This window comes from Bacillus cereus group sp. BfR-BA-01380 (assembly GCF_022663535.1).
GTDB lineage: Bacteria > Bacillota > Bacilli > Bacillales > Bacillaceae_G > Bacillus_A > Bacillus_A cereus_BB.
This window is the reverse complement of the sequence record NZ_JAKUFS010000008.1, coordinates 1-57,671: the sequence shown is the minus strand read 5'-3', so window position 1 is coordinate 57,671 and position 57,671 is coordinate 1. Positions and strand designations below refer to the sequence as shown.

Below are 57,671 nucleotides of genomic sequence, written 5' to 3'. Positions count from 1 at the left end.
TGAGCGTCTTCCGAAAACGGCAGCCGGAGAAGTGACGGTTTATTTTACAGATGGAAAAACAGGCGGTGAGGAAGTTTTAAAGCAGCTGTTAAACGGAATGAATGAGCAGTTGTTTGATTCTGTGTTTTCCTTTGACATGCATGGGTTGCAAAACATTCACCATATCGGCGAAGGGGATATTGGCAATTATTTATTTTCCGCAAGTGCAGTTGGCAGTGATGGGTTATTACGCCTGGAAAAAATGCTTGAGAAAGAAATGGAGCAGCGCTTTAAGCCAAATGGCCGCAAGCCGGAAATTAATGTGGCCTTGCAGGAGTTAAAAAATCTGCAAGATCAGCTCGCAGATTGGCAAGGGAAAATTACCGCGTATGAAGAGCTTGTCGGAAAGAAAAAGAATATGGAAGAGCGCCTTTCTATCATTCGCACCGAGCAGCAAGAAGCGGGAAAACGAAAGCAAGATTATGAAGTGTTAGAAGCGTTGCAGCCACTTTTTTTAGAAAAGCGTGCGTGTGAGCGTTTTTTAGAACAACATGAAGGACTTGTGTTTCCAGTTGATGGTTTGCAGCGTTATGAAGGGATAAAGGCACGGCTTGAACCGCTTCAGTTACAAGGAGAGGCGCTGCAAAAGAAATTAGATGGTGCTCAGTCTGAAATAGAAGCATTACCAGTAAATGAAGAATTGCTTCAGCAAGATATGTATGTAGAAGAACTTCGTTTGCAGCATATGTCTTATGAAGCAGCGCAGCAGGAAGTGCGGGATTTGACGGGGCGCATTTTACATATCGAAGAAGAAATACAAGATTTGCAGCAACAAATCGGCGCTGCATTTGCGCGTGAGGACGTTCTGTCTTTCAATGTGAGCTTAGCTATGAAGGAAACGATTACGCAAATGGTGCAGCAGGCAACAGAGCTAGAAAAGCGTAAAGGGCAGCTAGATGAACGGTTTAAAACAGTGCAGGAGCAGTTAGAGGAACAGGAAGAAGCAGTGAAAAAGTTGCAGTCGCAAACATTGTCGACCCAGGAGCGGGAGCGCTATTTGCCAAAAGTGCAAAGTGCAGCGTCCCGGCAGAAACAAAATCGCAGTGCGCCGCAGATGAATAAAACGGCAATGGCATTGTTCGTTATGGATGTTTTGCTACTGCTTGCCGGTGTTTTCATGGATAATCGTAAGTTATTGTTTGCCGGTGTCTTTTTGTTAATTGGCCTTGTTGTTTTTTATGTGATGTATATGAAAGGGTCAGATGAGCAGGAAGGCGATGAAGCGCTTGAACTTAGGTATCGTCTTGAGAAAGACGATGAAGTGCGGAAGCTATTAGAGCGCGAGGAATTTAAGTTAAAGCAAATTGAGCGCGGATATGAACGTATTCTTTCTGGATATGATGAGTGGGAACGTGACTTGTTTGGAGTGAATGAACAGGTAAAATTGTATAAAGAGACGTATGAATTGCCACATCATTTTACGCACGCTCACATATTACCGGCGTTTGAACGGATCGAAAAGATGCAGCAATTGTACCGCGAATTAGCGAAGCTGCAAAAACGAAAAGAATTACAGGAAGACATGATTTCCCAATTTGAACATAAACTAATGAAGCTAACGGTTGTTACAGAAAGAAGCGTAGATACACCGTCGTTATTTTTGTATGGTTTAAGTAAAGATGTGCAGAAAGAAAAGGAAAAGCAATTGCAGAAAAAGCAGCTGGTAGAAAAGGTTGCGGCGTGGGAAGAAGAGTATGCCGCAGCGCAGCAGCAGATTCATCATCTATTAGAAGAACGTCAGCAGCTTTGGGACATTGCTGCAGCAATTGATGAAGAGGCTTTTTTAACGGCGGCAAAGCAGGCGGAGCAAATGGAAGAGAAAAAGCAGCAGCTTAATCGGTTAATTCCACAAATGGATGTATTAGAAGGACGATTAATGACGTCAGCGTTAGAGAGCGGTTATCGCCTAGATGGATATGAAGAGGAGCGGCAAAAAGAGCAGGAGCAAATAGACAGGCTAATGCGCGAGGAAAAAGAATTGACGCATACACTTGCCGCTCTACGTCTTGATATCACGCAGTTAGAAGAAGGCCGGACGTACGGTGATGTTCTTCATGAATGGGAACTGAAAAAATCACAAGTGCGTGAACAGGTGAAAAAGTGGGCAGCTTATGCGGCGGCAAAGGCGGTATTAAGTAAAACGAAGAAGTATTATCATGAAGTGCAGCTGCCGCGCATTTTACAAAAAGCAGAAGAGTATTTTGTATATTTAACAGGCGGAAATTATGTAAAAGTCTTTTCGCCAGATGCAGAAGAACCGTTTATTGTAGAACGAAAAGATGGACTGCGTTTTTATAGCTATGAATTAAGCCAGGCGACAGCGGAGCAGCTTTATTTATCGCTGCGGTTTGCGCTCGCACATACGTTTGAAGGGCAGTATCCATTTATTATTGATGATAGTTTTGTCCATTTTGACGTGCTGCGAACAGAGCGAACCGTGCATCTTATGAAGGAATTAGCGAAAGAGCGGCAAGTGCTTTTCTTTACTTGTCACAAGCATCTTTTATCTTTCTTTGCGGAAGATGAAATTCAGCGGTTACAGCAGTAAGGGAATTCTCCCTCTCTTTCTAGGTGGGCGAGAGCATCTGTCCATGCATAGAAGCGGTCATGGCTAACTAAAACAAAGATAGAAAACGAGTGCAAGTCACTTTTTGCTTTATATAGCAGGGATTTATACGTTGAAAAATCAAAATGGCTTTATATATGCTATACTAACTATATCGATGACGGTGGAGGAAAATATATGAAAAAGAAAGTTGCACAGTATGAAGTTGGTGAGCAAGTCGAGTTATTTTTAATGATAAAATCGGCAACGAAAGGAATCGCAAGTAACGGGAAACCATTCTTAACAGTTATTTTACAAGATCAAAGCGGAGATATTGAAGCGAAGCTATGGGATGTGTCACCTGAAGTAGAGCAGCAATATGTAGCAGAAACAATTGTGAAAGTAGCGGGAGATATTCAAAATTATAAAGGCCGCATTCAACTTCGCGTCAAACAAATTCGCGTGGCAAATCCAGGTGAAGTAAATGATATCTCTGATTTTGTGGAAAAAGCACCGCTTAAAAAAGAAGATATGGTCGAGAAAATTACACAATACATATTTGAAATGCGTAACCCTAATATTCAGCGTATTACAAGACATTTGCTGAATAAATATCAAGGGGAATTTTTAGATTACCCAGCCGCAACAAAAAATCACCATGAGTTTGTTTCGGGACTGGCATATCACGTTGTGTCGATGCTTGACTTAGCAAAAGCAATTGCAGCGTTATATCCGTCTCTTGATAAAGACTTATTGTATGCAGGCGTGATATTACACGACCTCGGTAAAGTCATTGAATTATCAGGTCCAATTTCCACAACATATACGTTAGAAGGAAATTTACTTGGCCACATCTCTATTATGGTAAATGAGATTGGCAAAGCAGCAGACGAATTAAAAATTGAAGCAGAAGAAATATTGATTCTTCAGCACCTCGTCTTATCACATCATGGAAAAGCAGAATGGGGCAGTCCGAAGCCGCCGCTTGTAAAAGAAGCAGAAATTCTCCATTATATTGATAATTTAGATGCGAAGATGAATATGATGGACCGTGCACTGAGCCGCACAAAACCAGGCGAATATACAGAGCGTGTCTTTGCGCTTGATAATCGTTCGTTTTATAAACCGACGTTTCATAACTAAAAGAGAGGAGATGACCAAAAGTGGACTTTTGGTCATCTCCTTTTATTCTAGTGTCAGCGGATGAATGATTTTTATGTCGAATACAGCCGAAGAGTCGATATGTTGTGTCGAAACGTCGATATATTGCGAAAAGCGCCGATATATTGGTGGGGAGGTCGGATTCTACTATCGTGGTAGAATCTTTTTTTATGATTATTGAATCTACTCCAGAAAAAATTATTCTAATAAAATAAATCACACTTAATTTTCAATATATTACAAAAATATTGAAAATTGCATCGATCGATAATAATATATAAATATCGACAAAAAGCGTCGATAACTTATACATAATGGGGAGGGACTACGTTGAAAAAGAACAGAAAATTAAAAACTTTTTCAGTGTTGGCAACAGGGGCTATGCTAAGTTCTATGTTTGCTTTCGGTGGTCATGCTGCTTATGCGGAATCATCACCAGCGCCATCTAGTTTCATAGATGAGCATTTAATACCGGAGGATCGCTTGGCAAATGCGTTGAAACAACGCGGAGTTATTGATCCATCTGCATCACAAGCAGAAACGGCAAAGGCTGTAGAAAAATATATAGAGAAGAAGAATGGCGAAAATCCTGGAAAGGAAACAACGCCAGAAGACAGCCTTACTCAAGAAGCAACTGACTTTATGAAAAAAGTAAAAGATGAAAAGATGAAAGAGAAAGAGCAGCAGCAAGCTGAGAATGGTGCAGCAAATGGACAGGCATCCGGATTTAATGCTGGAAGGCTAAATGGGAAAGTGCCAACGTCTTCAGCGAAGCAGGCCGCGTATAATGGGTCAGTTCGCAAAGATAAAGTTCTTGTGCTGCTTGTAGATTTTAGTGATTTTAAACATAACAATATTGATCAAGAACCAGGATATATGTATGCGAATGATTTTAATCGTGAGCATTATCAAAACATGTTATTTGGTAATGAACCATTTACGTTATTCAATGACACGAAAATTAAAACATTCAAGCAATATTATGAAGAGCAATCTGGCGGCAGCTATACAGTTGACGGTACTGTAACAGAATGGTTGACTGTTCCAGGTAAAGCAGCTGATTACGGCGCTGATGCTGGTACAGGTCATGATAATAAAGGGCCTTTAGGACCACGTGATTTAGTAAAAGACGCGTTAAAAGCAGCAGTGGAAAAAGGAATTAATTTAGCTGATTTTGATCAGTTTGATCAATACGATTACAACGGTAACGGCAATAAAAATGAACCAGATGGAATTATTGATCATTTAATGGTTGTTCACGCTGGAGTTGGACAAGAAGCTGGCGGCGGGAAATTGAAAGATGATGCAATTTGGTCTCACCGTTCAAAACTTGGAGCAAAACCTTATGCAATTGATGGAACGAAATCATCTGTTTCAAACTGGGGCGGAAAGATGGCTGCGTACGATTACACAATTGAGCCTGAAGATGGTGCAGTTGGTGTATTTGCTCATGAATTTGGTCATGACTTAGGTTTACCAGATGAGTACGATACAAAGTATTCAGGACAAGGTGAGCCAATTGAAGCTTGGTCTATTATGAGTGGCGGAAGCTGGGCTGGAAGAATTGCTGGAACAGAACCGACGAGTTTCTCTCCGCAAAATAAAGAGTTCTTCCAAAAAAATATGAAGGGTAACTGGGCAAATATTGTTGATGTAGACTATGATAAACTTCGTGGTGTTGGAGCTGCGACGTATTTAGATCAAAGTGTTACGAAATCACAACGTCCAGGAATTATTCGTGTAAATTTACCTGATAAAGAAGTGAAAAACATTGAACCTGGTTTTGGAAAGAAATTTTATTATAGTACAAAAGGAAATGACATCCACACAACATTAGAAACACCATTATTTGATTTAACAAATGCAACAAATGCGAAATTTGATTACAAAGCATTCTATGAGCTTGAAGCAAAGTATGACTTCCTTGATGTATATGCGATTACAGAAGATGGAACGAAAACAAAGATTGATAGAATGGGCGACAAAGACATCAAGAATGGCGTCGATACAACAAATGATAAGTGGATTGATAAATCTTATGATTTAAGTCAATTCAAAGGCAAGAAAGTAAAACTACAATTTGACTATTTAACAGATGTTGCTGTAGCTTACAGAGGATTTGCGCTTGATAATGCGACTTTAACAGTAGATGGTAAAGTTGCGTTCTCTGATGATGCAGAGGGACAACCAAGCTTTACTGCAAAAGGTTTTACTGTTTCTAATGGAATTGAATATAAGAAAAATAACTACTATTTAGAGTGGAGAAACTACGCTGGTTCTGATGAAGCACTGCAATACGGACGCGGTCCAGTTTACAATACAGGGCTTGTTGTATGGTATGCAGACCAAAGCTTCTCAGATAACTGGGTTGGTGTACATCCAGGCGAAGGATTCCTTGGAGTAGTAGATTCCCATCCAGAAGCGATTGTAGGAACATTAAATGGTAAGCCAACTGTGAAAAGTAGTACACGTTATCAAATTGCAGATGCTGCGTTCTCGTTTGATCAAACACCAGCGTGGAAAGTAAATTCACCATCACGCGGAGTATTTGATTATAAAGGATTACCAGGCGTGTCTAAATTCGATGACTCTAAAGTATATATGAACAATTTAATCCCAGATGCAGGACGAAAAGTTCCAAATCTTGGACTTAAATTTGAAGTAGTAGGTCAAGCTGATGATAAGTCAGCAGGAGCAGTTTGGATTCATCGCTAAGGTGAAAGTTTCTTCAAAATAAAAGAGTCATAAAATCTTCCTTCCTTTCATACAGTGAAACTAACAAGGCTTGTCTGATGAAAGGAAGGAACTAGAATGGAAACTTTACCATGGTGGATTTATCTCATTATTATTGGAATTGTTGTGAGCGGTTATATGGTCTTATACACGTCCAAAAAAGAGCAAGAAATGGATAATGAGTTTATTGAAAAAGAAGGCGAAGTGTATATGAAACGCCTCGAAGAAGAACGGGAGCGACGTCATCAAGATAAGGATGAGGATTCCGTTTTACTTTAATAATTGTATGTTAGAGGATGAGTGGCCGAATGAACCGGTTGCCATCCTTTTTTTATGATATATCCACGATAAAATCCTGAAGGAGGAACGAAGGTTATGAAAAACTCTAAATCAATATCATTGGAATCCACATTTGATGAATCTTCTCCAGCGCTACAGCTTCTTAATCTGTATAAACGATTCGGCGAGTCTATTGTAGTCAATCATATTGATTTAATGGTACCAAGTGGTTCATTTTACGGAGTGGTTGGACCAAATGGAGCGGGTAAGACTACTTCACTGTCAATGGCTGTAGGATTACTAAGACCGGATGGCGGAGATGCTAAAATTTTTGGCGTCGATGTCTGGGGAAATCCGACACATGCTAAAATGCTGGTTGGAGTATTGCCAGACGGGCTATCTATGCCAGAAAGGCTGACGGGACGCGAACTATTAACATATATAGGGCTATTGCGAGGGATGGATGCCAAGGAAGTGGCACATCGTACAGAGGAACTACTTACAGTACTGGAATTGAACGATGCTGAAAAAACGCTAGTTATCAATTACTCTACTGGAATGCGTAAAAAAATCGGGCTAGCTCTTGCGCTTCTTCATGCTCCAAAGTTGCTTGTTCTCGACGAACCGTTTGAGGCTGTAGACCCTATTTCTGCTGCTACTATTAAAAAGATTTTACAGAGATTTGTTGCTTCAGGTGGTTCGGTAGTATTCTCTAGTCACGTTATGGCGTTGGTTGAACAACTGTGTGACCACGTCTGTGTGATCACCAAAGGGCGTGTGGTTGCGTCAGGAACAATGGATTCTGTCTGTGGTGAACAAAGTCTTGAAGAAGCGTTCGTTCGGTTAGTAGGCAGTCGTACCGCTCTAGGAGGGGAATTGTCTTGGTTAGTGTATTAGTCCGGATGAAGTTAGCGATACTCAGGCATTCGATGAATGGAGGTAGGGCCGTCCTCTTGATTATGGGCGGATTATTTGGGCTATTGCTAGCGATTGGAACTGTCCTGCTTTTTGCCTTCTATCCTACTAATCCTACTGCACCGAAGGATATTCTTTACATTGTTTTTGCAGTATGGACCATCGGCTGGATAATGGGACCGATACTCACCGGTGGAGATGGGCTATTGCGTCCGGAATATTTCATGTTGCTCCCACATGGCTCATATAAACTGGCCAGGGCATTACTTGTTGTAGCTTTTATAGGATTAGGACCACTAATTAGTCTAGTAGCCTTCATGGGTCTCTTGTTTTACGCAGCACGGCTTAACCTAGAGGCAATTATAGTTGCTGTTCCTGCAATTATTTTACAACTAGTCTTTGTAGTGCTGCTATCAAAAGTAGTGATTCGTATCATGGGCGAGACAATGAAATCTAGGATCGGTATGGAGATTGGAGCGATGCTCATTGGTTTTGTTATCGCGTTTTTAAACGTGGGCTGGTATGCACTTCCTGCCATCAACTGGATAACAACAAAGAATTCTACTGTACTGTACATCTTCCCGCCCGGCTGGACGATATTTGCTGTAGATCAGGCTAGTCAATCAAATTGGTTATTAGCTTCTGTTTCTTTAATTGCTCTCACAATACTTTGCGGACTTCTGTTATACATATGGGTGAAATTGTTGACAAGAAGTACAACGACAAATTTTACAAAAATAAAAGGTTGGACTGCTGCAAGAAATCATAGAAATGCTCTTCGAATTCTTCCAGAAACTAAAATAGGAGCAATAATGACTAAGGAACTACAATGTTGGGTAAGAGATCCGCAGCGTGGTCGTTTCCTCCGGATGGGTTTATGGATAGGGTTGTTCTATGGCTTCCTAGTTACGATTGCTGGTATATCTGGCTTAATGCCATGGGCAGGAGTAATTATGATTGTTTTCACAAGTATGTTTGCTTGTAATTTATATGGTTTTGATGGAAGTGCATTATGGCTGACATTGGTGACTCCTGGTGCAGAACGGATCGATGTACGTGGTCGACAAGGAGCTTGGTTACTAGTTGTCGGTCCAGTTGCTATTGTAGCAACAGTTATTTTCACCACGTCTAGCAGACTTACTTGGGTTTACCCATGGGTGTTCGCATTAATTCCCGCATTACTGGGCGGGGCTGCAGGTCTTATTGTATTGTTTTCGGTATTTAACTTAATCCCTATAACAGATCCTCATCGCCGAGGGCGTGGTACGATTGTATCCGGTGACGATATGAATGCTGGTAAAGTGTTTATAACAACTTGGCTTATGATGGTGATGGTGTTAGCAACTGCTATACCTGTTTTGGTAGTTGTATGGACTGGGACATTTCTTCATTTACATTTCTTACAATGGATGGGGGTACCCACTGGTATTTGTACGGGAGCGTTTTTTGCCTGGTGGCTTGGCCGCATTGCTTATGTAAGGCTTGAATCAAGTGGCCCCGAATTACTAGCGAAAATGAAAAATGGTATGAGAACTCAGCGAGAGGATCGTGAAAAGAAAGTACAAAATAAAGCGACTGAATTACCTAAGAAAAAACTTGCTATTGTTGTACTTCTTGTGTTTATCGGTATCTTTTCTTTCGTTCATCAAAGTATAGTACCACTCATTTTTGAAATACTTAATATAGATGAAAAAGTTCGCCTTTTCTTTCTTCCGCGTTATCTTCCACATATAGTTCGAATCCCTGTAATCATTGTATTTGCTGTATTAGGCCTAGCTTCTTTGTATAAGGCTATATTAATTAAGAAAAAACATGTAAAAGAACATCAGAAAGTAAACGATGGCATGTAAATGAAAAGAAAACGAATTTGTTAAGAACAAAAGACGACTTATTTGAAAGTCGTCTTTTGTTCTTTTTTATTATGATATGTAAAAGTTTACATTCAGCCAATCAAGCTAACGAATAAACATACTCCCAAACATAGCTCATTAACGTTTAGCATCTTTCGTAACATTAAGTTTTGAAATTCTTTTCCCGTCTTTATAGTCAAGACAAGAAACCTCAATCATCAATCCATTAAATACTGTAAAGTAGAAGCCATAACTATTACCTCTCAACTTATAAGGTTTTTTATCTATTTCAATACCTCCCTCTATTAAGCGATTATATACTTGATCCACTTCATTTGGTTCTTCTACTAAGAAACCAATATGAAAAGCTTCTGGGTATACCGCATCTTTTCCATCTTTAAACGCTTTTGGATCACTTAATACAAGAATAAATCCATCAGTATCACTCATCACTACAAGAGCTTTTCCTTTCTCTTCTAAACATTGAAAATCAAAAAATGTTTCAAAAAAAGCTCTTGCTGCCGATAAATCATTCACACATAAATTCAAATGATTCAGCTTCATCTAATCATCTCCTTTTCATTCTATTTATATTTCAGGCATTTCCTTCTTTAGAACAATTTCGTGTGTAAGCTACAGGCTGCCATATTTCAAGAAGGAAGGATGCTTTGAAAGAGAAGTTCTTGGTAATATTTTCTATGGTTATTCCGTTTTTTCCTTTTCTTGTTGCAAATGTGTCTGCAAATTCGCCATTTGTTATAGACAAAGAAAAAGCTGGTGGTTATCAATACACTGTAATAAGAGAACAAGACAATTTTACTTGGAAAAGTGGTTATCGAGACAACTTATCTACTTTCCAAGAAAATAAGGATAATACCGAAGAGTTGGGACATTTTAGAACTGCTGTTAGAGATATTCATAGGGAAATATTTGAAATAATATTATCTGTATCATACTTTTTGATTGTTGTTTTAATAGCACTAATTTTCTACAAGAAGAACAAACAAATACTTAAAAGAGACGGTGCAATTCTTGTTATATTAGCAGGTATAGCATTATATACGACGTTTACAACTTCTATCGAACTAAATACTGCATTCCAAGATGCAAAATTTTATTAAACTAACGAATCTTTTTTTACCTATTGATTATTTTGTCTAGTGCCAGTATTGCTGTAAATAGTAGAACGTACCCAAGAAGGAAAAGCAATTGCAAAGTTGCGTGGGGATTTTAGAGAAGGCCGACCTAAGAAAGTTAATAAAAAGCAAATTGAACACGCATTAGCCTTATTAAAAAAGTATTCTTATAAATAAATTGAAGAAATAACAGGAATGAGTAAGAGTACATGAATTCGAGCGAAGAAGAAAGCGCAGATCAGCATGGATAGAAACGAATGATATATGTTGTATATTGAAATTATTAACAATAAAGTGAAACTTTAATCAGTGGGGGTTTTCTTCATCCCTCACTGATTATCAGCCCTCACCAATCGGGCGTCTACGGGCAGTTTATCTCCCGCCGAACATTCTAGCCACTGAAGCTGGACAATGCTTTCGCCGAATTTTGAGGTGGGAGTATTACTGCCTGTTAATGCGGGATAGATATTTTATTGGATTAATTTGCAATATTTTGATATTATAAAATAATAGTTAATATATGTAAAAAGAGTTAACTTGAATACTATTTTTGAAGGGAGGTATTGTAATTTGAAGCGCACTGCAGAATTTATAACTGGCTTAATCGGAGGAATCTTTGGCTGCCTATTATCTTTATTTATTGGATTTTGTCTTGTTTCCTACGCTAAATTTGGAGATAGTGCTTACTCTACTTATGGGGATAGTGTTTCCTATGCTAATTCTGAAGGTAGTGAAGTTATGATTATTCTTTTTAGCATTGCCTTAATCATTCAAATAGGACTATTAGTATTAGCTTGTTGTGTAAATAAAGTAAATAATATAGCTTATGGTGTTTGTATGATTGTATTAAGTATAATATCGTTATTATTATCAGTATTTATATTATTGATTCCCGTGGTTTTACAAATCGTTTCAGGTGCATTAGCATTTCGAACTTTACAACAGAAATCTAATTAAAACAAACCAAAAGTACACAGTGTATTTTTTATATTTTTATTTGATTATACTTTGCGGTTTATGACAGCAACCCTTTTACTATCCTTACGATAGAAAAATCATGGTTGAGGTTAATATATTTTGATACTGTAATAATCTTGCGAAAATAGACCTTTTTACAAAGAGGTCTATTTTTGTAAGATTATTTAATTTTGAATCAAAAACGATTATTTTGGGGATATCGGTGAAGAAAGTCCTTCCCTATGAAAAACAGTATACAGAGGATTCAGATGATATACTTTTACGGCTGGTTATTATTAAGAAAGAAAAAATATATAATTTGTCAATTATGTGAAAATAATTAAATGGAAATATGGTATAATATTACCTGTTTTGATAATAAATAGAAAAAGAGGTTGGGGGAGAGTAATTTGCATTTCAAGAAATTAGTCAGCGCGAGTTTACTAGCGGCACTCACTATAGGTGGGTTAAGCGCTTGTAATTCATCGGAAGGTTCAGCAGAAGTAAAGCAGGGAAGTGTATCAAAAGATAAGAACGTTAAAAAAAGCAAAAAGAGTAAAAGCTATGAATTAACAATAGAAGGTGCGGAATACGCTTTGCCTAATATTGACAAAAAAACAATAAACGGTCAGGTACTGAAAGTAAACATTAGCGTAAAAAACCTAGGAAAGAAAAGTTTAAGAGTCTCAAATGATGATTTTTCAGTATATGTAAAAGACGAAAAAATGAAGTCATATTCGAAATATGTAGAAGGGGAATATCTCTTCAATATAGAAGATATAGAGCCTAATAAAAAAGTATCAGGTGTAATATATTTTGATGTTAAAGAAGCGTCATCATATGAATTAGTCTATAAAAAGCGTCCTGATATAGAAGATGAAAATGAGAAAGAGGAAAAAACAACATTTACGATTGATAGTAAGGGATTTGCAGATAAAAGAAAAGAATTGAATCGACCAGCAGAAGCATTAACAGCTTACTTAAATGCAGGTTTTTATGATAAAGATCTAGATAAAATGACTGAATTAACAGGGGAAGATGGTAAGAAGTTCAATGAAATGCTTGAGAAATCTGTTACCTCATCCGGAGCGTCTGTAGGGTTATCTAGTATTACAGAAGAATCCATGAATAATTATTTTAAAAATTTCAAAACAGCACTACAAAAAAATGTGAAATTTGAAACGAATGTAGTATCCGTGGATAAAGATGGGAAAACCGCAGAAGTTGAGATAAAATCAAAACCGCTTGTTTTTTCAAGTATAAGAACGAAAGTTCAAGACAAGCAAACAAGCATTCGAAGTGAAAATCCTAGTATGACTTACCAAGAATTAGCAAAGAAATCATTTGATTACATGTCTTCGCTATTGCCTGAAGCAGAAGTATCTTCTACTGAAGAGTCAGCGAAAATTGAAATGCATAGTAATGGTGACAATAAGTGGCATATAGATGAAGATGGTATAAAGGACCTTGCAAGAGTATTCTATAAATCTTAATTTGATATAAGGGTTTTTTATCCCGCATTAACGGGCAGTAAAACCCCCACCTCAAGATTCAGAGAGAAGCGAGGAAGATAGGTGGGGGATCACTGCTCGTAAAAGTCCGATTGGTTCAACTAACCATCAGTGGGAGATGAAAAAACTCTCCACTGATGGAAGTTTCACTTTATAAAACGATAGATAAGACTTTTCAAGTTATAAGAATTATTACTTTAAAGTTGTAATAGAGCTTATTTCTTCGGAGAGTCTTTTTTAAAATTCATCGGTTTAATCACAAAAAAATAGACATATTAGTTAAACTCTTTTAAAGTCAATGAAAGACTTTTGTAATTGCTTTGAAAGATATTGAAAGTAAGATAGGCTTATCGCTAATATATATGCAAAACACCCTCTAAACTGTATATTTTATTTTTTTAATACAACCAAAATGTCGAATTTGATATTAAATCACTTTTTGAATTTTAAGCAATGTATGAGTTCCGAAGTATATTTGGTACAAGCATTTCATAAGTGAAGAACAAATCGCTTAGGTGTGTTAAAAAAATAAGATTGATTAAACTGAGCTTCTCCCAAGCTCCTTTAAACGAAACAAGTGATTCTGCTATACAAATAAGGGAACTTTCCCATGTATGCAAATTTGCGTACCATTTTGTGTTGATAAGCATCCAAACGATCTCTATAAATTTCCATCATTTTACGATTGCCGAGTAGATAAGTAAAAGAAGCAACAATTACAGAGATAATGCCTAGCAGAATATCTTTTACAGCAATTTATTAACACATATTTTTTATGCTTCATACCATCTCAAAAGGTACACCTTTCTAAACAAAATAAAAAGAAGAACCTAGGATAGATTCTTCTTTTATAAAATCAGAATTGATTATTTGTAATAGATTAAAAATTATATGGCTTTTTTATCGGAATTTGAAACGGGTAATTCCAGTAAATCACTTTGATCATATAAGTTTAGTAAGTGTTTTTCTATTCCCATACAAATTCCTTCTAATGGAAGATCATTGAAATCTTGACCAAATGGATCTTCAATTTCAACTCCTATTGCTTCAATTCCTAAAAATGCAAAACTAATAAACATAGTTGCCATAATTGTAAACCATCCCATACTATCAACAAGCCCAATTGATAAAGTCCCGCAAAAAATGATAAGTAAACTTTTAATATGTGCAAAATATGCAAAGGGAATGGGTGTTGCTTTAATGCGATCACAGCCGCCTATAGAATTTAACAGGTTATCCAATTCATCTTCCATATTCAGTAAGGTATTGGGAGGAAGTTGTCCGGATTTCAATCCTTTTGTTATTACAGCTTTTAACATAAAAATTATAGTAAGAGGTAAATAGTTGGATCTCACCAACATCTCCTTCTCTTTATCCGAACATAGTTCTAATAGATCTTTTATTTCGGATAGATCTTTTTCATCTCTCAAATGTTGTTTAGCTAGTTTTGGAAAAGCAATTAATAAATGTAGAAACTTTAATTTCTCTTTATCCATAGTATTTCCTTTAGAATCCCAGTAACATAAAAAGCTTACTGCTAAATTTCTAGTTGAATTACCGATTCCTCCAAATAGTTTTCTTCCTTCCCAATATCGATCATATGCGGTATTTGTTCGAAATACTAATAATAAGCCTAAAGCTCCCCCTACAATAACCCATGGAGTCGAATTTATATGTATTCCAAAGTAATAGTTAATAAGGACAATACAAATAGAAACACATGTATAAAAAATGATTTGTTTAAAGATGTCTTTTATAATTGTTCCTTTTAACGTAAAGATTTGTTTTAAATTTTCTTGGTTGTTGTAACGAATCATATGCGAATAAACCTCTTTTCCTCTATAAGTTGTTTCCAATTGTACGATAGTATTAATTTCTCTATCCTCTATAATAACTGTGAATCTAACAGATTTCATGTATATATTTGTTAGGTGGAGTTACGCGGACAAAACGAAGAAATTATATTCTATATAAATCCAAATCAAAAAGACGACATGAAACCCCCTTTCCTTTTAGGGGGGCGAGAGCATCTGGCCGTGTATAGTAGCGGTCAGGTTGTATTCTGCATAGCAGCGACTTATATGTCGAAAAATTTAAATAGATTTATATAAGACATTTTCCGTAAGAAAAACCCTAACTTTCTTACGCTAATCAATAGATTAATATTTTTATCATAGCTAGAGCCTTATTGTCAATCACAGATTTTATCCCGCATTAACGGGCAGTAAGACCCCCACCTCAAGATTGAGGGAGAAGCGAAGAAGATAGGTGGGGGATAACTGCCCGTAAAAGCCCGATTGGTTCAACTAACCATCAGTGGGGGATGAAGAAAACCCCCCACTGATGGAAGTTTCACTTTATCGGGAAATGGGCAAGAAAATACCACCTTCAAAACGAGCAGGGCATAGTCAAGTTTAAGGTGGAGATGAATTTCGGAAATACGTTAAATGAACAAATGGCTGAAATAGGGGTAATGGAGGTAACCAGCAAGTGGGCACCTACAAAAATGAAGATGGTACCATGACTTGGAATTTGCTTAGCACGAAATGTGAGATAAAAAGATGTCGATTTTTTTCATTGCACGAACGAAGTAAAATAGTTTCACAAACATGTCATATATGATAAAATTATAGAAACGTATGTTCTGATTTTTGGTTACATATGTTAAACATTTTAGAAAGAGGTGCTTGTGATGATTTTAGGTATTAACCCGTATGTAGTGACAAATGGTAATGGACAAGAGGCTGTTAAGTTTTATGAACATGCATTGGATGCAAAAGTTGTAAGCCTTCAAACGTTTGGAGACATGCCGGAAAATCCGGAATTCAGGATTCCTGCTGAGGCGAAAGACCGTGTGCTACATGCGCATTTAAAAATTGGTAATACGGATTTGATGATCTCTGACACATTCCAGGGTCAGCCACATCAAACTGGATCACAAGTGACTATCGCTATTCATATACAAGATGCAGAAAAATCAAAAGAAGTGTTTGAAAAATTACAAGATGGTGGCCAAGTTATCATGCCGCTTCAAGAAACGTTCTGGAGTCCATTATATGGCCAAGTCAAAGATAAATTCGGCGTAGAGTGGCAAGTTTCAACGCAAGGCGCTACAAAATAAGTCATTGGACGGGACTGACGATCAGTCCCGTTTTTTCGTGTCCACTGATATCGGCGCTTTTCGCAATATATCGACGCTTTTTACAAATATATCGACCGCAATTTAAAATATATCGGCGATTCGACACGATTTAAAGATTCCTCGACAATATTCGACTCTCAAGTCAGCGAGTGCAGCTAAAAAGAAAAGGTCCCATCTTTCCTTTTTCCTTAATTTGTGTACTATAAGAAATAGGAAGATATAAAAAAGGGGACTTTCGAATGGAATTTCATGAACAGAAAATATTACCAGCGGTTCGGCAAATAAAAGATTTAGAGAAACTATTACATAGTTCCTATGAATATATTGTAATTTTAGATATTCATGTCGGTCAGTTGAAAAGTGTTGTGGCATTAGCAAAGCAGTATTGTAAAAAAGTCTTTTTACATGTGGATTTAATTCACGGCTTGCAAAGTGATGCGTATGCAACGGAATATGTATGCCAAGAGTTTCGTCCGTACGGTGTGTTATCTACAAAGTCTAGTGTGATTATGAAAGCGAAGCAAAAAGGTGTCGTTGCGATTCAACGTGTTTTCTTAATTGATTCTAGTGCAATGGAAAAGAGTTGTGCCCTTTTAGAAAAGACAAAGCCAGACTACATTGAAGTGCTTCCAGGGGCTTTAGCGGACGTCATTGCGGAAATGAAAGAGCGGACTGGATTATCGATTTTAGCAGGTGGATTTATTCGTACCGTGGATGATGTGGAAAGGGCGCTAGCAGCCGGTGCAACAGCGATTACCACATCGAAAAAAGAACTATGGAAACATTTTCATAAAAAGTGACAAAAATATGAAAAAAATCAATTGACACCGCTTTCAAATGGGTTTAACATTATAGACAAGTTAATAAATGTGACGGAGAAAAGAAGAGATCCACATTTCATTGTTTCTATGATTTTGTAGAAGCTTGTATTTGTGGATTTTTTCTTTTGAAAGTTCAATTCTTCTCTTTCACTGAAAGCGCTTTAATTTGATTATGGAGGGGTTATATGTCACCATTTTTAGGGGAGTTAATAGGGACAGCGTTACTAATCATTCTCGGCGGCGGCGTTTGTGCTGGTGTTAGTTTGAAGAAATCATTTGCACAAAATTCAGGCTGGATTGTGATTACGATGGGATGGGGCTTAGCGGTTTCGATAGCTGCTTATGCAGTTGGATCGATTAGCGGAGCGCATTTAAATCCAGCAGTAACAATTGGACTTGCGTTTAAAGGAGCATTTCCTTGGAGCGACGTACCAGGTTATATTGCAGCACAAATGATTGGGGCAATGATTGGGGCATGTATTGTATACTTACATTACTTACCACATTGGAAAGAAACAGAAGATGCAGGAACAAAATTAGGCGTATTTGCAACAGGACCAGCAATTCCAAACACATTTGCAAACCTTTTAAGTGAAATGATTGGGACTTTTATTCTAGTATTTGGTATTTTAGCAATTGGAGCAAATAAGTTTGCAGATGGTTTAAATCCGTTTATTGTAGGTTTCTTAATTGTAAGTATTGGTTTATCATTAGGAGGAACAACTGGTTACGCAATCAATCCAGCACGTGACTTAGGACCTCGTATTGCACACTTCCTTCTTCCGATCCCAGGAAAAGGCGGATCGAATTGGAAATATGCATGGATTCCAGTAGTAGGACCGATTTTAGGCGGATCATTAGCGGGATTATTCCATCAAGTTGTATTTGAAGGAAAGCAAAATTCAGCACTTATCTATGTAGCTATTGCAACAGTGATTGTTCTAGCAATCTCTTATATGACAAGCAAACAGAGCGGGAAAAATACAAATAGTAGAAAAGTAGCATAAGGGGGAAATAAACATGGAAAAATTTATTCTTTCATTAGACCAAGGAACAACGAGTTCACGTGCGATTCTTTTTAATAAAGAAGGTAAAATTGTACATGTTGCGCAAAAAGAGTTTACACAGCATTTTCCAAAGCCAGGCTGGGTTGAGCATAGCCCGCAAGAAATTTGGGGATCTATTTTAGCGGTTATTGCAACTTGTTTAAGTGAAGCAGAGGTAAAACCGGAGCAAATCGCGAGTATCGGGATTACAAACCAACGTGAAACAACAGTTGTATGGGAAAAAGAAACAGGTAAACCTGTATACAATGCAATCGTATGGCAATCTCGTCAAACGGCGGAAATTTGTGATGAGTTAAAAGAAAAAGGCTATGGCGATATGGTTCGCGAAAAAACAGGTCTTTTAATTGACGCATACTTCTCTGGAACGAAAGTAAAATGGATTTTAGATAACGTAGAAGGTGCAAGAGAGAAAGCGGAGCGCGGCGAGTTATTATTCGGAACAATTGATACGTGGCTTGTATGGAAGTTATCTGGCGGCAACGTTCACGTAACAGATTATTCGAATGCATCTCGTACATTAATGTATAACATTCATGAGTTAAAATGGGACGAAGAACTTCTTGATATGTTAACAGTACCAGCAAGCATGCTTCCAGAAGTACGTCCGTCTTCTGAAGTATATGGTCATACAGTTGATTATCATTTCTTCGGTCAAAATGTACCGATTGCAGGTGTTGCAGGTGACCAACAAGCGGCATTATTCGGCCAAGCTTGCTTCGGTGAAGGTATGGCGAAAAATACATACGGAACAGGCTGCTTTATGTTAATGAACACAGGTGAAAAAGCAGTAGCATCTGAGCATGGTCTATTAACAACAATCGCATGGGGCTTAAATGGAAAAGTAGAATACGCATTAGAAGGTAGTATTTTCGTAGCGGGATCTGCAATTCAGTGGCTGCGTGATGGACTGCGTATGTTCCAAGATGCAAGTGACAGTGAAGCGTATGCAACGCGCGTTGAATCAACTGACGGTGTATATGTTGTACCTGCATTTGTTGGACTTGGAACACCGTACTGGGATAGTGAAGTACGCGGTGCGGTATTTGGCTTAACACGCGGTACGACGAAAGAGCATTTTGTCCGTGCAACGCTTGAATCGTTAGCATATCAAACAAAAGATGTATTATGTGCGATGGAAGCGGATTCTGGCATTGAGTTAAAAACATTACGCGTAGATGGCGGTGCAGTGAAAAATAACTTCTTAATGCAGTTCCAAGGTGATATTTTAGGCGTGCCAGTAGAGCGTCCAGAAGTGAACGAAACAACAGCTTTAGGAGCAGCATATTTAGCTGGTCTTGCGGTTGGATATTGGAAAGACCAAGAAGAAATCGCAGCGCAGTGGAATATGGATAAGAGCTTTGCACCAGCAATGGAAGCGGGTACAAGTGAAGAGCTATATGCTGGCTGGAAAAAAGCAATTGAAGCAACGAAAGCTTTTAAATAAGTATAAACAGTGTTATAATGATGATAAGTTAATAATTCGGTAGGAGATTTGGAGAGACCACGACACGCTATAGAAGTGATTCTATGGTGATGTTTGTGGTCTCTTTTTTTCGTAATGAAAGGGAGGAATTACTATGAAATTCTCAAGTAACGGGCGTCAAGATGTTTTAAATGAAGTAAATAAACAAGAATTAGATGTGATTGTCATCGGCGGAGGAATTACAGGGGCAGGGATTGCATTAGACGGGACAAAACGCGGATTATCAACAGTTGTGTTTGAAATGCAAGACTTTGCGGCAGGTACATCAAGTCGTTCTACAAAGCTTGTTCACGGCGGTTTACGTTATTTAAAACAGTTTGAAGTGAAGATGGTAGCTGAAGTTGGGAAGGAACGTGCCATTGTATATGAGAATGGCCCTCACGTAACAACGCCGGAGTGGATGCTGCTTCCATTCCATACAGGCGGTACGTTCGGCGCATTTAGTACATCAATCGGTCTTCGTGTATACGACTTTCTAGCAGGCGTTAAGAAAAGCGAGCGCAGAAAAATGTTTAGCCGCGAAGAAACGATGAAGAGAGAACCGCTTGTGAAACAAGAAGGGTTAAAAGGCGGCGGTTACTACGTAGAATATCGTACAGATGATGCGCGTTTAACAATTGAAGTGATGAAAGAAGCAATTAAACATGGTGCAAAAGCAGTCAACTATGCGAAAGTAGACGGCTTCTTATACAAGGATGGAAAAGTATGCGGCGTACGTGTAGTCGACTTATTAGACGGAACTGTATATGAAGTGTACGGTAAAAAGATTGTCAACGCATCAGGCCCTTGGGTAGATACACTTCGTGAAAAAGATAATTCGAAAAAAGGGAAAGTACTGCAGTTATCAAAAGGTGTTCACCTTGTTATTGATCAAAAACGTTTCCCATTAGGGCAAGCAATTTACTTTGATACACCAGATGGACGCATGGTATTTGCGATTCCGCGCGGAGGTAAAACATATGTAGGTACAACAGATACATTCTATGATAAAGATGCAGCAGTACCAAAAATGACGACAGAAGATCGCACATACATTATTAACGCGATTAACTACATGTTCCCGACTGTAAACATTACAGAGAAGGATATTGAATCAAGCTGGGCAGGCGTTCGTCCATTAATTTATGAAGAAGGAAAGAGCGCATCTGAAATTTCTCGTAAAGATGAAATTTGGACTTCTGAATCTGGTTTAATTACAATTGCTGGCGGAAAATTAACAGGATACCGCAAAATGGCAGAGATGGTTGTAGACTACGTAACATCTCTCATGCAAAAAGAAGGGCTCGGTTCATATCCAAAAAGTGCAACGAAACATATGCCAATCTCTGGCGGTCATGTTGGCGGTTCGAAAAACTTCCCAACGTTCATAGCGAAAAAAGCACAAGAAGGAAAAAAATACGGTTTAACAGTAGAACAAGCAGAGCAATTCGCAAAATTCTACGGTTCAAACGTTGATGTACTCTTCGAATTAGCGAAAGAATATAAAGGAGAAGCAGAGCGCCATAATATGCCGCTTGACGTACTTCTTCCACTCGTATACGCAATGGAGTTCGAAATGACAACAAAACCAGTCGATTTCTTCGTACGCCGTATGGGAGCAGTATTCTTCAATATTCACTGGGTATATAAATGGAAAGACGCAGTTATCAATTACATGGCAGCAGCTTTAAACTGGAGCGGAGAAGAGAAGCTGAAGTATATAGCTGAATTAGACGCAGCATTAACAGATGCGGTTGTGCCGGTCGATCAACAAGATCAAGCATCTGCGTTAGCATAAAGTGAAACTTCCATCAGTAGGGGGCTTCATCCCCCACTGCCCGCGAATAGCGGGATAAAATGAAAACCACACTGTTTCTAAAAGTTTAGAGATGGTGTGGTTTTTCTTTAACCTATCGCAATGTATTTGAGATCCTACAACTATGCAACTATCGAGTCGATAAAATTTTATTTTTATAATTAAATATTTCATCTACTGCTTTTTTATAGCCCCCAGCTTCTTTAAGGGATTTTCCTATTGCATGACTGTTTTGAGAGAATTCTTTATTACTTAGTACCTGTTCTGTTACTTCACGTAGTATTGTAGCAGTAAGCTGTAAACGATCTAATTGAATGCCAGCTCCTACTTCTTCCACTCGTTTTGCAACGATTGGTTGGTCAGCAGCAACAGGAATAACGATAAGTGGAACACCAAAATACAATCCTTCACTGGAACTGTTCATTCCGCCATGTGTAATAAATACATCTGTATGTTGCAAAACTTCTAATTGCGGTACATAATTGTATACCAAAAAATTGGAAGGAATGTTTTTAAATTGGTTAATATCTGTTTTTTTTCCGACTGCTAGAACAACAGTAGCTTCTATATCTTGAAAAGCTTCAAAGCATTTTTCGTAGAATTTTGGTTGCTGATTGAATACGGTACCCATAGAAATAAAAATTACCCTTTCTGTTTTGAGCTTTTCAATTGGAAAATGACTAACATCTTTTCGTGGACTAATAGAAGGCCCAACAAATATAAACGAGTCATCAAATACTTCTGCACGTGGTTGATATAGCTTTGAGGTAAATACGATTGTAATGTCTCCTGGTTGGTTCATGATATCGAATAAATTATTACAAACAATATTGTATTGTTTTTCCCATTTCTGCATCGTATCTAAACACGCCTGATACATTGGAGAACTTTTCGTTATTTCATCTAATTTAGACGTAGAACCAAAAGACATATAATGATTAAAAGCAAAAGTAGTACAAGAAGAAATTTTAGGTAATTTTAATATATTAGCAATAATCTTCCCTACTATAAAATGATTATCGTAAATTACATAATCATAGTTTTCTTCTTTTATTTCCTTTAAAATTGTAGGTACTATTTTGTCTGTAACGTTTATGATTCGATGGATCATTTCTAAAGGATTGTGCCCTTCATCTATTTTTTTCATAACATCCATTTCTGAAGTGAAATCTTCATAATAACGAAATGATGCTCCTGTTTTTTCGATCTTGTCCCTATATTGTTCAGCACAATAATAAACTACCGTTTCTCCTTTACGTATCAATTCTTCAACGATTGCTAGGGTTGGATTAATATGTCCCTCACCCGGAAAGCCTATAACAAGAACTTTTGACATGACCATCTCTCCTTACCTATCGTTTGTGGAAATTTAACATTTTAAAACTAATTATTTTGTAGTCAAGTTAAAGGAATTTCACTGCCCCCAAGTATAAAAAAAACGAACAATTCTATTGGCATAGTTTGTTCGTTCCGGAAAAGGAGATACAATATAGAACTTCAAACGAAAAAGAATATATGTATATTTTACCAAAAAATACATAAGATTCAATTTTATGAGGTTGAGAAAGTTAATTTTCTATTCATGGCGTTTTTTGTTCGCAGACATTCGTATAATGAACAAAAGGTTTTTGAATAAATAAAAGTGAAATAAATTGTTTAATTTTAAAAATTCACATAATTTTCAAAATTACAGACTTTAAATGTTAATATTTGTTATATAATAAACTTGTTAAATGATTACCCAGGCATTTTCCCTGTTTTGCCTGTTAAAATAGTTTGTTTTATTCTTACTACTATTATCGCAAAAAGGACTTGTAGTGATTACTACAAGTTCTTTTTGCTTTTCTGTTTAAACATGAATGGAAACTTTCAAATATTTATTTACCATAAAAAGGAATGTATATTTTCCATGTTTCGTAGCATATTAAAACCGTAGGAGGTGAAACAATATGGCAAACAAGAATAGCAGAAATAATAATCAAGTATTGATGCAAGGTGCTGAGAATGCAATTGATCAAATGAAGTATGAGATTGCACAAGAATTTGGTGTACAGCTTGGCGCAAATACAACATCTCGTGCAAACGGTTCTGTTGGTGGTGAAATCACAAAACGCTTAGTAGCGATGGCTAAACAGCAATTAGGCCATGGATTCACTCATTAATTTCACCCGAAGACATGACGGATGACAGTAAGTAGTAATATATATTTTTTTGTCTGTAATTCGTTTATGAATAAGTTTAGATACTTACACTATAAGCATCCAAATAGGGTGCTTTTTTCTTTGTTATATAAGTTGAAAAAATGATATAAAAGCCTCTTTCCTAGGAGGGCGAGAGCATCTGGCCATGCATGGAAGCGGTCATGGTGTATTCTGCATAGCAGCGACTTACATGTCAGAAAAATAAGATGGATATATAGATCGTATTCTATTAAAAGTAATAGGTGCAAATGCTGTCTTATTGAAGGGAAATTCAAAATTTCCATTACGATTGTCATATTATTTCTTCCTCTTTTTTGAGTATTAAGATCTGGTAATTCTTTATATTTTAATTTCATCTCTTATACAATTTAATTCACATATGCAATTTTGCATATGTGTTAAAAGCTATCTACAAACTTAACATCAGATGTTAATATTACGTTGTTCGATGGTAGGAACAATTGTGAGAATAAGGAGGAATATGTATGAAAAGAAAAATTTTAGCTATAGCTTCTGTAATTGCTTTAACAGCTCCTATTCAAAGTGTGGCGTTCGCACATGAAGGTGATGGGCAAGTTGATCCACCTATTGCTCAAAGATGGTCAGCAGAATCGGTACATAATGAAGGAGTAAGTTCTCATTTATGGATTGTAAACAGAGCCATTGATATTATGTCCCAAAATACGACTGTTGTGAAGCAAAATGAGACAGCTCTATTAAATGAATGGCGTACTGATCTAGAGAAAGGTATTTACTCTGCGGATTATAAAAACCCATACTATGATAATTCCACATTCGCTTCACACTTCTATGATCCTGATTCAGGAAAGACGTATATTCCATTTGCTAAACAAGCAAAGCAAACAGGAGCGAAATATTTTAAATTAGCTGGTGAAGCTTATCGAAATAAAGATATGCAAAATGCATTCTTTTATTTAGGATTATCACTTCATTATTTAGGGGATGTTAACCAACCAATGCATGCAGCAAACTTTACTAACGTTTCGCATCCATTTGGCTTCCACTCAAAATATGAAAACTTCGTCGATACAGTGAAGGATAATTATAGAGTAACGGATGGAAACGGTTATTGGAACTGGAAAAGTGCAAATCCAGAAGATTGGGTTCATGCTTCAGCGGCTGCAGCAAAAGCTGATTATCCATCAATTGTTAATGGTAGTACGAAAAATTGGTTCCTAAAAGCAGCTGTATCACAAGACGCTGCTGATAAATGGCGTGCGGAAGTAACACCGGTAACAGGAAAACGTTTAATAGAAGCACAGCGTATTACAGCTGGATATATCCATTTATGGTTTGATACGTACGTGAATCACCAATAACAAATGCACTTATATATGAACAAAGTTATTTTTATATCAAAAGTGGCGTTCTATCTGGGAAGGTTGAAAAGTCATTTACACAAAAATATTGACAGTATCTGATTTGTTAATTTTTATTTATTAATATAACATTTCATCCATGTTTTAATGTTTATATAAAGCCATACTAATACTTATTAAACTATTAAACTTGTAAAACTACAAAACGGATTGTAATGCAGAAGGAAAAAACATCAAGAATATTTATTTTTAGAAGCAATGCAAAATGCTGAAAAGTGAAGGATTTGGAACCATAAAAATGATAGATATTCAAGAAAGCTTATAGGCCTAGCGACGGGGTTTCTACTCTAGTCCGTAATGACACTTCCTAATAATAGATTTTATTTTATTTCCGTCATTCAAGACCTTTTAGAAAACAAAATAGATAAAAAAGAAAAGAAGAAGGTAAAATGATAACAAAACAAGTACGTACAAAAGCTATAATTGTTTCAATGTTAACTTTAATGGGGATATCTTATACATCACTATCTAATATTCCGCAAGTCCATGCAGAAGTGACTACGTCTGCTAAAGAAAATGTTCAAAACATTCGCGAGGTTGCTCTAAATAAAAAATTAAATTTAAAACAAAACGTCATTATTTTTGACGGAACAGAAGCTGATTTTACAGAAGCAAAAAATATGGTGAATAGAATTAAAAAAATTAATCCAGTTCTGCTTGAGACAATGGCGAAAAATGGGACGTTGATTAAATTAACAAATAAAAAAATGACAGATACTCCAGAATACCAATGGTTGAAAGGTGTTATACCACGTGGATGGGAAGGAATAACAAATGCAGACGGTGAGCAAATGACATGGGATGATGTGCCTGGTTTAGGATCGACTCCGGGTAAACCTGTAGTAGTAAGAATTGGTTATAGCGCTACAGGAATGGGGCATAGCGCAATTAATTTAGAACTTCATGAAATAGGACATGCTATTGATAGAGCTGCTTTGAATAATTTTAGTCATTCTAAAGAATTCACCGATATTCAGAAACTAGAGCAAGAAAGCTTTCTAGGCGGTCAATATTTTTCTAATCCAGAGGAGTACTTTGCAGAAGCTTTTGCGTATTATTACCTAAATAATGATACAAAAAATGAGTTGGCAACGAAGGCTCCAGCAACATATAAAATTATTAAAGAAACAATAAAAAAAACAGCAGCTTTGAATTCTAAATCGGTTTAATTATCAAAAAAGCAATGAAAGTAGAATGGTTATCAAGTCAGAAAAAGGTACTCAAAAGAGTACCTTTTGTGTAAAATTCTTTATAGTTTTACAGATACCGCGAGTTAGGTTATGAAAACATCCATCACCTTAATAATTTAGAATGCCCTCAAGGTGAAAATGTACATTTTCACCTTGAGGTGTCATTTTTTCGTTTTGTGGTATTCGCTTTTCTTAGATTGATGGCGATGGGCTGAACTCCAATTATATGTTGGAGAAAAGTCACATCCATCAGTCCGTAAATCGATATATAATACTAGAAAAATACCCTTAAGAAAAAAACGTTGAATCAATTGATTGCAACGTTTTTTCTTATTTTATCCCGCATTAACGGGCAGTAAGACCCCCACCTCAAGATTCAGAGAGAAGCAAAGAAGATAGGTGGGGGTCTTACTGCCCGTAAAAGCCCGATTGGTTCAACTAACCGTCAGTGGGGGATGAAGAAAACCCCCACTGACGGAAGTTTCACTTTATTTCCTTTTCACTTAATAGATGAATGACCATTAAATCCGAATTATTTTAAGACAATCATTGCCAAATGTACTTGTAGAACGGTTATTTATATTACGAAAACGAAAAGGGGGATGTTGAATAATGACGAAACATATCGTAGACCTATCAAAATACAATGATAATATCGATTGGGATATGGCTGCGCCGCAACTTGATTTAGCAATCTGCCGTGTTCAATATGGCTCAAGGAAGATAGATCCACTGTACAATGAACATGTTCAAAACTTAGAAGCATATGGAATTCCACATGCTGCGTATGCTTACGGTTGTTATGTAAGCATTGCAGATGCCATTGTGGAGGCCGAAGATTTTTTAGCGCGCGTAAATCCAAATGCAAAATTTCTTGTGTTAGATGTTGAAGATGATACGCTAGCAAGCTGCGGAGCTACGAATCTAGCAGAAGCAACACAAAGATTTATTACTACTTGCCAGGATGCTGGTTGGAAAGTTGGCTTATATGTATCGCATCATATGTATGGATCTTATGGATTAGAAAATGTACAAGCTGATTTCTTATGGATTCCACGATATGGAGGCAGAAAACCTAAATATGAATGCGATTTATGGCAATATGCAGATGGAGAAACAGGGGGATGGCTTGATGGAATTGGAAAAGTAGATTTAAATGATTTAAACGGAGATAAAACGCTCGAATGGTTCATAAATGCTCAGGAACTTTATCGTATTTTTATAGGAGACTTCAATTCGATTGAATGGATAGAAGAAGTATATCAGACAATCAAAGGTATTTTCCCGGACTACGGGATGTGGACGCAATCTCTAGACGATGGAAATCAGCGTATCATTATTGGTGATTTCAACTCCAAAACATGGTGCGATGAAACGTTTGCGAAGTTAAAAGAAGTTTTTCCGTCATATGGTATGTGGACCCAGCGAATTTAGCTATCTACGTCTATAATTATTTTTAAAATATGTTAATGTATAAATATTTATGAAAAAATTATACAAGAGGTAAAGGGAAAGGAGTCAGCCCCGCAGCTTAAAAGCTGTGAGGACTGACTCCAAAGTTTCTTCATTTCTTATAGATCTGGATTAAAGACGTCTTTTGATTTTTTTGCAATATCCGTAATTAATTCATTTCTTAATTGTTTTGCTTTTGTAAATGCATCTGTAGCCGTGTCATTACTATATTTATTTAAATACTTAATTGCTTTTTGTTTGTCTTCCTTATAAAGCTCAGTAGCTTTTTTTTCAACCGAACTTTGTTTTGCAAATAACTGATCCTCGTATTTACCCCAATAGTTTTTTAATCCTACTCCAAGTGTGTCTGGGTTTGTTGCAGCTAAAGCAGCTGGTGCACGGAAAGCCCAGTAAGCGGATTGATCATCATATTTGTCATTACCAAGTTTAAAAGCAGTTGGTGTGTCATATGTTCCTTGATAGAATGGTAAATAAACACTATATTCCGGGCTTGCTAGGCTAAGCCACATAACATTGGCAATATCAGCAGGCATATTAGATCTTAGTTGAATAACATGGGATTCCACTGTACGATCTACACCAACAGCACGCTCATCTTTACCTGTACTTGTAGAAGTGTCATATGGAGTACCTTCATAGTGAGAGCCCAAGAATTTCATCACTTGTTTTGGCGTAATTTTCTGATCCGGAATCATAAATAATGGATAACGTGTTAATTCAGCATCTTGGTTTGTAGATGGAGTAAATGTCTTTTGTCCCCACCATTCTCTACGTGTATTGTATTTTTGACCAACATCACCGTAAGTTCCAGCAAAATCAAATTTTTGATTATTATCTTTGTTATTGTTTGGTATTAAGCCTTTTTCAACTGCATGAGAAATTAATGTTTTAGAGCCCATGAAGTTTTTCGTATCGGAAAGATTCACATTATCGATTCTTAATCCATTCGCAACAATTAAATAAGCATTATCAGGTACTCTTTCTGCTACCCATTGATGTCCTGTTCCAACCTCAAAGTACCAAATTTCATTCTTATCTGCGATCGCAACGCCATTTGCTTCAGCAGAACCATACTTTTCAATGTACTGTCCTAGTAATTCAGCACCTTCACGGGCTGTTTTAACACGTGGTAAAATTAAGGTTGGAATAACTGATTCGCTAACACCTTTTTTCACAAATGGATCAGATGCTTCTGCTTTTTTATTTGCATAAGCACTATTTGTAGCAGAAATAGCTACTCCGTATTCATTTATCCCTGCTTCTTCAAAAGGCCCTTTTGAAGGATCCCAGTCTGGTATTGCAATATACTTATAGGATACCTTTGGTTGATCTACTGTTAGTCCAGTTTCAAATTTTAGTTTTTCCCCTGATTTATGTGTTTTGCGAGGGAATACCTTGACATGTTTCGACCATGCACTAGATACGTCCTCATTTCGTGCAACCATGACCGAATCATCTGCGGTTGCTTTTTTTCCTGCAAAAACCGAGGTGCAAGCGCTTGCGGGAAGGGCGAATCCTCCAACTATTAAGGTAGTAACGGCTACTGCTACACATGCTTTTTTGATACTATGTAACTTCATTTTGCCTTCCTCCTCTAACATTTCTGGATTTATTTCCTTATTATTCTAACATAATATAATAATTTTGTGAGCGCTTTCACATATTGTTCATATAGAAAAAAGTTAGTCCAAAATCATTAACAATTCTTTGATTAAGGAGATAAAGCATCGCATCTTTTTTAGAAACGTTGCAACTTTCTTCAAAACATCGTGACTTTATTCCAAACCAACAGGAAGATCATGATCTGCGAATGAAAAATATGATTAATGCTACTCTTATTAACACTACAAAAGGAACCTGCTACATCCTCATATGCAACATTGCATATGAGGATGTATTGATAAAAACATAAGCGCTTACTATAATAAGAGCATAAAGATAAATCACATCGTAACAATAAAAGAGGAGGAAATCATATGACAATCGCAATGACAATTTTAAAATTTATCGGTGGATTACTCCCATTCGTGCAAGAACTTTTAAAAGCATTTATGTAAGTTCACTATTTAGCAATTATTTATAAATCATTATCATACCTTAATACGAAAAAAAAGAAGGGGTTGAGTTTTTTGAAAAATGCAAAAAATACAAAAGGAATCAAATTACTAGCATGTTTATCAATTGGCTTATGCACTTTTAATTATTCTTCTATTTCCTTCGCTGAAACACCTAAAAGTAATTCAGCTGATCAGGTAAAAAAAGCTATTGACATTGATACTGGTATAGGAAATTTAAAGTATAATAATCAAGAGGTTTTAGCGGTAAATGGTGATAAAGTAGAGAGTTTTGTTCCAAAAGAAAGTACAAATTCAAATGGTAAATTTGTAGTAGTTGAACGTGAGAAAAAATCACTAACGACTTCACCAGTGGATATTTCGATTATTGATTCTGTGGCTAATCGTACTTATCCAGGAGCAGTACAACTTGCAAATAAAGCTTTTGCAGACAATCAACCTGATTTATTAGTAGCTAAGAGAAAACCTTTGAATATTAGTATAGACTTACCTGGTATGAAAAAAGAAAATACAGTTACTGTCCAAAATCCTACATATGGTAATGTGTCTGGAGCAGTAGATGAGTTAGTATCTACTTGGAATGAAAAGTATTCAGCAACACATACGTTACCTGCAAGAATGCAGTATACAGAATCTATGGTGTATAGTAAATCTCAAATAGCAAGTGCTCTTAATGTTAACGCTAAATATCTTGATAATGCACTGAACATTGATTTTAAAGCGGTTGCAGATGGAGAGAAAAAAGTGATGGTTGCGGCATATAAGCAAATCTTTTATACCGTAAGTGCAGAACTACCTAACAATCCATCAGACCTTTTTGATAATAGTGTTACGTTTGACGAGTTAAATCGTAAAGGAGTAAGCAATGAGGCTCCGCCTGTTATGGTGTCAAATGTAGCTTATGGTAGAACAGTTTATGTGAAATTAGAAACATCATCTAAGAGCAAAGATGTACAAGCTGCTTTTAAAGCCTTAATCAAGGGTCAAGGCGTTGAAGCGAGTGGACAGTACAAAGATATTTTTGAAGACAGTACCTTTACTGCTGTAGTATTAGGCGGAGATGCAAAAGAGCATAACAAGGTTGTTACAAAAGATTTTAATGAAATCCGAAATGTACTTAAAGATAATGCAGAATTAAGTTCTAAAAATCCTGCATACCCAATTTCATATACAAGCTCTTTCTTAAAAGATAACGCAACTGCTGCTGTTCATAACAATACAGATTATATCGAGACTACAACTACAGAATATTCTAGTGCGAAAATGACGCTTGATCATACTGGTGCGTATGTTGCTCAATTTAATGTATCTTGGGATGAATTCTCATATGATGAAAATGGGAAAGAAGTACTATCCCATAAAACTTGGGAAGGAAATGGAAAAGATAGAACTGCTCATTTCAATACAGTAATCCCATTACCACCGAATGCGAAAAATATAAAAGTCCGAGCAAAAGAATGTACAGGTCTTGCATGGGAATGGTGGAGAACAATTGTTGATGAACAAAATGTTCCATTAACAAATGAAATTAAAGTTTCAATTGGAGGAACAACGTTATACCCAAGTGCTAATAAGAGTCATTAATTAAAAGTGAAGCGCCCTGTTTACAGGGCGCTTTTTTACTTAGTCGTAAGTATATCGGCGCTTTTTCAAATATACCATACTCCTCTAATTGGCCTCACCATATCATTCCGGGAATTTCGTACATTTAGACACATTCTTGTCATAATTAACCTTTTTTCTGTACGTTAGGAGATATTTGTTCAGAAAATCTTATGTTTATGGACAGAGGGTAAAACTCAATAATATTAACATTTTATAGCTATAATCGTGTTCATAAAGTGTATAAACAAATCAATGTTCAAGTGAAATTAATTTTTTATTGTACCCACCATAAAAAATTAATGCGTTTTGTTAGCCGAATTGCTGGTAAAGTAAAATTTAAATATGACAATTAGTTTGAATATTCCGTTTACAACGAAAAGAACTTGTGATAATATGTAAAAAATTACATGCGATGACGAGAAGAGTAGATGAAGTAAATTTTTCACAGAGAGCTCCCATTAGCTGAGAAGGAGTAAGAATTCTTTATTGAACCAAGCCTCTGAGCATCATACCGGAACCTTGAAAAAAGGGGGTGGTATGACGGGAGCTCCCGTTATAGAGCTAAGGTATAATCATTTTTTTTATGCGTACCTGATAAGTTTAGTATGGTGACATACTAATAAACTGGGGTGGCACCGCGATGATAAATCTCGCCCCCAAGGCTTAAAGTCTTGGGGGTGAGATTTTTTTTATTGGAAAAATTGAGGACAGCTAAAAATTTTTTATTTTAAGGGGGATCATACAAGTGAAAAAAACTTTTGAATCATGGAAATATCCAATACTTTTATTGTCTGGGATTGGTATTGCTAATCTTGGTGCATGGATTTATTTAATTGTCTTGAATATTCTCGTCTACAATATGGGGGGATCACCTTTAGCTGTAGCTGCTTTATACGTTATTAGACCATTGGCTACGTTATTTACGAATGTATGGGCAGGAAGTATGATAGATCGTCTAAATAAACGTAAATTAATGATTCACCTTGATATATATCGCGCATTATTCATCGCCGTTTTACCATTCCTTCCATCTATTTGGTTCATTTATATGATTGTTTTTTGTATAAGTATGGCTAGTGCTATCTATGAACCAACAGCTATGACATATATGACAAAATTAATTTCACCAGAACAAAGGCACCGTTTTAATTCATTTCGTAGCTTAATAAACTCTGGAGCATTTTTAATTGGACCAGCAATAGCGGGAGTACTTTTAATAACTAGTACTCCCGGGGTTGCTATTGGTATGAATGCTCTTGCATTGTTTATATCGGGAATGATTACATTACTAATGCCAAATCTTGAAAAAGAACCCCTTTTAGATACATCTCATAACAAGCTATCATTGACATTATTGAAAAAAGATTGGAACGTAGTTTTGCATTTTAGTAGACAATATGTATATATTGTATGTATTTATTTTTTATTTCATGGAATGATGGTATTCGCCACAGCAATGGATTCGCTTGAACTGTCTTTTTCTAAAGAAATTCTTTTGTTGTCAGATAGTCAATATGGATTCCTAGTAAGTATTGCTGGAGCTGGTATTATTGCTGGAGCGATAGTAAACACCATTTTCACAAAAAAATTAGCAACGTCTGTTTTAATTAGTATAGGGTCGTTGTGTATTTCAATTGGTTATATGATTTATGCTTTTTCAAATTCTTTTTTAATAGCAGCGATCGGTTTCTTCATTCTTTCTTTTGCGATGGCTTTTGCCAATACAGGATTTTATACTTTTTATCAAAACAATGTACCAGTAGATATGATGGGGAGGATTGGGAGTATGTATCAATTACTCATAGCAATCCTTACGATTGTTACAACCATTGTTTTTGGAGTTGCAACAAAATTCATTTCTATTCAAGTAGTAGTTATCGTAGGCGCATTTTTCATGTTATTAATTACTATTGTTTTATGTGTGCTTAATTTATTACCATCAAAGGCGAAATTTTATTCGTCTCATTCATTAAGTTCTAAAGACGTTTAAAATAGGGAGGGAGTTATTATTTGGGTTTTGTATGTAGTCGATTACTCGTTATGCTAAAATAAAGGATAAGAATGGTAAGGGAGGATGGATAAATATGATTCCTCAAAACATGATAGCATCCATTATTGTAAAATTAAAAGAAACAGTAAATCCATATTGGATTATTGTATTTGGATCGACAGCACAAAATCGGACAAGAGCAGATAGTGATATCGATATAGCATATGTTAGTGATGTAGTTTTAGACAATTACGAACGTTTTTTACTAGCGCAGGAGTTAGCCAATATTGCTCATAGTGATGTTGATTTAGTTGATTTATCACAGGCATCAACGATTTTCCAAGCGCAGATTATTCATGAAGGAAAGACAATATATTGTTCGGACGAGGAGCGCAAGATTGTATTTGAAATGAAAGTCCTCAAAATGTATGCAAGATTGAACGAGGAACGCCGCGTTATATTTGATGATATTAAGAAAAGAGGTGCTATACATGAAGAGTGAAGTGATTGTAAACAAAATTGCTACAATAGAACGTTGTATAAAGAGAATTAAAGATGTATACGAAAACAACCCGGAGAATTTAGAAGATTATACGAAGCAAGATTCGGTTATTTTGAATATACAACGAGCGTGTGAAGCGAGTATTGATTTAGCGATGCATATTGTCGCAAGTAAGAAGCTAGGATTACCACAATCTAGCCGAGAAGCATTCGATTTACTAGTTGAAGCGAGCGTTATAAATAAAGATTTAGGCAATAATTTAAAAGCAATGGTAGGATTTCGGAATATTGCTGTTCATGATTATCAAAGTGTAAACTTAGACATTGTCCAAAAAATTATTGAGAAACATTTGGGTGACTTCAAATTATTTACGAAGGAAATCTTGGGGATTTTGGACTTGTAAAAAGCTCAACCACATCATCTCTACAGTTTTAGAGGTGATGTGGTTGTTTCGGGATTTGGAGAAAGTATATTGGTTGACGAGCCTTTCCTTTTTTACCATAATATTGTAGAAAGGAGGTGGGAGCATGGAAGCATATTTTCGAGCAGCTCCATTAGAACCGTTTGTCCCATACTCGAAACAACACGTTATTATACTTCTTCTGATTGGTTTCGGGATTTATTTTCTATATCAATATCAGGATTTACTTCGCCAAGAGCAATGGAATATAATGGTTCGATACACAATTGCTTTTTTGTTTATAGGCAGTGAAATTGGATTGGACGTATGGCAAGTGAAGGCAGGGATTTTTCGACTCAGTACATCATTGCCATTTGAGTTATGTACGATTAGCTTATTCTTGGCATCCATTATGATTATAACGAAAAGTTATAGGCTATATGAAATTGTCTTTTTTACCGGAATTCTTGGGGCATCGCAAGCCCTTTTAACTCCAAATTTACAGTATGCATTTCCGCATTTTCGCTTCATAGAATATTTCATCGCACATGCATTACTCGTTTTGTCACCGCTCTTTATGACATGGGTGGAAGGATATAGACCAACTTTTCAATCGATTAAGCGTACGATGCTATTTTTAAATGCATTGCTACCAATTATTTTATTCGTCAACGATAAAACAGGTGGAAACTATATGTTTTTAGCGCATAAGCCAGAAACAGCTTCCTTACTTGATATGTTAGGCCCTTATCCTTACTATATTATTTCATTAGAAATTGTTGCGTTTATTGCATGTCTACTCTTGTATATACCGTTTAACAGAAATAGAAGAGGTATGAACAAAAAATTATTGAGAAACATTTGAGTGATTTTAAATTATTTATAAAGGTTGATAAAGTGAACCCTCCACCAGTGGGGGTTTTACTGCCCGCAAATAGCGGGATACATATACACGTTTTTTGAACTGAAACCCGAATTGTGGACATTAAAAAAGTACACAATTCGGGTTTTTTATTGATAAAATGGTGCCGAGATCGACATATACACGAATTACGTATGATATTTTTTTGCAAAGTGCACGTGTACAAACAGCTTGTCCTTTTTGAGCATAGTATGATAGTACATTATGCATGAAAGGGTGTGACATTTTTTGGCAATGGAAATGATTAATGGATTGACAGGATTTTCAAATGGACTCTTACTTAGTTTCTTTTATTTTACAATCCTTGTTGTTATAGCTGGAATCACAGTGAAAAATTGGAGATCATTCCTTAAGTGGATGAACCTGTTAATCTTATATCATGCTTTTATCTATGTGTGCGTTCGACCGTTTATTTATAAGACGAAGTTTCCACCTGTTGAGCAAACCATTTGGAGATTTGCAACTGTATATCTTCTCATCAATGCTGTCATTCTACTTATTAAGTCACTGAAACGTAGTAAAAAAGATTGATATAAAGTGAAACTTTAATCAGTGGGGGTTTTCTTCATCCCCCACTGATTATTAGTTGAACCAATCGGGCTTTTACGGGCAGTTTATCTTCCGCCTAACTTCTTTGCTTCCGCTGAATTTTGAGGCGGGAGTATTACTGCCCGTTAATGCGGGGTAAAGTGAAACTTTAATCAGTGGGGGATAAATGCATTTAAATAGCAAAACAAATGGAACAGAACGCAAATTTTTTTCTTCAAATGTACAAAATAGCAACTCTATTTTAGATACGGAGTGATGAATGATACGGCGCTTTAATGCATGGCTTGGTGACAAACTGGCCTTATGGTTTTCTACAATGGCCTGTTTCTACATCGTTTTTGGGCTTGTGATTGTGCCGCTTTTTTTTCAGCATCCAAATAATCTTGTAGAATGGGTACAGTACATGATACAGACCATCTTTCAAGGCATTGCCTTGCCTGTCATAGGATATGTGGCAAGGATCGCTGGGGAAAAAGATGAAAAGGTCATCGGTGAGACTCATGATGCGGTGATGGAGGAATTGGTTTTAGTAAAGGAAGAATTAACGTTGGCACGAGAACAGTACGATACTTTACAAAAAGTTGAAAAGATTATAAGCGAGACTCATGATACAGTGATGGAGGAATTGACTTTAATAAAAGAAGAATTGGCAGTGGCACGAGAACAGCACGTTGTTTTACAAAAAGTCATAGGCGAATTACAACAGCATCTGAAAGAGAAATAGACTTTAACGATCCCACAACGCGGATCGTTTTTTTGAATGTTCATCTATCTTTTTTTCTCCTCTAGATGGAAAATGAAATTAATTGTAAGATAATTATGTATTTTGTGAATAACGATTTAATAAAATATTATGTTGAGTATGAGGTGAATAGACATGCAATTGGTTTTTCAAATTACATATCATCGTATGTGTGATCACTATCGCCCTAAGTTGCTGCAAGCGATTTATGATTTACATAACGAAGAATTGTGGGAACAAGAAAAGGTGATGAATTCAATTGGTGGTATCGTCCTACACATTTGTGAACATATAAAAAGAAATACAGCAAGGTACTCGAATCCGGATATAAAGTTTGAAGAAGGAATTGAAGAGTATTTTCCTTATTTAGACATATCATCAACGGTGTTATGTTCCATGATTGAAGAGACCTTTACTAATTGGAAAAGAGAGTTTGCGAAAGCGGTAAATAGAAATGTAGAAATAGATATACACAGCCTTCTACATCTTGTTGAACATACTGCCTATCATTTAGGGCAAATTGTTGATCGAGTGAAAAGAATAAAGAATACGAAATTTGATTTTTGTCAAAATGGACTAAATGAAAGAAATTTGAAAGCGATAATTGAAAACAATAGGCTAGATTCATAAAGAGGTGATCGTATTGCCAAGTAAACTTCCTAATAAAATTCACATCATAGGCTCTGTCGGGAGCGGAAAAACAACTTTAGCAAGAACATTATCTTCGGAGTTGCAGATTCCATATTACGAGCTAGACAATGTTGTTTGGAGAAGGTCTGAAAAAGGGGATATAAGAAATACGCCTGAAGCAAGAGACGAGAAGCTGAATAATATTGTCAGTTCCAATGCTTGGATTGTTGAAGGTGCTCATCATACATGGGTATCTCAAAGTTTTCAACATGCAGATACTATCATTTTTTTAGATGTAACCCTTTCAAAAAGGATATATAGAATAACGAAGCGATACATTTTACAACTACTTAGGCTTGAAAAGGCGAACTATAAGCCAAGTTTTAACATGTTTTTGAAGATGTTTAAGTGGACGAGGGATTTTGAAAGAGAGAGTAAAGCAGGGATTTTACACATGTTAAGGGAGCATGGCTATAAACTTGTTATATTAAAAGATAATAGAGAAGCTAATATATATAAGTTGAAAAAAACGACATAAAAACGACATAAAAACCACTTTCTTTTTTAGGGAAGGACGAGAGGGTCTGGCCATGCATAGAAGCGACTTATATGTCGAAAAATGAAAATGGCTTTATATAGTATAGGATGCAGATATAAAGTCAAAAGAAAGATATGTAGATAGAACATTTGAATCGTATCCAAATTGGAGATAAAGTGAAACTTTAATCAGTGGGGGTTTTCTTCATCCCCCACTGATTATTTTTCCACCCAATATATTAAAGTAGATTTATAATAAAAAAAGAAAGTTCTATTAATTAAAGGGGGGAATGTAGAGCGAAATGAAAAAAATATTAATGAAGTATATGACTGAATTGACGACACTAAACGAAGAAGAACAACAAGCAATCATGAAAGATATACTTATTAAAGAATATAAAAAAGGAACAATGCTCCTTAGACAAGGAGATGTTCCGACTAAATGCTATTTCGTATTGAAGGGATGTGTTAGGCAGTATTCTATAGATGAAGCAGGAAAAGAGATCACATCCAATTTCTACACAGAAGAACAAGCTATTTCGAATTTCAATCACCATAAACAGGATAAGTCATCCGTGTACTCTTTAACTTGTCTAGAAGACTGTATATTAGTTGTTGGTGATCTTGATACCGAAAAGGACATGTATAACAAATACTCAGAATTGGAAAGAATGACACGCAAGATGATCGAGCACAATTTTGGTAAGGTACAAGATGAATTGGCTACATTTATTGCATCTACACCTGAAGAACGCTACAAGTCATTATTACAGAAACGACCGTATTTAATCGACCGTGTACCCCAACACCAGTTGGCAAGTTATCTTGGGATTACCCCAGAATCATTAAGTAGAATCAAGAAACGAATCTATAAAGATAACTTTTAGGAAGTTGTTATACACTTTTATGAACGTTTCCTCCTCTAAGCAAGAGCCATATCCCAAAGCCCAATTCTCCTACAATCATTGGTACAGTAAATACAAATGTAAGTATGGAAATGACCCCGTCATATTCTGGGAGAAATGTGTTGCATAGGTGAATGACAATATAACCTATTGAAGCAAGCAACAATAAGATGCTAATGACTGTTGGTATGCTGCTTGATTTGAAAGCTAAGTAGCCCACAATCATAAGATGCCCGCCAAAAATGATTAAGCCAATCGACCAAATAGATTCAAATGCTTCCAAAAATAGCATCATATGTGCTTGAAGGTGATCGATTTTCAATACAGATACATAGTTTGTATTTTTCGTGAGAAGCAATACAAATATCAAATTCAATATGGCAATTCCCAATATCGTCGCATAGGTAAGACGGAGCCATGCACCGAGTAATGAAAGGTTTTTATGAATGGGCTTTAGGAAGATATAGAAAGCCCAGGCAACCACAATGTCGGTGATCAGGATGATGAGCCAACCAAAGATTTCGGCCTTGAAAAGGAGAGGTGCTGCCATGATATTGTTATATGTGGCGTTAGCATCGCCTTTCACAACAAGGCTTGCATGGGCAAAGCCATAGGAAAAGAAGGAAACAAGTGCCATGATGATAAGTGATATACTAGCAGTTAGAGCGTATTTTCGCTGATTTGATTGTTCTTTTACTGTGATATCCATAAAATAACCTCCTATATTACATTGTTGAGTTTCATTTTAATGGGAAGATTATGACTGGTCATTGACTTAAATCAAGAGTTAATGGGGAGGCTCCAAAGCGTACAGGGTATAGCTCAGTTTCTAGGAGGGGAATTTCACCACAGCTCTTGAAAAATTTAATGTTTTTTTCAGCGCTGATCATGTGCAAAAAATAAAGTGACCGTCTGAAATGAGGTCACTTTACTTTTTGTGCTGTTTTAATAAAACGCATTAAAATTACAGTACCTGATATGTTTAAAATAATGCTTGTACTAAGCAAAACTGCCCATAATGCAGTAGGCAATGAAAGTGTTATAGACAACAGTAAGAAAAGAATACCTATCGATATAAAAGTTAGCCCCAATGGCATATTATTCATAATATGAAACCCTCCTTTACAATTTTATTTTAACCGCAATTTCTTTATAGTTGTATAAATTGTTTATCTATAATTGTAGAGAAATTTCTATTGTAAACTCCTCTACAATAATCATTTAAAACGGGCCAATATGATTCCACCTTAAATAAAATCTACACATAATACCAAAAACAAAAAATAGTAAAATAAAAAGAGAATAATATTTTTTTCTTATCCTCACAACGCGTAAAAATTTTCGGTTCGCAAATATGAACGTTGGCAAAAGAATACCACTTATTATGAGAGTAATCATGAGGCTAAAAATGATAGTAATCCACTCTTCATCAATCATATCTGAACAACCATTAATTAAACAATCAACTCCATAGAAGGTGATTAACAACCAAATCAGAGCATAACCAAAAAGAAAACCAAAGATGAAATTAAGAAGAGAACTTATTGATAAGCATAAATACTTCATCTATTCACCTTTCAAAAACATTGTAATTAGTAAGAAGCAATGTCAATCATATTATAAATTATCCATACGTAACTTCACTGTATCTTTTAAACGGTACATTACTAAGGAAATCAAGTACAATTTCATTGAAAATATCCTTTTTCATCACATTTAGAGGATCAAATGCATTCTGAAATAAAGCCAGTTTACCATTAGCAACATTTTTATAAATTGTTCTACCTGCCTTTCCTTCATCTATACCTGTTACTATCTTCCCTGCTCCTGAAAGAATTAAAGTTTCTGATTGTATTTGATGAAGAAGATGAGTATGTGTAGGGAACGGTGCTTTTTTTATCATGAGAAGCATTTTTTTATCTATCGAAAAAGAATTACGTAAGATTTTTTGTGTATAATCGTCGTTTTTATATACTTTCATCATCATATTGATAATTTTAGTATAAGGTAGCAAGCTAAAAATGAAATTAGAAAGATGTAATATCCATTTGGAAGCTTGGGAAGGAAATTCACTGTAGCTATTCGAGATCACTAATTTTTTCACATAAGACGGATAATGAATTGCTAATAATGTTCCAAGAATTGCTCCTTGTGAGACACCTATTACATGAAGGTTGGAAATATGCAATTCATCTAAAAACGCTACAATGTCCGATACAATTAGTTCGTAGCTGTACTTATTGTTAGGAAATGTTTTAATAGAATCCCCGTGTCCCCTATAATCCATAAGAATCATTTTATATTGTTTAGAAAATGATTCAATTTGCGGCTCCCACATTTTCCAACACGCACCGCTTCCATGAAGAAATAAAATGGGTTCACCTTTTCCAAAACACTTATAGTGAAATTCTCCATTTCGTGTTTTTACTACAGCCATGAGCAGAACTCCTTTTGGTTAAATTTTGAAATTCCCCATATTTAAAATATACATTACAAGAAATAAATTTCAATATTTTTTGAAATTTTATATGTATTATATTTCAAAATTTTGGCGTAAACAAAAAAATCTTCCCCATTCATGGAGAAATTTACCGTTTCTTTTGATATACTGAATATATGGAATAATGAAGAAATTGTATCATATCAAAAAATATTAATAAGTTAATACGAAATAAAATAAATGAAGTGACCAATAACAATGCAAAATGGTTACATCATAGGTCGAATATTTAGGTGATATTATCTGAATGGTTTGTATGTATTATAGTCTTTAAATCAAAAAATATTTGAAATGAAGATACATGATGTAGAGATAGGTAGGAGCTGTAAAATGAAAAAGAAAACAGATAATGAAAGTTTTGGTGCTAAGGTCATTGGGATTATAATATTTTCTATGATTCTATCGATAGTTGTTCTTGCTCTATTTATGTCAAGTAAGATTAGTTATATTTATTCACTTTCTCCTATTGTATATGAGCAGGAAAAAGAAGTAAGTATTACAGTGTCATCTCTTATCAGCGGGCTGTGGATTATGTTGTGTATTTTGTTGGTTGTATTACCCAAAAAAAAGGTACTATTCATAATCTTCATTAGTTCTTGTGGGATTCTTTACTTACCTTTCTTCTTCTATTCTAGCGCAAGCAATACAGAAATTATTGAGGATCCATTTTGGGGAAGCGCGAAAAGGGCTAGCTGGGGAGAAATTGAAAAGGTAGAAGTGTATGATGCTTATAAGACTGGAAAAGTAAATAAGTTGGGTTTTAAATTTGTATTTTATACAAATACGAATGAAAAAATCGAAGTGAAATGTATAGAGGACAAGTGGTCAGAGGAACAGCGCAAAATGGAGGAAATGGAAGAAGTAATAAAGCGAAAAGGAATTCCGATTACGTACAATTCAATTTTTAAAATAAAAGGTCAATTTCAAAAATTTTTAGAGAAGCATTATAACAAAAGAGAAGAGGAACAAATTCACGAATTTTTCCAGAGAAGAAATATGAAAGTAAATTAGTTCGATGAAAGAGACTGATTGTTTGACCGAAAAATGAGTCTCTTTTTTGTGAATGCAGTTTATATATGAGCAAAAAATTGCTGTGCAAAGAAGAACTAGCTGCGATATATTCAGTATGAAAGCAAATCAATCGGATTGTCCAAAATCATAACCCAGTATAGAGGAAATGAAATATTTTCCATTTAGAAATTTCAACATTAACCTCCGCTCACTAATAAAAAAAGAATCCTAAAGTTTTAACCTTAGGATTCTAACTTGAAATATATATAAACCTATTTTTTCACTTTTCGTCCTACTAATATCCAGTATAGAGATAAACTGAAAAGGGCAATGAGTACGAGAATGAATAGGATATTACTAAACATGGCAGCATCCGCATTGTTTACCATTCCTAGGAAACTTTTTTTCATTGCGGAATGGTCCATCATCGCTGCTGTGTAGGCAATACCGATTGACATCGCGACATTAAGTGTTAAATTATAAAATCCAATTGCTGTTCCTGTTTTTTCTTTATCAATTGTACAAATGCAAGATTCAAGTAATGGTGCATACATGAATGCAAATGAACTAGAGAATAGAACCATAGATATTACGAATACAACAACAGAAGTTTTGATAAAGAATCCGCCTAATAGTAAGCTGAACATAATGCTGCACATAGCAAGTGTAATACATTGCTTGCTTCCCATAACCTTTGCAACTTTTCCGGAAAGAGCTCCGACGATAGTCGCTGCTATATAGCCTGGAATCAATAATAGTGAAATTGTATCTAACTGCAAGCCATACATCTTTTCAAGCAAGAATGGAAATAGGAAAATATATGCTAACTGTACAGAGTAAATGATAAACGCAACGCCAAGCAATGAGATAAACTGCTTATTTTGGAAGAATGAGATTCCGATAAAAGCTTTTGAGTTCTTACTAATATAAGTAAGGAACAAGGCAATTGCAACAATAAACAAGATTAGGTAAAGCCAATTGAAATCTGTAATATATAGTAGTAGGGACGCTGAAATGGCTCCAACTAGAAATAATCCTAATATATCTACATGACTGTTTTCCGTTTCTTCCTTAGGAAGATATTTCAAAATAAAAGGAAGAGTGAAAAGTGTTACTAAAGAAATTAAAAATAAAGTTGTCCAATGGAAATATGTTGAAACATAACCTCCAGTTAATGCACCGATAAGCTGTGAAAGAGCAAAACTACTTGTACTTAATCCTAAAAATTTCTTTTGTTCATCTGCAGGTAAATGCTTTGTGACAAAGATTACATATAACGTTTCAGCTGATGCTAAACCGGCAGTTTGAATAATTCGTGAGATAACAACTAGTAAAAACGAATGCTGAAAAATATATCCCATGACTGAACCAACGCAGATTAAAAGAATCCCAGCGGTAAAAAGTTTTCTAAAACTAATAGAATCCGCTAAAGCTGCATAAACGACTGCCCCAATTCCGATCACAAGACCAGCTAAGGTTGCTTGCCAGCTAACTGTTGTCGCTGAAATGTGAAAATCTTTTGCCATATCAACAGAAATAATCTTAAACGAATTGTCAATTACTAAACATAATAGAAATAACAGTAAGGTAACAGGTACTGCTTTCTTAGCACTATATTCCTGAGTTTTCTTCATGCTTACATTTGTATTTATTGTAGACATAGTGATATTCCTCTCCTTTTGTCATTCAGGAAATGGTCTTCCTGAGTCATGAATGTTTAACTACCAATTAATCGGATGGCTTCAGTAATTTCTAAGCCATTTGTTTCATATGAGGGATTTCCTTGTGCACAGTTGTATCCATTTTTTCTTTCCTTTTTATGATGTTTAAAAAGGAAGCGATTGCATGAATGACTGAAAATATTTTACATTTTGATTCCGCTTTCATGATCATGCATAATAATCTTTTACAATATTGTATAGTTGTCTAAAACTTGTATACATCTAAATGATGAAAAGGATACCATACTTTGGTTTTATAATGTTTACAAAGAAACATTTGCATGAATAATGAAAAGCATCTTATACTTTGATTCCGCTTTCATGATCATGCATAATAACTCTTTGTGATATACAATATTGTATAGTTGTCTAAAAACTTGTATACATCTTAACAATGAAAAGGATACCATACCTTTTCTTTGCTCACAACCCATCTTTCTTTCGGAATTTGTCTTTTTTGTTACAAAAAAAACGATGTATTTTGGATGAAATACACCGCTTGCAGCTATTGGGATTAAAAATGTTGAGAACGAGGATATAGCAGCATGACCAAAAGAAGTAAAAAAGAGTTAGCATGACGCTAGCTCTTTTTTACTTCTTTGTTTTAGCCTTATTACTTTGTAATTTTAGAGTGTTGACTTAAGTACTCCTGAACTCCTGGAGAAATGTCAAAGCGGTTCGGTCCTTTATATTCGATAATAAAATCCTTACCTTCATTTGTTTCAAATGAGATCTCATAACTATCCATTTTATGATTGTAAGAAGTGCTTTTGACTTTCGCATCTAAATCGAAGTATTTCACAATATACTTTTCTGATTCAGAAATGGCGGTTTGTTTTTTCCATGGAGTACCATTCCATGTGAAGTAAAGAAATAAAGCGGTAACGCCAATGAGAGAAGTTAGTAGAATGGCTACTCTAGTCACGTTTTTATTCATTTGAATGATTCCTCCGTAAAATGATATGAATTTATTTTAATAGTACTCCAACAGAAGTCCCCTTCCTCGAGCATTTGCATAGGGAAGGAATGAATGTTGGTCGTGCGTAATTGAAATGTCTTATTTTCATGAGCATATAGAGAATTCTACTTTCAACGGGTAGCACGTTACGTTCATCAAGCATTGAGAAGAACAAAGAAATACAAAAATGATATCGTAAAGTAGCTATGATTAACATAGAGTTCTTTTTAGAAGGGTTTAACTTTTTCATTTCCGGTTACGTGGTCTCTTTCTGCGTCGTTTCTTTTTGTGCTCTTTCATTTCAATCATCCATCCATAATCAATGTATTTCTATAATTATATCATTAAACAATAATAAGGTATATTCTTAATATTCAATATAGTAGGGTGACTTTAAGGTTTGAAGACAAGGGATATCTCGTTTTTTAACTTATAGATAAATACAAATATAAAAACCCTCTTTTTTTTAGGTGGTCGAGGGCATCAGGCTATGCATAGAAGCGGTCATGTTGTATTCCGCATAGCAGCGACGTATATGTCGAAGAATTAAAATGGATATATAGTTTGCATGATATATAAGACTCTTAGACACCTACATAAGATGTCTTTTCTTGTTCACATCCAGCAGAATATGTGTAACCTAATCATTTCATAAAATATCCTTTATAAAGAATAATATATCTCTTAAGGAACTATAAAACAAAAAGCGCACCATCTATTGTATTGGCGCGCTTTTTGTTTTATTTAATTCGTGAAGGGCTAATATGCTCTAGCCATAGAATTCCATCATATTGTTGGTTAGGAATCATGATTTCATCTTTTTCAGATCCCCAATACTGTCCGATAATAGGCATATACATCCAAGAGGTTTCAGGACGATTTTCCTCACCTTTTAAATTTACAAATACTTGCGGATGTTGTGCAGCTTTCAAAATTTCTTCGACACTATTTGTTTGATGTTTTTCCTTTACATTTTTAATCGTTTCATTATCTGTTTCCAAACTACTACCACTATATGCATATAAACCAACTGTGTACATTTGATTTTTCAAGTACTGTGGTATCATATCCATCATATTTGGAAATGGATATGCAAAGGATGTAATCATTTTAGAATTTTGTTTTCTAATATGATAATTGTGTCCCCACACAATCATTTTTTTATTCTTAAATTGCATTTCGCTTAACCATGCTAGATTCTGTGCCATCCTTTGATCTCGAGTGTAAAATGAGAAATCATCTGGATATTTTTCATATGGAATTTTCTGCTGCTCTTTCACATCGCTTGGCATATATGTTTTAAGCGCATCGATTCGAATCTTGATTGACTTTTCTAGAAGATTTACATCATAGGATGCTTTAGGCGCTACTTGTTGCAATTCATTTTTATGTTGTTGGATAAACTCTTTTATGTTTTCGTATTTGTCCAAAAGGGATGCCTGCATTGCTTGAAATTCCTTATAAGAAGAGACAGAATGGTATTTTACGATTTCTTTTTCTGCTTCTACAAGTAATTTACCTACTTCAGGATCCAATTTACCAATCCATTCATTTGCATATGTTGCAAATGTAGCAGTATTGGCATTCCAAGGTATTTGTATATCAAATCCTGTTAAAATAAGAGGTGTTCCTTTTTCCTTTTGTTCTTTTATGTATTGAAATAATTCTTCCACATCTTCTGTAAACCACTGGTTATAAATAGCTTTCTTCATGGCTTGTTCAGCTGTTAAATCATCTATATTTTGATACACAGCATTCGCTTCCGCAAAGTTTGATTCAAATGCAATCACATCATAACCCATTTCTTCATGCAAATACTTAATGATACGAACCTTAGATTGATTCATTTCTGTTGAACCATGAGTAGACTCACCTAGTGAAACAATACGTTTGCCCTGTAAGGTTTGTTTCAAAAATGATAAATCCTCATTCGAACTAGCAGTTGGTTCTTGTAATTTAACTGCATGTTCGCGAACCCAACTCTGCCATTTTTGTTGTTCTGCAGGTAGCTCTTCAGCAGATGCTACTGTCGAAAATGTTGTGAGTGCAAATAAAGTAGTTATCAATCCTTTTTTCCATTTTGAAAACACACATACCCCTCCTGATTTTTTATAACCTTTATTATATAAATCTAATTATCTATCATTCATTTGAAAAAATGGGAATAATTAGATTTATATATTTATACTAGAGGATAGGGTTTATAAAAATCAAGGAAAAAGGTGATAATTGTGTTTAGTTATAAAATTCTGTAAATTTAAAAGTGGAAAGGAACCGTTAGAGTGGAGTTCTAGGAAATATTCTACATAGCTACTACAAGTATATGGCAGTTAGATAGGATTTAAAGAAAGACGGCTACTATTCAATATATTTGCGAAACACACAAGGCCCCAGATGTATTCATACGTTCACACCTGAGGCTAATCTTAGCTACCAGCTAGCCACTTCAACATTTGCCTTTAACCATTTTTCCCAAAGTGGATCTTCTATTTTAAGTAAACTTAATGACGTGCCTTGCATGTCTAAAGATGTTAAGTGGGTTCCGACTTTGACAAATCGAATATCTAATCCTTCAAGTTCACATAAACGACGAATGTCATTGGCGAAGATATACTGTTCCATTAATGGGGTAGCACCTAAGCCGTTAATTAGGATTGCAAATTTGTCTCTTTGTTTCCAGCGGTAAATACTTTTGAGTTTGTTCATAAGCTCGATAGCCAATTTTTCAGAAGAAAATAATGCCTCTTTCCGGTATCCTTTTTCTCCGTGGATACCGACCCCATAAAAAACTTCATTGTCTTGCAAGGTAAAAGAAACTTTGTCTTGGGTAGGGTTGATTGCTGGAGAGAGGGCGACTCCTAATGTATGCAAATTATGAATGACAGCGTGACCAATGTCCGTTAATTGTTGTAATGAATGGCCTTCAAGAGCTGCTGCTCCGAGTATTTTATGAACGAAAATCGTCCCGGCTACTCCTCGTCTTCTTTTATTAAAAGAAGCATCATCTTCAATGGAAACATCGTCATTTACAATTACATGATCAACAAGTCTTCCTTCCTCTATTGCCAAAGCTTCAGCAGTTAAAAAGCTTTCTACGTCAGCTTTAAAGTTTTTAATGATTAATAGGACACTCTTGTCCTCAGGCACAGAGCGAATTGCTGCTAATATTTGTTCTGGTGTAGGAGGAGTGAAGATTTCTCCATTGACTGCCACTGCGAGCATTCCTTCTCCTACATAACCAATATCAGCTGGTTCATGCCCGCTGCCGCCGCCGCTTATAATCACAACATTTTGCCTGATTTTGGCAAGATCTTTCTGATACATGATGTTGTGTTTTGCGTTATAACATATTCTATCGTTATGTTCAAAATAAAAACCATGTAACATATCCTGAACAATATTTTGAACATCATTCATGATTTTTTTCATTGTTTTTCCACCTTATCATTTGTTTGCTGATTGCTTAAGTAAAAGCACGAATTGATTGTTTATCATATTTTTCATCATAGAAGACATGATAGATGGGTCTACAGCGCAATGATTTTCAATCCAGTCTTTTATTGTCCCAACAAATCCATGACTATAAAAAGAGGCCAGTTTATCTTTTTTTATCTCAGAAATAGCTAAATTACAGCCAATTAATAGCTCATCGATAATTTTGCTGTATAAGTTTTTCGTATGTTCAAATAGATAGTAATTAAATGAATTTTGCTCGATTACTTTAAAGGCATTTCGGTAGAAGCGCTGATTTTGGTGAAAGTAATCAAATAATAGGTCGAAAATATTCTCCCATTTTTCATAATCAAGAAAGTCTATAATATTTTCCTTCGTGTCTTCTTTATAAATCCAACTTAACAATTCAAATTTATCTTTAAAGTGATAATAAAAAGTTTGTCTGCGCATCTGACAATGTAACATAATATCACTCACGGATATTTTATGAAAAGGTTCTGTTTCCATTAATTGTTTTAGCGAGTTGGCTATGATTTTTTTGGAAATGATAGAAGAGGTCATTTGAATCATCCCTAGAACTTTATTCGTTTTTCATCATTAACATCCTATCTATAAATGAAGTGGGTGTCTTTAGACAAATTGTGAATTTTGTCCGTTTACCGTAAAACGCTTTCATTTTAATATAGTCAGTAATAATACGCTTTCAAATATATCATAATTTAGAAGAGAATGTATCGCGGCAGCAATACGCTATGAATAAAGAAAGCTATGAAAGTGTGTATACGAATAAGATAAACAATTTAACAAAATGCATAGAGGAGGAGTAACAAGTGAAAAAAATTATAAATAAACCTGAAACTCTCGTTATGGAGATGTGCAATGGAATGGTTATGGCTCATCCGGAACTGGAGTTTTTGAAAAAGTATAAGGTAATGAAGAAAAAAGAAATGAACGAAAATAAGGTAACGTTAATCAGCGGCGGCGGTAGTGGACATGAACCGGCACATGCAGGCTTAGTGGGGACAGGGATGCTGGATGCTGCGGTGTGCGGGGATGTGTTTGCTTCTCCTTCGCAAATACAGGTATATCAGGCGATTAAAGCAACAGCTAGCAAAAAAGGTACACTGCTCATTATTAAGAATTACAGTGGAGATATCATGAATTTTAAAAATGGAGCTCACTTAGCTACTGAGGATGGCATTCAAGTAGAATATGTCCGCGTAGATGATGATATTGCAGTAGAAGACAGTCTTTATACAGTAGGACGCCGCGGTGTTGCAGGGGTTGTGTTCGTACATAAAATAGCCGGTGCAGCCGCAGAAGAAGGTATGGATTTGATGCAGGTCAAAGCTGTAGCGGAAAAAGCAGCGGCAAATGTTCGAACAATTGGTCTAGCGCTAACTTCCTGTACAGTTCCTGCTAGTGGGTCCCCTACTTTCAAATTGGGTGAAGATGAGATGGAATATGGCGTCGGTATTCATGGAGAGCCAGGCAGAACACGGGAAAAAATGGCGCCTGCAGATGAATTGGCTTTACGTATGACAAATGACCTTGTGAAGGATTTAAAGTTAGATGGTAATGCGGATGCTGAAATTGCTGTTCTCGTAAATGGCTTTGGTGGCACACCGCTTCAAGAACTGTATCTATTTAATAATGCAGTTACTAGGGAGTTAAGCAAAAGAAATATACGAATAAATAGAACGTTTGTCGGGAATTACATGACTAGTATTGATATGGCCGGAATTTCACTAACAGTAATGAATCTGGATGATGAGCTGAAAACATTGCTATCAAAAGAGTGTAATACACCTGCATTTAAGGTAGATGGACCGATTGAGAGTGTAGAATATATTGATATTGAAGGTCACGAGGAAGAGAAACCAGTTTTCTTTGAGGCGGAAACAGCGGAAGAACATGCGATCATCAAGAATGAGGTCATCACATTAGATAATATGATTTATCTTATAGATAAAATGAGCGAAGTCATTATCAAGAACGAAGTGCCTTTTTGCGAATTGGATACCCATGCAGGTGATGGCGACTTCGGAATGAGTGTCGCGAAAGGATTTAAGCAATTAAAACGAGAATGGAGTTCGATTTTGAATCAAGAACGTTTCAATATAGGAACATTTCTAGATGCGTGTTCTATGATCATTATGGAATATTGCGGCGGGGCTTCTGGGCCAATTTGGGGCGGAGCTTTCCGAGCTGCAGGTAAGGCTGTAGAAGGAAAAATGGAATTAACAATTGAAGAGTTTGCTGAAATGTTGCAGGCTTCACTTAAAGGTATACAGTCCATCGGTGAACGATCTTTCGGTAGAGGAGCAGAAGTAGGCGATAAAACGCTTGTGGATGCGCTTGTGCCTTGTGTAAATTCTTGGTCAGAAAGTGCTATAGCCGGCGTGGACGTTAAGACTGCCTTTGAAAATGGGGCAGCGGCTGCTGTTAAAGGGGCAGAATACACAAAAGAAATCGTTGCTCGAATGGGCCGCGCTGGTACGGTTGGTGAAAGAAGCCTAGGTTATCCGGATGCTGGTGCTTACGCTCTAGGGGTTATATTTACGGAACTCTCCCGTAGTTTAAAATAATAGCACTACCTTAAAAACGTTATCTTTCCTAGATGCTGCTGGGAAAGATAACGTTTTTTATTTCTTTCTTGAGATTAGGGAAGTGTTAGCCAATACCAGCATAGCTGCGATTAGGGGCTGAAAATTGCTTATTTCCTATTCATATTGAATGAATTCCTTTACATTCAATGAAAGACTTTTGTAACATTTATGAAAGTAATTTGAAAGACTTTTAAAGTAAAATAAACTTATCGCTAATATATATGCAAGACACCCTCTATGATCAAATTGAGCTTTCCCCTAAGCTCCTTTGAAATAACCAAAACCCACAAAGAATATTCTTGTTCTCTGTGGGTTTTGTTATATATATTTTTTTCTTGGGGTGCTGCCGCATCGCCATGAAGCTCATATTTTTGGAGACCCCCATGTTCATCAACTTAAGAATATTCACTATCCTAAAAAATATAAACTAAGTATCTACTGGATGATGCTTTCGCAATTCATGTTAGTTAAATTAATGTTTGATTCGTTGTCTAATTTCTTTAAAATGGGCATGCATAAATTTCTTAATATCTGGGTGATCTTTATATAAGGTAATAGTATACATTATGGAAGATGCAAGGATAGTAGACCATATTAACCAGTCTCCAGCATGGGAAAGAACTTTAATTATTTCATTCGTAAACTGTTCATGTCCCGCATGAAATGTCGATATGAGAGATTTAAGGTTGAATAGAAATAAAATAACAATTCTTCCTAAAAACATAATCATCCATCCAATAATATAGGTATATCCTCCAACACTACATAATTGATTGTTACGATGAAAGACTTTCACCCGCTTAGCTTGCCAATAACCAACTATCGCTCCTAAGACAAGCAAGCTAATTAATTCAATTGTAATTATAAAGTCCAATTTATTCGGAAGACCAATATAGGTTCTGATTATAGCCATGATTGGTATACCAAGAAGATCAAAGCTATCTACTTTCTTAGGGATAAGCTGCCTAATGATCAATACAATAACGACTACAAGAATAATAATGAAAACTTTATTCATGCGATTCATCCCTCTTTTTTTCTTTTAAATAATACTCAATAAGTTGATTTACTTTTTCTGCTGAATATGATTCTGGTGTTTGAAGGACATGAATTACTAGTCCATCGATAAATCCGTACAGTATCTCTAATTCAAAATCTCTATTGTAGCCTGGTGTGACGTATCCTAGATCTTCCATTAAATCTAGAATTATTCCCATAAGGTACCTCGTATGGTCATCCATTTTCTTCCGCAGTTCAAGAAGCTCTGGGGAACTAAAGGATATACCCAGGAATGTAATCCAAACCTTCCCTTCCAACATTTCTTCTTCATTAGTAGGAATAATAAATTTCATTAATCTTCTAAGTGCTTCTTCTTTTGTTCCCTTAAAATCATTTGTACGAGTGTTTGCCCGTTCTTCCATTCGATTCAATACTAAATTCATTGCATAATGAATTAATTCATTTTTAGACGAAAAATGATGCTGAACAAGTCCAACAGAAATGTTTGCTTCATCAGCGATTTGCTGTATGGAAGCTTTATCGATACCTTTTTCTAATATTACACGCCAAGTAGCGGTGGCTATCTGATTCTTCCTTTGTATTTGATCCACTATTTTAGGCATTCATATCCTCCTCCTTTTTATAATATGATCATATTATAAAAAGGTGTCTAAAACAATATGAACATATTGCTTTAGATGTAATAGGGGTCTCGCCGTATCGCTATCAAGCTAACAAAAATAAACTACCCCAAAACGATAAAATTGAGAAATTTTATCGTTTTGGGGTAATTCTAAATTCTTAAATTGATGGAATGTATGGTAAGGCCGGCTTATAAGGAATTATTTAAATTGAGGGGATTGGGAACCGCTTAAACGAAAAGATACTTGAAAAATTTGTATTTGTGATATAATTTACATATATAGGAAAGATAGGGAATTTTGATTTTAAGATACTTACCGGCTTATCTGAGGTTTTTTGTTTTTTGGGTGTTTTAAGATTTAGAATTTCTAATTTCTATAATTTTAGTGTTTAACATATTACTGCAGGAATTTTATAGAGAAATAGGGTCAGTGTATCCAAGTTTTAAAGATTATTTACGCGAATATTAAAGTTTTTGTACCAGCACCAAGATATTTATAAACGGTATTTTTATACATAAAAGGTTTGTTTTGTTAAATTCATATGATAAAATGATATGTGGTTTTTTAAAAGAGACTTTGATATGAAAGATTATCTAGTTATCTTAATGAAATGATTTGATAAAGGAGAGTTTGATATTGACAAAATTAATATCTAAAATCAGTTTATTTTCCTTATTTGGTATTTTATCAATATTTTTTTGTTGGATTTTATTGAAAAATCCTGGATTGAGGGTAAATACAGATTTAAATGTACATTTATTACGATTAGATGGATTAACACATGCTATACAAAGGGGAGAGCTTTATCCGTATATTAATATGGATTTCTTTCATGGTTTTGGGTACGCCAGTGATATTTTTTATGGTAATTTATTTATTTACATTGGTGCCATATATAGAGTGATAACAGGGGGTTCACTGGTTGCAGCTTATAAATTGACGGTGATTCTTGAAACATTTCTGACATTTGTTTTTTGTTATTATGCGATTAAAGCGGTGTCAGGAAATAAGTTAATCGGTATTTTCTCGAGTATTCTTTATACTATGTCTACATGCCTTTTTTCTATGTTATCATCTGGTACTTTTGGTCAAATGTCCGCATATACGTTAATTCCACTAGCTTTGTCGAGTTTTTATCTAATGATTTATAAAAATAAGAATACCATCTTTATTTTAGTATTAAGCATGTCTGGTCTATTGTTGACGCATATATTAACAACATTAATACTAAGTATTATATTATTTGTCGCTACTATAATAAATTACAAGGCAATATGGAAAGACAAAATTAAGTTATATCGTTTATGTATTTCAGCTGTTTCAGCTTTGTTAATAACTGCTTTTTTTACACTTCCATTGGTAGAACAGGTTAAATCACAGCCTTTGATTGGGCAATTAATACCAACCTTTTATGTTTCATCTGCGAGCACCAGTCTTTGGGATGAATTAGGTGCAACTCTTAGCAATACCTCTGGTTTATATATCAACATGGTAATATTTATTATAGTAGTTATGAGGTTATTTGTTTTTCGAAAAAGAATTACCGGAGACGGATTTGTATTAACTGGATGTATATTAGTATTTTTCTCGACTAAAGAATTCCCATGGTTTTTATTTGAACATACGGTTCTAAATAACATTCAATTTCCATCCAGAATTATGGTTTTCTCCACATTTTTCTTAGCAGTAGGTGCTAGTTATTATCTAGGAGCATTCATTAAAAATCATTATATATCTAGAAGTAAAGCATTTTTAATTTTTATGTTGGCTGTTTTACTAGTAAATATTAGTTTAATGAACCAATATATGAAGAATGAAAAAAGTGCAGATAGAATGGTTAATTTAAACTCTATTCAGACTGGTGGAAGAGAATACGTACCCGTAGGTATTATTGCTAGAGATGTACCACATCATACAGAAAAATATACTGATAATCCAGATGAAATGTTCGGTCTCAATACAAATGCTATAAATAGCAAACCGCTCTTTAAAGAAATATATAATAATGCACAACTAAGCAATATCGACGATGGAATTACATATAGTCATTTTGAGAAAAATGCGGATAAGGTATCTTTTCATTTTAATAATATAAACAGCGGAGAGGTATCGTTGCCTCTAATTTATTACAAAGGTTATGTGACTGAAATTACTCAAGGAAATGAAACACAGCGTTTCTATAGTTACGCAGGTGAGACAAATTTAGTTACTGCAAAACTACCAAAAGGCGAAGGTACTGTTAAGGTCTATTACTATGGTACACATGTACAAAAGGTAAGTGCAGTTGTTTCGATTATTAGTTTTTTTGCGTTTCTAATATTCAATATATTTTATATTGTACGAAAAAACTTTCCGAAAGCAGTGAGGAATATAGAGTTATGAAAAAAATAATATTATTATGTGTTTTGATGTCATTATTTTCGTTAATGGCTGCTTGTGGTATAGATAGTGATATTAAAGAACCTAATACAGTGAATACAAAGTTGAAAATCGGAACAACAAGAGATACACCACTGTATTCATTTGTAGATGAGAATGGTAAGTTGGTGGGATTTGATATTGATGTAATGAACGAAATAAGTAAACGTATGAATATGCAGCCTGAATACTTTTTTTCTACGCAGGATTCGAAGTTTGCTGGTCTGAGTTCAAAACGATTTGATGCAGTTGTAGGACGTACGTTAATTGATGAAAATGTAAGTAGTAATTACATTTTCACAAATGAATATGCAAATGTCACAGCTTCATTAGTAGTAAATGACAAAGGTAAAAATATTCATAATTTAAATGATATCACTGGTGAAAATACAGCAACAATGGTTACAAATGTTTTCGGTCGATTAGCTCTCTCGAAAAAGGCTGGTATTGTAAAGGTTGAAAATGTGAAACAAGAGTTTGATGCATTGAAAGAACAAAAAGTCCATTTTTTAATTGAAGATGATCATCTGATAAATTATTTTAAGAAAAATGAGGGCAATAGTAATTTAGAGGTTGTAAGTAAAATGCCAAGGGAGTATGGAATAGGTGTTATGCTACGATCCGATGATAAGAAAATGAGAGATAGTTTTAATAAACATATAAACGATATGAAAAAAGATGGAACCCTTGAAGCTTTATCTAATAAGTGGTTCAAATAGTAAATAGAAACGCCAACTCAACGAGTTGGCGTTTTGATGTTTGTTGAAATAACTATTTACATAATGGATACTGCCAGTAAAGGTAGCATCTGCGAATTGTGCCACCATATGTCCAATAATGAATATAGCCCACAGGTAAACTGGTTCGTATATTCGGCTAAAAAAAGGTTTTCATAAATTAAGTTTTTTTGTCACAATTGAAACCCTCTATCCGTCTTGATTAATGAAAAGAACAGGAGGGATTTAAATGAATAAATTTGATGTTGCCATTATTGGTGGTGGGTTTGCTGGATTAACAGCTGCTCTTTTTCTAGCAAAGGAAGGTAAGAAGGTAGTGGTGCTTGAGAAATCAGATCGATACGGAGGACGGTCGATGACCATTAATAAAAATGGCGTTCTCATGAACCTAGGTGCACATGCCCTTTATAAAGGCGGTGAAGCAATGAAGATATTTGATGAACTCGGGATTGCAATCAAGGGAAATGAACCGCCTACGGGTGCACATGTTATTTGGAAAAATGAGGTTTATCAAGTGCCGACGGGGTTACGTTCCTTATTTTCGAAGCAATTTCTTAATGGTTTAGGGAAGGTCCGTCTTGCAAAGCTTATGTTTCATCTCAGTAAAATGGATGTGAATTCGATTTCAAATGAAAGCGTGCAAGCTTGGGCAGAAAGGGAAATCATTGATCCAATGGTACGCCACTTCTTTTATGCATTATGTAGATTAACTACTCTAACATATGCTCCAAGTATACAGCTAGCTCGTCCAGTTGTAAGGCAGATCCAGAGGGGTATGAAAGAAGGTGTTCTCTATGTCGACCATGGTTGGGAATCTATTGTAACCGAATTAAGAACTAAAGCTATTAGTTTCGGTGTTAAACTTCTTGAATCTATGAATGTGAATCGTATTGACCACAACGGCCAAGTTGAACGAGTGAGTTGTACGAATGGAGAATCGTTTGATGTAGAAAGTGTGATTATTGCAACACCTCCTCACGAAGCATGTCTTCTTGTACCCCATGTTGAAAAACCCTCCCTATATCGTTGGAAGGAGGAAGCAATTCCTGTAACCGCATCCTGCTACGATTTAGGATTAAAAACGTTACCAAATACAAATCATCAATTTGTGCTAGGACTTGACCAACCTATCTTCTTTACAAATCAATCTAGGGCCGCAAAGCTGAGTAATGACGGAACCTCCGTAGTTTCCTTGGTTAAATATCATGATTTGAATAGAAGTTCAATAGATTCTCGAACAGATAAACAGCAATTAGAACATACAATGGATTTGCTTCATCCAGGCTGGCGAAAAGAAGTGGTCGAACAGCAATATTTACCTAAAATAACCATTGTGCATAATTTTCCTCATACTGGTAGAACGAAAAAACCAGGTCCAGCAGTTCCAGAAATAAAGGGCCTTTATATAGCAGGAGATTGGGCAGGAGACGAGGAATTATTGGTCAGTAGTGGAAGAGAATTAGATTATATTACTGCTCTTGATGAAGCAAAATCAGGGAAGTTAGCTCATGTGGACGTATTTCATAAGTATGGCAGGGATATTATACGTAGTGAACCTGATGGTATTAAAGAAAATAACTTAGATAACTTACCTTCTTTTTAACATATTTCCAAAAGAATTCCCCTTCCTCAAGGAATGAGAAGGGTGAAGCTTAATGAGTAGGGAGGGGATGAATTTTGGTTGGCGTAAGCCAAAGGATTGAAAAAGGAATTTCCTCTAATCAGATAGAATTTATGTAAAGAATGATTTGGATCTCAAAGTTATTGTTTGCTGGCTGTGGGCGGTACACCATTAGAAATTCTAAAACAATACATCGAAACACAAGGACATAACGAATAGGAGGTGATGACAATGTTGTTGAATCAAAAATATGAAATCTTTCCAACAGAAGCACAAAAAGAAGTGTCAGACCGTTGGCTACAATATTGTCGTCAAACCTACAATTCTGCCTTGTTAGACAAAGAACGGAAATATAAGCAAAACAAAGAAAATTACGATCGTTATGATATGCAAAGACAACTTACATTGGACAAGAAAACGCATCCTTTTCTAAAAGAAATGCCTT

47 protein-coding genes, 4 pseudogenes and 1 other annotated feature (1 of these 52 running past the window's edge) are annotated in these 57,671 nt (G+C 35.6%); of the genes and pseudogenes, 36 read left to right on the top strand and 15 right to left on the bottom strand.

Features of this window, described 5'->3' with window-relative positions:
- From MR076_RS09700 to MR076_RS09675, 6 genes are all read left to right on the top strand, one after another.
- Nucleotides 1-2,587 carry the 3' portion of an ATP-binding protein gene (locus MR076_RS09700; RefSeq protein ID WP_242220102.1) on the top strand. Its footprint begins 242 nt before the window's first position, so 2,587 of the gene's 2,829 nt are visible here — the last part of the coding sequence; its start codon lies beyond the left edge, outside the window; the stop codon is at nucleotides 2,585-2,587.
- A 195-nt stretch (nucleotides 2,588-2,782) separates the two neighbouring features.
- The gene (yhaM, locus tag MR076_RS09695) at nucleotides 2,783-3,727 is read left to right on the top strand and encodes a 3'-5' exoribonuclease YhaM (protein ID WP_242220100.1); all 945 of its coding nucleotides are present in this window, start codon (nucleotides 2,783-2,785) and stop codon (nucleotides 3,725-3,727) included.
- Nucleotides 3,728-4,075: 348 nt separating this feature from the next.
- Nucleotides 4,076-6,460: an immune inhibitor A domain-containing protein gene (locus MR076_RS09690; protein WP_242220098.1), complete on the top strand. Its 2,385-nt coding sequence runs from the start codon at nucleotides 4,076-4,078 to the stop codon at nucleotides 6,458-6,460.
- A 96-nt stretch (nucleotides 6,461-6,556) separates the two neighbouring features.
- Nucleotides 6,557-6,757, top strand: coding sequence for a sporulation YhaL family protein (locus MR076_RS09685; RefSeq protein ID WP_242220096.1), 201 nt, complete (start codon nucleotides 6,557-6,559; stop codon nucleotides 6,755-6,757).
- 96 nt (nucleotides 6,758-6,853) lie between these two features.
- The gene (locus MR076_RS09680) at nucleotides 6,854-7,654 is read left to right on the top strand and encodes an ABC transporter ATP-binding protein (RefSeq protein ID WP_242220094.1); all 801 of its coding nucleotides are present in this window, start codon (nucleotides 6,854-6,856) and stop codon (nucleotides 7,652-7,654) included.
- On the top strand, nucleotides 7,639-9,522 hold the full coding sequence (locus tag MR076_RS09675; RefSeq protein ID WP_242220092.1) for a hypothetical protein: 1,884 nt from the start codon (nucleotides 7,639-7,641) through the stop codon (nucleotides 9,520-9,522). Before MR076_RS09680 ends, MR076_RS09675 begins: the two co-directional genes overlap by 16 nt.
- Before the next feature lie 138 nt (nucleotides 9,523-9,660).
- Here MR076_RS09675 and MR076_RS09670 read toward each other — a convergent pair whose 3' ends face one another.
- Complete coding sequence (locus tag MR076_RS09670) at nucleotides 9,661-10,086, bottom strand: VOC family protein (RefSeq protein ID WP_242220091.1); 426 nt, start codon at nucleotides 10,084-10,086, stop codon at nucleotides 9,661-9,663.
- A 104-nt stretch (nucleotides 10,087-10,190) separates the two neighbouring features.
- On the opposite strand from MR076_RS09670, the gene MR076_RS09665 reads away from it, so the two are divergent.
- The 4 genes and pseudogenes from MR076_RS09665 (at nucleotide 10,191) to MR076_RS09650 (ending at nucleotide 13,108) form a co-directional block, all read left to right on the top strand.
- The gene (locus MR076_RS09665) at nucleotides 10,191-10,643 is read left to right on the top strand and encodes a hypothetical protein (protein WP_242220089.1); all 453 of its coding nucleotides are present in this window, start codon (nucleotides 10,191-10,193) and stop codon (nucleotides 10,641-10,643) included.
- A gap of 57 nt (nucleotides 10,644-10,700) precedes the next feature.
- A pseudogene (locus MR076_RS09660) lies at nucleotides 10,701-10,835 on the top strand (recombinase family protein); the annotation flags it as partial.
- A gap of 393 nt (nucleotides 10,836-11,228) precedes the next feature.
- Nucleotides 11,229-11,615 carry a DUF4064 domain-containing protein gene (locus MR076_RS09655; protein WP_242220087.1) on the top strand — a complete coding sequence of 129 codons (387 nt, stop codon included), beginning with the start codon at nucleotides 11,229-11,231 and terminating at the stop codon, nucleotides 11,613-11,615.
- Between the two features lie 410 nt (nucleotides 11,616-12,025).
- A complete protein-coding gene (locus MR076_RS09650; protein ID WP_242220084.1) occupies nucleotides 12,026-13,108 on the top strand; it encodes a DUF5105 domain-containing protein in 1,083 nt (360 codons plus the stop codon).
- Between the two features lie 657 nt (nucleotides 13,109-13,765).
- On the opposite strand, the pseudogene MR076_RS09645 reads toward MR076_RS09650, so the two are convergent.
- A pseudogene (locus MR076_RS09645) lies at nucleotides 13,766-13,882 on the bottom strand (multidrug resistance efflux transporter family protein); the annotation flags it as partial.
- A 131-nt stretch (nucleotides 13,883-14,013) separates the two neighbouring features.
- Nucleotides 14,014-14,943, bottom strand: a complete 930-nt coding sequence (locus MR076_RS09640) for a bestrophin family protein (RefSeq protein ID WP_242220082.1) — start codon at nucleotides 14,941-14,943, stop codon at nucleotides 14,014-14,016.
- A gap of 875 nt (nucleotides 14,944-15,818) precedes the next feature.
- Between MR076_RS09640 and MR076_RS09635 the strand changes: the two genes are divergently transcribed.
- The 5 genes from MR076_RS09635 to MR076_RS09615 all read left to right on the top strand — a co-directional run bounded on the left by MR076_RS09635 (nucleotide 15,819) and on the right by MR076_RS09615 (nucleotide 21,416).
- Complete coding sequence (locus MR076_RS09635) at nucleotides 15,819-16,247, top strand: VOC family protein (RefSeq protein WP_242220080.1); 429 nt, start codon at nucleotides 15,819-15,821, stop codon at nucleotides 16,245-16,247.
- 260 nt (nucleotides 16,248-16,507) lie between these two features.
- Entirely contained in the window at nucleotides 16,508-17,068 is a 561-nt protein-coding gene (locus tag MR076_RS09630) for a glycerol-3-phosphate responsive antiterminator (RefSeq protein ID WP_242220076.1), read from the top strand.
- A 206-nt stretch (nucleotides 17,069-17,274) separates the two neighbouring features.
- The gene (locus MR076_RS09625) at nucleotides 17,275-18,096 is read left to right on the top strand and encodes an MIP/aquaporin family protein (protein WP_242220074.1); all 822 of its coding nucleotides are present in this window, start codon (nucleotides 17,275-17,277) and stop codon (nucleotides 18,094-18,096) included.
- A 13-nt stretch (nucleotides 18,097-18,109) separates the two neighbouring features.
- Nucleotides 18,110-19,600 carry a glycerol kinase GlpK gene (gene glpK, locus MR076_RS09620; protein ID WP_242220072.1) on the top strand — a complete coding sequence of 497 codons (1,491 nt, stop codon included), beginning with the start codon at nucleotides 18,110-18,112 and terminating at the stop codon, nucleotides 19,598-19,600.
- Nucleotides 19,601-19,733: 133 nt separating this feature from the next.
- Entirely contained in the window at nucleotides 19,734-21,416 is a 1,683-nt protein-coding gene (locus tag MR076_RS09615; RefSeq protein ID WP_242220069.1) for a glycerol-3-phosphate dehydrogenase/oxidase, read from the top strand.
- Nucleotides 21,417-21,564: 148 nt separating this feature from the next.
- Here MR076_RS09615 and MR076_RS09610 read toward each other — a convergent pair whose 3' ends face one another.
- The gene (locus MR076_RS09610; RefSeq protein ID WP_242220067.1) at nucleotides 21,565-22,770 is read right to left on the bottom strand and encodes a macrolide family glycosyltransferase; all 1,206 of its coding nucleotides are present in this window, start codon (nucleotides 22,768-22,770) and stop codon (nucleotides 21,565-21,567) included.
- Between the two features lie 613 nt (nucleotides 22,771-23,383).
- Between MR076_RS09610 and MR076_RS09605 the strand changes: the two genes are divergently transcribed.
- The 4 genes from MR076_RS09605 to MR076_RS09590 all read left to right on the top strand — a co-directional run bounded on the left by MR076_RS09605 (nucleotide 23,384) and on the right by MR076_RS09590 (nucleotide 27,659).
- Entirely contained in the window at nucleotides 23,384-23,596 is a 213-nt protein-coding gene (locus MR076_RS09605; protein ID WP_242220064.1) for an alpha/beta-type small acid-soluble spore protein, read from the top strand.
- 524 nt (nucleotides 23,597-24,120) lie between these two features.
- On the top strand, nucleotides 24,121-24,975 hold the full coding sequence (locus MR076_RS09600; protein ID WP_242220061.1) for a phospholipase C: 855 nt from the start codon (nucleotides 24,121-24,123) through the stop codon (nucleotides 24,973-24,975).
- 449 nt (nucleotides 24,976-25,424) lie between these two features.
- Nucleotides 25,425-26,204, top strand: a complete 780-nt coding sequence (locus MR076_RS09595) for an anthrax toxin lethal factor-related metalloendopeptidase (protein ID WP_242220059.1) — start codon at nucleotides 25,425-25,427, stop codon at nucleotides 26,202-26,204.
- Nucleotides 26,205-26,837: 633 nt separating this feature from the next.
- Nucleotides 26,838-27,659, top strand: coding sequence for a GH25 family lysozyme (locus tag MR076_RS09590; protein WP_242220055.1), 822 nt, complete (start codon nucleotides 26,838-26,840; stop codon nucleotides 27,657-27,659).
- A 137-nt stretch (nucleotides 27,660-27,796) separates the two neighbouring features.
- Here the strand turns inward: MR076_RS09590 and MR076_RS09585 are convergent, their stop codons facing one another.
- On the bottom strand, nucleotides 27,797-29,278 hold the full coding sequence (locus MR076_RS09585; protein ID WP_242220053.1) for a C69 family dipeptidase: 1,482 nt from the start codon (nucleotides 29,276-29,278) through the stop codon (nucleotides 27,797-27,799).
- A gap of 549 nt (nucleotides 29,279-29,827) precedes the next feature.
- Between MR076_RS09585 and MR076_RS09580 the strand changes: the two genes are divergently transcribed.
- From MR076_RS09580 to MR076_RS09535, 10 genes are all read left to right on the top strand, one after another.
- Nucleotides 29,828-31,357, top strand: coding sequence for a thiol-activated cytolysin family protein (locus tag MR076_RS09580; protein WP_242220051.1), 1,530 nt, complete (start codon nucleotides 29,828-29,830; stop codon nucleotides 31,355-31,357).
- 424 nt (nucleotides 31,358-31,781) lie between these two features.
- Nucleotides 31,782-32,039: a binding site (T-box leader), on the top strand.
- A gap of 84 nt (nucleotides 32,040-32,123) precedes the next feature.
- A complete protein-coding gene (locus tag MR076_RS09575) occupies nucleotides 32,124-33,368 on the top strand; it encodes an MFS transporter (RefSeq protein WP_242220049.1) in 1,245 nt (414 codons plus the stop codon).
- A gap of 94 nt (nucleotides 33,369-33,462) precedes the next feature.
- On the top strand, nucleotides 33,463-33,870 hold the full coding sequence (mntA, locus tag MR076_RS09570; protein WP_242220047.1) for a type VII toxin-antitoxin system MntA family adenylyltransferase antitoxin: 408 nt from the start codon (nucleotides 33,463-33,465) through the stop codon (nucleotides 33,868-33,870).
- Nucleotides 33,860-34,273 carry a type VII toxin-antitoxin system HepT family RNase toxin gene (hepT, locus tag MR076_RS09565; protein ID WP_242220045.1) on the top strand — a complete coding sequence of 138 codons (414 nt, stop codon included), beginning with the start codon at nucleotides 33,860-33,862 and terminating at the stop codon, nucleotides 34,271-34,273. The genes mntA and hepT overlap by 11 nt, the downstream gene beginning before the upstream one ends.
- Before the next feature lie 124 nt (nucleotides 34,274-34,397).
- Entirely contained in the window at nucleotides 34,398-35,135 is a 738-nt protein-coding gene (locus MR076_RS09560; protein WP_242220043.1) for a YwaF family protein, read from the top strand.
- A gap of 285 nt (nucleotides 35,136-35,420) precedes the next feature.
- Nucleotides 35,421-35,723 carry a hypothetical protein gene (locus MR076_RS09555; RefSeq protein WP_242220041.1) on the top strand — a complete coding sequence of 101 codons (303 nt, stop codon included), beginning with the start codon at nucleotides 35,421-35,423 and terminating at the stop codon, nucleotides 35,721-35,723.
- A 277-nt stretch (nucleotides 35,724-36,000) separates the two neighbouring features.
- On the top strand, nucleotides 36,001-36,465 hold the full coding sequence (locus MR076_RS09550; RefSeq protein ID WP_242220039.1) for a hypothetical protein: 465 nt from the start codon (nucleotides 36,001-36,003) through the stop codon (nucleotides 36,463-36,465).
- A gap of 153 nt (nucleotides 36,466-36,618) precedes the next feature.
- Nucleotides 36,619-37,113, top strand: coding sequence for a hypothetical protein (locus MR076_RS09545; RefSeq protein ID WP_242220037.1), 495 nt, complete (start codon nucleotides 36,619-36,621; stop codon nucleotides 37,111-37,113).
- Nucleotides 37,114-37,126: 13 nt separating this feature from the next.
- On the top strand, nucleotides 37,127-37,651 hold the full coding sequence (locus MR076_RS09540) for an AAA family ATPase (RefSeq protein ID WP_242220034.1): 525 nt from the start codon (nucleotides 37,127-37,129) through the stop codon (nucleotides 37,649-37,651).
- Nucleotides 37,652-37,952: 301 nt separating this feature from the next.
- Nucleotides 37,953-38,537, top strand: a complete 585-nt coding sequence (locus tag MR076_RS09535) for a Crp/Fnr family transcriptional regulator (RefSeq protein ID WP_242220033.1) — start codon at nucleotides 37,953-37,955, stop codon at nucleotides 38,535-38,537.
- 7 nt (nucleotides 38,538-38,544) lie between these two features.
- Here the strand turns inward: MR076_RS09535 and MR076_RS09530 are convergent, their stop codons facing one another.
- The 3 genes from MR076_RS09530 to MR076_RS09520 form a co-directional block, all read right to left on the bottom strand.
- Nucleotides 38,545-39,264 carry a DUF4386 domain-containing protein gene (locus MR076_RS09530; protein WP_242220031.1) on the bottom strand — a complete coding sequence of 240 codons (720 nt, stop codon included), beginning with the start codon at nucleotides 39,262-39,264 and terminating at the stop codon, nucleotides 38,545-38,547.
- Between the two features lie 214 nt (nucleotides 39,265-39,478).
- On the bottom strand, nucleotides 39,479-39,661 hold the full coding sequence (locus MR076_RS09525) for a hypothetical protein (protein ID WP_242220029.1): 183 nt from the start codon (nucleotides 39,659-39,661) through the stop codon (nucleotides 39,479-39,481).
- Nucleotides 39,662-40,179: 518 nt separating this feature from the next.
- On the bottom strand, nucleotides 40,180-40,992 hold the full coding sequence (locus MR076_RS09520; protein ID WP_242220027.1) for an alpha/beta fold hydrolase: 813 nt from the start codon (nucleotides 40,990-40,992) through the stop codon (nucleotides 40,180-40,182).
- 393 nt (nucleotides 40,993-41,385) lie between these two features.
- Between MR076_RS09520 and MR076_RS09515 the strand changes: the two genes are divergently transcribed.
- Nucleotides 41,386-42,066 (top strand): hypothetical protein, encoded by a 681-nt coding sequence (locus tag MR076_RS09515; RefSeq protein ID WP_242220025.1) that lies wholly within the window; start codon nucleotides 41,386-41,388, stop codon nucleotides 42,064-42,066.
- Between the two features lie 272 nt (nucleotides 42,067-42,338).
- On the opposite strand, the gene MR076_RS09510 is transcribed toward MR076_RS09515, so the two are convergent.
- The 5 genes from MR076_RS09510 to dhaS form a co-directional block, all read right to left on the bottom strand.
- Nucleotides 42,339-43,727, bottom strand: a complete 1,389-nt coding sequence (locus MR076_RS09510; RefSeq protein ID WP_242220023.1) for an MFS transporter — start codon at nucleotides 43,725-43,727, stop codon at nucleotides 42,339-42,341.
- A 673-nt stretch (nucleotides 43,728-44,400) separates the two neighbouring features.
- Nucleotides 44,401-44,724: a YfjL-like protein gene (locus MR076_RS09505; RefSeq protein WP_242220020.1), complete on the bottom strand. Its 324-nt coding sequence runs from the start codon at nucleotides 44,722-44,724 to the stop codon at nucleotides 44,401-44,403.
- 761 nt (nucleotides 44,725-45,485) lie between these two features.
- Nucleotides 45,486-46,835, bottom strand: a complete 1,350-nt coding sequence (locus MR076_RS09500; protein WP_242220019.1) for an erythromycin esterase family protein — start codon at nucleotides 46,833-46,835, stop codon at nucleotides 45,486-45,488.
- Nucleotides 46,836-47,175: 340 nt separating this feature from the next.
- Complete coding sequence (gene dhaQ, locus MR076_RS09495) at nucleotides 47,176-48,174, bottom strand: DhaKLM operon coactivator DhaQ (protein WP_242220017.1); 999 nt, start codon at nucleotides 48,172-48,174, stop codon at nucleotides 47,176-47,178.
- A gap of 15 nt (nucleotides 48,175-48,189) precedes the next feature.
- On the bottom strand, nucleotides 48,190-48,759 hold the full coding sequence (gene dhaS / locus MR076_RS09490) for a dihydroxyacetone kinase transcriptional activator DhaS (RefSeq protein WP_242220015.1): 570 nt from the start codon (nucleotides 48,757-48,759) through the stop codon (nucleotides 48,190-48,192).
- A gap of 269 nt (nucleotides 48,760-49,028) precedes the next feature.
- Between dhaS and dhaK the strand changes: the two genes are divergently transcribed.
- Nucleotides 49,029-50,786 carry a dihydroxyacetone kinase subunit DhaK gene (gene dhaK / locus MR076_RS09485; RefSeq protein WP_242220013.1) on the top strand — a complete coding sequence of 586 codons (1,758 nt, stop codon included), beginning with the start codon at nucleotides 49,029-49,031 and terminating at the stop codon, nucleotides 50,784-50,786.
- Between the two features lie 493 nt (nucleotides 50,787-51,279).
- On the opposite strand, the gene MR076_RS09480 is transcribed toward dhaK, so the two are convergent.
- Complete coding sequence (locus MR076_RS09480; protein ID WP_242220011.1) at nucleotides 51,280-51,825, bottom strand: hypothetical protein; 546 nt, start codon at nucleotides 51,823-51,825, stop codon at nucleotides 51,280-51,282.
- Complete coding sequence (locus tag MR076_RS09475; RefSeq protein ID WP_242220010.1) at nucleotides 51,818-52,429, bottom strand: TetR/AcrR family transcriptional regulator; 612 nt, start codon at nucleotides 52,427-52,429, stop codon at nucleotides 51,818-51,820. Before MR076_RS09475 ends, MR076_RS09480 begins: the two co-directional genes overlap by 8 nt.
- Nucleotides 52,430-53,086: 657 nt before the next feature.
- On the opposite strand from MR076_RS09475, the gene MR076_RS09470 reads away from it, so the two are divergent.
- The 5 genes and pseudogenes from MR076_RS09470 to MR076_RS09450 all read left to right on the top strand — a co-directional run.
- Complete coding sequence (locus tag MR076_RS09470) at nucleotides 53,087-54,832, top strand: hypothetical protein (RefSeq protein WP_242220007.1); 1,746 nt, start codon at nucleotides 53,087-53,089, stop codon at nucleotides 54,830-54,832.
- Nucleotides 54,829-55,587, top strand: a complete 759-nt coding sequence (locus tag MR076_RS09465; protein ID WP_242220005.1) for a transporter substrate-binding domain-containing protein — start codon at nucleotides 54,829-54,831, stop codon at nucleotides 55,585-55,587. Before MR076_RS09470 ends, MR076_RS09465 begins: the two co-directional genes overlap by 4 nt.
- Before the next feature lie 247 nt (nucleotides 55,588-55,834).
- A pseudogene (locus MR076_RS09460) lies at nucleotides 55,835-56,644 on the top strand (protoporphyrinogen/coproporphyrinogen oxidase); the annotation flags it as partial.
- 405 nt (nucleotides 56,645-57,049) lie between these two features.
- A pseudogene (locus tag MR076_RS09455) lies at nucleotides 57,050-57,208 on the top strand (DUF3892 domain-containing protein); the annotation flags it as partial.
- A 243-nt stretch (nucleotides 57,209-57,451) separates the two neighbouring features.
- Nucleotides 57,452-57,671 (top strand): helix-turn-helix domain-containing protein (locus MR076_RS09450; protein WP_242220003.1); only part of this gene is annotated, 220 nt, incomplete at its 3' end.

What these genes read in the sequence shown, in the direction of transcription:
- MR076_RS09535 (WP_242220033.1), top strand. Translation starts at nt 37,953, where the DNA reads ATGAAAAAAATATTAATGAAGTATATGACTGAATTGACGACACTAAAC.
- MR076_RS09550 (WP_242220039.1), top strand. Translation starts at nt 36,001, where the DNA reads ATGATACGGCGCTTTAATGCATGGCTTGGTGACAAACTGGCCTTATGG.
- MR076_RS09545 (WP_242220037.1), top strand. Translation starts at nt 36,619, where the DNA reads ATGCAATTGGTTTTTCAAATTACATATCATCGTATGTGTGATCACTAT.
- MR076_RS09680 (WP_242220094.1), top strand. Translation starts at nt 6,854, where the DNA reads ATGAAAAACTCTAAATCAATATCATTGGAATCCACATTTGATGAATCT.
- MR076_RS09595 (WP_242220059.1), top strand. Translation starts at nt 25,425, where the DNA reads ATGATAACAAAACAAGTACGTACAAAAGCTATAATTGTTTCAATGTTA.
- yhaM (WP_242220100.1), top strand. Translation starts at nt 2,783, where the DNA reads ATGAAAAAGAAAGTTGCACAGTATGAAGTTGGTGAGCAAGTCGAGTTA.
- mntA (WP_242220047.1), top strand. Translation starts at nt 33,463, where the DNA reads ATGATTCCTCAAAACATGATAGCATCCATTATTGTAAAATTAAAAGAA.
- MR076_RS09465 (WP_242220005.1), top strand. Translation starts at nt 54,829, where the DNA reads ATGAAAAAAATAATATTATTATGTGTTTTGATGTCATTATTTTCGTTA.
- MR076_RS09590 (WP_242220055.1), top strand. Translation starts at nt 26,838, where the DNA reads ATGACGAAACATATCGTAGACCTATCAAAATACAATGATAATATCGAT.
- dhaQ (WP_242220017.1), bottom strand. Translation starts at nt 48,174, where the DNA reads ATGAAAAAAATCATGAATGATGTTCAAAATATTGTTCAGGATATGTTA.
- MR076_RS09615 (WP_242220069.1), top strand. Translation starts at nt 19,734, where the DNA reads ATGAAATTCTCAAGTAACGGGCGTCAAGATGTTTTAAATGAAGTAAAT.
- dhaS (WP_242220015.1), bottom strand. Translation starts at nt 48,759, where the DNA reads ATGACCTCTTCTATCATTTCCAAAAAAATCATAGCCAACTCGCTAAAA.
- MR076_RS09510 (WP_242220023.1), bottom strand. Translation starts at nt 43,727, where the DNA reads ATGTCTACAATAAATACAAATGTAAGCATGAAGAAAACTCAGGAATAT.
- MR076_RS09625 (WP_242220074.1), top strand. Translation starts at nt 17,275, where the DNA reads ATGTCACCATTTTTAGGGGAGTTAATAGGGACAGCGTTACTAATCATT.
- MR076_RS09480 (WP_242220011.1), bottom strand. Translation starts at nt 51,825, where the DNA reads ATGAATAAAGTTTTCATTATTATTCTTGTAGTCGTTATTGTATTGATC.
- MR076_RS09605 (WP_242220064.1), top strand. Translation starts at nt 23,384, where the DNA reads ATGGCAAACAAGAATAGCAGAAATAATAATCAAGTATTGATGCAAGGT.
- MR076_RS09640 (WP_242220082.1), bottom strand. Translation starts at nt 14,943, where the DNA reads ATGATTCGTTACAACAACCAAGAAAATTTAAAACAAATCTTTACGTTA.
- MR076_RS09610 (WP_242220067.1), bottom strand. Translation starts at nt 22,770, where the DNA reads ATGTCAAAAGTTCTTGTTATAGGCTTTCCGGGTGAGGGACATATTAAT.
- MR076_RS09505 (WP_242220020.1), bottom strand. Translation starts at nt 44,724, where the DNA reads ATGAATAAAAACGTGACTAGAGTAGCCATTCTACTAACTTCTCTCATT.
- hepT (WP_242220045.1), top strand. Translation starts at nt 33,860, where the DNA reads ATGAAGAGTGAAGTGATTGTAAACAAAATTGCTACAATAGAACGTTGT.
- glpK (WP_242220072.1), top strand. Translation starts at nt 18,110, where the DNA reads ATGGAAAAATTTATTCTTTCATTAGACCAAGGAACAACGAGTTCACGT.
- MR076_RS09520 (WP_242220027.1), bottom strand. Translation starts at nt 40,992, where the DNA reads ATGGCTGTAGTAAAAACACGAAATGGAGAATTTCACTATAAGTGTTTT.
- MR076_RS09515 (WP_242220025.1), top strand. Translation starts at nt 41,386, where the DNA reads ATGAAAAAGAAAACAGATAATGAAAGTTTTGGTGCTAAGGTCATTGGG.
- MR076_RS09600 (WP_242220061.1), top strand. Translation starts at nt 24,121, where the DNA reads ATGAAAAGAAAAATTTTAGCTATAGCTTCTGTAATTGCTTTAACAGCT.
- MR076_RS09585 (WP_242220053.1), bottom strand. Translation starts at nt 29,278, where the DNA reads ATGAAGTTACATAGTATCAAAAAAGCATGTGTAGCAGTAGCCGTTACT.
- MR076_RS09630 (WP_242220076.1), top strand. Translation starts at nt 16,508, where the DNA reads ATGGAATTTCATGAACAGAAAATATTACCAGCGGTTCGGCAAATAAAA.
- MR076_RS09525 (WP_242220029.1), bottom strand. Translation starts at nt 39,661, where the DNA reads ATGAATAATATGCCATTGGGGCTAACTTTTATATCGATAGGTATTCTT.
- MR076_RS09635 (WP_242220080.1), top strand. Translation starts at nt 15,819, where the DNA reads ATGATTTTAGGTATTAACCCGTATGTAGTGACAAATGGTAATGGACAA.
- MR076_RS09530 (WP_242220031.1), bottom strand. Translation starts at nt 39,264, where the DNA reads ATGGATATCACAGTAAAAGAACAATCAAATCAGCGAAAATACGCTCTA.
- MR076_RS09475 (WP_242220010.1), bottom strand. Translation starts at nt 52,429, where the DNA reads ATGCCTAAAATAGTGGATCAAATACAAAGGAAGAATCAGATAGCCACC.
- MR076_RS09670 (WP_242220091.1), bottom strand. Translation starts at nt 10,086, where the DNA reads ATGAAGCTGAATCATTTGAATTTATGTGTGAATGATTTATCGGCAGCA.
- MR076_RS09685 (WP_242220096.1), top strand. Translation starts at nt 6,557, where the DNA reads ATGGAAACTTTACCATGGTGGATTTATCTCATTATTATTGGAATTGTT.
- MR076_RS09560 (WP_242220043.1), top strand. Translation starts at nt 34,398, where the DNA reads ATGGAAGCATATTTTCGAGCAGCTCCATTAGAACCGTTTGTCCCATAC.